The following is a 56,381-nucleotide window of genomic DNA, read 5'->3' on the forward strand; positions in this document are numbered from 1 at the left end:
GAGGTGCCGGAGTTCATCTACGAACTCTTCCCGGTGCTCCGGCAGATGCGCCAGCGCCGCGGCGGCGACCTCTCCGGCGGCCAGCAGCAGCAACTGGCCATCGGCCGCGCCCTGGCCAGCCGCCCACGCCTGCTGATCCTCGACGAACCCACCGAAGGCATCCAGCCCTCGGTAATCAAGGAAATCGGCACCGTCATCGCCCACCTGGCCAAGCGCGGCGACATGGCCATCCTGCTGGTGGAGCAGTTCTACGACTTCGCCAGCGAACTGGCTGACGGCTACCTGGTGATGTCCCGCGGCGAGATCGTTCAGCGCGGCCGCGGCGCCAACATGGAGGCGGAAGGCGTCCGCGGGCTGGTGGCGATCTAGTCGGCAAGGGCCGATAATCGAACGTTTCCGCAGCCTGCCCCGGCGCCAGCCCAGCCGAGTCGATTGACGAAATTAACCGGCTGGTACATTTTCTCTCCAGCGCCGGGCAGCGCCTGCCCGGCAAGACAACAAGAGAGAAAGCTGTTATGTCCTCCCGTCGTATCCTGGTGCTCAACGGCCCCAATCTCAACCTGCTCGGCACCCGCGAACCCGCCACCTACGGCCACGAGACCCTGGCCGACGTCGCCCGGCTGTGCGAGCGGACCGCCGCCGCCGACGGCTACGAGGTCGACTTCCGCCAGACCAACCACGAAGGTGAATTGCTCGACTGGATCCACCAGGCCCGCGGCGCCTACGCCGGGGTGGTGATCAACCCCGCGGCCTGGACCCATACCTCGGTGGCCCTGCGCGACGCCCTGGTGGCCAGCGAACTGCCGGTCTACGAGGTGCACCTGTCCAACGTGCATCGCCGTGAGGCCTTCCGGCATCATTCCTATGTCTCGGGCATCGCCGTCGGCGTCATCTGCGGCCTCGGCAGCCAGGGCTATCGCGCCGCCATCGCCGCGCTCATCGCACACCAGGGGAATTGAGTCCATGACCGCACCCAAATCCGTTCTCGCCGGCCTGATCGGCGCCGGCATCCAGGCCTCGCTGACACCCGCCATGCACGAGCGCGAAGGCGACGCCCAGGGGCTGAGATACCTCTACCGCCTGATCGACCTGGACGCGCTCGGCCTCTCCGCCGACGCCCTGCCCGAACTGCTGCAGGCCGCCCGGCGCACCGGCTTCACCGGCCTCAACATCACCTTTCCCTGCAAGCAGTCGATCATTCCGCTGCTCGACGACCTCTCCCCCGAGGCCCGTGGCATCGGCGCGGTGAACACCGTGGTGCTGGCAGACGGCCGCGCCGTGGGCCACAACACCGATTGCCTGGGCTTCGCCGAAGGCTTCCGCCGCGGCCTGCCGGACGTGGCCAAGCGCCTGGTAGTCCAGCTGGGCGCCGGCGGCGCCGGTAGCGCCGTGGCCCATGCCCTGCTCGCGGAGGGCGTCGACCAGCTGTTCATCTTCGACGTCGAGGCCGAGCGTGCCCAGGTCCTGGTGGACAACCTGACCCGCCACTTCGGCCCCGGCCGCGCCGCGGTCGGCACCGACCAGGCCGCCGCGGTGGCCGCCGCCGACGGCCTGGTCAACACCTCGCCAGTGGGCATGGCCAAGCTCCCCGGTCTGCCGCTGCCGGCCGAGCTGCTGCACCCCGGCCTGTGGGTCGCCGAGATCATCTACTTCCCGCTGGAAACCGAACTGCTGCGCCACGCCCGCGCCCTCGGCTGCCGCACCCTGGACGGCGGCACCATGGCCGTGTTCCAGGCGGTCAAGGCCTTCGAACTCTTCAGCGGCCGCACCGCCAACGCTGAGCGCATGCAGGCCCACTTCGCCGAATTGCGCGGGTAGTCCTCAGCGTTGGGCTTCGCTACGCTCAACCCAACCTACGCCACCCGTAGGTTGGGTTGAGACGGCTCCACCGTCGAAGCCCAACAACCCCGCGCCTGATCTAACACCCATAAAAAAGGGGAGGCCTTGGCCTCCCCTTTTCTCATGCCCTCGCCTCAGCGCGGCATGTTCGGCTGGCGCCGCGACTTCTTGCGCGGACCGCCCTTGGCGTAGCCGGCGGCCTGGCCTTCCTGGCCCTTGTCCCAGGCCTTGCTGCCATCGCTGGCGCGGGGCGGCAGGCCAGTGTGCTGGGTGAGGATGCGCCCAGCGCCGGTGCCGGCCTTCTTGCTGCCCACCGGGGTGGAATTCTTGCGCCGCGCACTCTGGTAGCCCGCGTCGCCCACCGGCTGGGTGGCCGGGATCAACTGGTGCTTGCCCGGCCCGATCAGGTCGGCGCGACCCATCTCCTTGAGCGCCTCGCGCAGCAGCGGCCAGCCCTTGGGATCGTGGTAGCGCAGGAAGGCCTTGTGCAGGCGGCGCTGCTGGTCACTCTTGACGATGGTCACGCCGTCGCTCTTGTAGGTGACCTTGCGCAGCGGGTTCTTGCCCGAGTGGTACATGGCCGTGGCGGTGGCCATCGGCGAGGGATAGAAGGCCTGCACCTGGTCCGCGCGGAAGCCGTTGCGCTTGAGCCACAGCGCGAGGTTCATCATGTCCTCGTCGGTGGTGCCCGGGTGCGCGGCGATGAAGTAGGGGATCAGGTACTGCTCCTTGCCCGCCTCCTTGGTGTACTTCTCGAACATCTGCTTGAAGCGGTCATAGCTGCCGATACCCGGCTTCATCATCTTGTCCAGCGGACCGCGCTCGGTGTGCTCGGGAGCGATCTTCAGGTAGCCGCCGACATGATGGGTGACCAGTTCCTTGACGTACTCGGGCGACTCCACGGCCAGGTCGTATCTCAGCCCCGAGGCGATGAGGATCTTCTTCACCCCCGGCAGCGCCCGCGCCTTGCGGTACAGCTCGATCAGCGACGAGTGATCGGTATTGAGGTTCTCGCAGATGCCGGGGAACACGCACGACGGCTTGCGGCAGTGGCGCTCGATCTCCGGGTCCTTGCAGGCGATGCGGTACATGTTGGCGGTCGGGCCACCCAGGTCCGACACCACGCCGGTGAAGCCCGGCACCTTGTCGCGCATCTCCTCGATCTCGCGGATGATCGAGTCGTGGGAGCGATTCTGGATAATCCGGCCTTCGTGCTCGGTGATCGAGCAGAAGGTGCAGCCACCGAAGCAGCCGCGCATGATGTTCACCGAGAAGCGGATCATCTCGTAGGCCGGGATCTTCTCCTTGCCATAGGCCGGGTGTGGCACCCGCGCATAGGGCATGCCGAACACGTAGTCCATTTCCTCGGTGGTCATGGGGATGGGCGGCGGCGTGAACCAGACGTCCACGTCGCCATGCCGCTGCACCAGCGCCCGGGCGTTGCCCGGGTTGGTTTCCAGGTGCAGCACGCGGTTGGCGTGGGCATAGAGCACCGGGTCGTTGCGCACCTTCTCGAAGGACGGCAGGCGGATCACCGTCTTGTCGCGGGTCATGCGCGGGCTTTCCAGCAGCTGCACCACCTTGGCTTCGTTGGGATCCTCAACCTCACCCTTGGCTTGCTCGATGGCGCAGGCCTCGGTGTCCTGGGTGTTCACATAGGGATTGATGATCTTGTCGACGCGACCGGGGCGATCGATGCGGGTCGAGTCGACCTCGAACCAGCCGTCGGGGGTATCGCGACGGATGAAGGCGGTGCCGCGCACATCGGTGATGGACTCGACCTGCTCGCCGCGCGACAGGCGCTGGGCGATCTCGACCACCGCGCGCTCGGCATTGCCGTAGAGCAGGATGTCGGCGGTGGCGTCCATCAGGATCGAGCGCCGGACCTTGTCCTGCCAGTAGTCGTAGTGGGCGATCCGGCGCAGCGACGCCTCGATGCCGCCGAGCACCACCGGCACATGGCTGTAGGCCTCCTTGCAGCGCTGGCTGTAGACCAGGCTGGCGCGATCCGGACGCTTGCCGGCGACGTTGCCCGGGGTATAGGCATCGTCCGAGCGGATCTTCTTGTCGGCGGTGTAGCGGTTGATCATGGAGTCCATGTTGCCCGCGGCCACGCCGAAGAACAGATTCGGCTCGCCGAGCTGCATGAAGTCGTCCTTCGACTGCCAGGCCGGTTGGGCGATGATGCCCACGCGGAAGCCCTGGGCTTCCAGCAGGCGGCCGATGATGGCCATGCCGAAGGACGGATGATCGACGTAGGCGTCCCCGGTGACGATGATGATGTCGCAGCTGTCCCAGCCGAGTTGGTCCATTTCCGCCCGACTCATGGGCAGGAACGGCGCCGGACCGAAGCACTCGGCCCAGTATTTCGGATAGTCGAACAGCGGCGTGGCGGCTTGCATGGCAGCTTCCGGGAAAGGGGTGTTTTGGAGGGCGCGCAGGATAGCACAAAAAATGACCAATTCAGCCCCCGGACATCGATTGCCTTTGGCTATCGGGCGGCGGCTCTGGCCCCACCCTCACCCCAACCCTCTCCCTGAGGGAGAGGGGGCAAAAACAACTCCGTGCCCTGGGTCTTCCCCTCCACCTTCAGGAAAGAGTCGGGGTGAGGGAAGCCCACCGGCAATGCCCTTCAGCCGTAGGGTGGACAACGGCGCAGCCTGGTCCGCGCGCAGTCGCCCCTTTCTCCCAAGAGAGGACCGAACGAAGACTCCCTGCCGCAGCACGCTCTTACCCCTCTCCCGGAGGAAAAGGGCCGGGGTGAGGGAAACCCACCGGCAATGCCCTTCAGCCGTAGGGTGGACAACGGCGCAGCCTTGTCCACGCGCAGCCGCCCCTTTCTCCCAAGAGCAGACCGAGGAAAGATACCCAACGGCAATTCCCACCCGCAGCACGCTCTTCCCCCTATCCCTCCGAGAGAGAACCGAGGTGAGAGAAACCCATCGGCAATGCCTTTCAGCCGTAGGGTGGACAACGGCGCAGCCTTGTCCACGCGTAGCCGCTCCTTTCTCCCAAGAGAGGACCGAGGAGAGATACCCAAGGGCAATTCCCTGCCACAACACGCTTTTCCCCCTCTCCCTCAGGGAGAGGGCCGGGGTGAGGGAAGGCCCCCGCAGCGGCCTGACTCGACAGGAGTGCTACCATAACCCCCCGCTCCCTCCCCACCACCGAGACACCCCCGTCCATGTCCCAGCCCCAACCCGCCGCCGGCCAGTTGCAGCGCGGCCTGAAGAATCGTCACATCCAGCTGATCGCCCTCGGCGGGGCCATCGGCACCGGCCTGTTCCTCGGCTCGGCCGGGGTGCTCAAGTCGGCCGGTCCGGCGATGATCCTCGGCTACGCCATCGCCGGCTTCATCGCCTTCCTGATCATGCGCCAGCTCGGCGAGATGATCGTCGAGGAGCCGGTGGCCGGCTCCTTCAGCCACTTCGCCAGTCGCTACTGGGGCCGTTTCCCCGGCTTTCTTTCCGGCTGGAACTACTGGGTGCTTTATGTGCTGGTGGGCATGTCGGAACTCACCGCGGTGGGCAAGTACGTGCAGTACTGGTGGCCCGAGGTGCCGACCTGGGCCAGCGCCCTGGTGTTCTTCGTACTGGTCAACGCCATCAACCTGTTCAACGTGAAGGCCTTCGGCGAGACCGAATTCTGGTTCGCCCTGATCAAGGTGGTGGCCATCCTCGGCATGATGGCCTTCGGCCTCTGGCTGCTGATCAGCGGCGCCGGTGGCCCCGAGGCGTCGGTGAGCAACCTCTGGAGCCATGGTGGCTTCCTGCCCAACGGCTGGAGCGGCCTCTTCGCGGTCCTGGCGATCATCATGTTCTCCTTCGGCGGCCTGGAGCTGGTGGGCATCACCGCCGCCGAAGCGGACCAGCCACGCACCGTCATCCCGAAGGCCATCAACCAGGTGGTCTGGCGCATCCTGATCTTCTACGTCGGCGCCCTGACCATCCTGCTCTCGCTGCACCCCTGGGACGAACTGGTGCGCAGCATCGGCGCCGGCGGTGACGACTACGCCGGCAGCCCCTTCGTGCAGACCTTCGCCCTACTCGGCAGCGACACCGCCGCGCACCTGCTCAATTTCGTGGTCCTGACCGCAGCGCTGTCGGTCTACAACAGCGGTGTCTATTGCACCAGTCGCATGCTCTACGGCATGGCCGAGCAAGGCGACGCCCCGCGCGCCCTGCTGCGTACCAACCGCAGCGGCGTGCCACTGCTGGGCATCGCCGTGTCCTCGGCAGTGACCCTGCTGTGCGTGGTGGTGAACTACCTGCTGCCGCAGAATGCCCTGGAGCTGCTGATGTCGCTGGTGGTGGCTTCGCTGGTGATCGCCTGGGCGCTGATCAGCCTGACCCACCTGAAATTCCGCGCCGCCCAGCGCCAGGCTGGCCGCACCTCGCACTTCCCGGCGTTCTGGTCGCCCTTCGCCAACTGGCTGTGCCTGGCCTTCGTCGGCATGATCCTGGTGCTGATGCTGCGCATCCCCGGCATCGCCGTGTCGGTCTATGCCATCCCGGTGTGGCTGGCCTTCCTGTTCCTCTGCTTCAAGCTGCGCCGGGGCTGATCGAAACTTAGGTTGGGCTGAGACGGCTCCATCGTCGAAGCCCAACGCTGTGAGCTAGACCCTGGCCTTGTTGGGCTTCGCTACGCTCAGCCCAACCTACCCGCCCGCCCCTACTCGAAGGGCACCCACGGCGGCTGCGGCTTCATGATGATGCAGCCGTCCTCGCCCACCGCCCAGATGTCATAGAAGCGATTGTCGACCAGCCGCGTCGCCGCGCCAGGTACCGCCACGCGCTGGGTGCAGCTGTCGCTGTCGGCATCGTCGATCACCCCCAGGTCCTGCAGGCGTTCGGCGATCATGAAGTTGCCCGGCGACAGTCCGAGGATGAAGGGCAAGGCCGGCAATTGCTCGAAGGTCTTCTGCGCCAGCGGCAACCAGGCCACTTCCAGGGGCCCGCCGGTCCAGAGGATGCGCTGGAAAGCGCGCAGCTCCGGGCGACTGCTGAGGTCATGGTGCAGCTCCTGGACGAAACCGCGCTCGAAGGTCTTCTGCGCCGACAGCACCTGGCCATAGGCATAGGCCAGCGACAGCATCCACAGCAGCGGCAGCACCAGCAGCCAGGTCAGGCGCGGCTGCAGTCGCTCCAGCAGGTCGTGGGCCAGCAGCAACGCCAGGCTCAGCACCACCGCCAGGCCCATCAGGGTGCGGGCCTCGAGGATGAAGTCGCTGAACAGCAGGGTAATGCCGGCGACGCAGAAGGCCAGCACCGGCAGGGTCACGCCGTACAGCAGCAGCGGCAATAGCGCCCGCCGGCCATAGGCGCGCGCGTAGCTCAGGGCGCCCAGGCCGTAGCCGAGGGCGGCCAGCCCGCCGAACAGCCACCACAGCCAGAGATTGCCCAGGGTGACCAGCAGGCCGACGCTCTGCGCCACCTCGCCCAGGCGCTGCCAGAGCACGGGCAGCAGGTCGCCCCCCAGGCCGGCATGCCGGGTGGTCGCCACCAGCTGGTAGGCCGTCAGGTAGTAGAGCACGCCGCCCAGCAGCAGCTGCAGGCCCTGGCGCAGGACCAGGCGCAGGGCCTGTGCCGGCGCCTCGCGCCGCTGCACCGCGCGGATCAGCTCCAGGCAGCAGAGCCCGAGGAAGACATTGAGCGCCACCTGGTAGAAGGCGATGGCCGCCGCCAGCAGCAGCGCCGGCACCAGCAGCGCCAAGGCCGTATGACGACTGCGGAAGATCACCGCATAGATCACCGCCACCAGGCTCAGGGCCATGGTCGGGCCATCGTACTGGTAGGTCAGGTTGCCCAGCCAGAACGGCGAGAACCACAGCGGCAGGATCGCCAGGCACTGGGTCGGGCGCGGCGCGCCGAAACAGTGGCGGGCCAGGTCGGTCAGCGCCCAGGCCGCTGCCGCGCAGGCGATCAGCAGTGGCAGGGGAAACAGATTGAGGGTGCTGCCGCTGAAGGTCAGCAGCCGGTAGAAGGCCTCGGTGAGCACCCGCCCCTGCTGGCGCCACTCCGGGCCGTTCTGCAACTGGATGCGCCAGTTGTCATCGACATAGGGGAAGTCGACCAGGATGAAGGGCAGGACGAACAGCAACAACGCGGAGAAGAACAGCGCCCGGGTCTGCACCGGGGTCAGCGTCTGGGGCATGGCGGCGGGTCCGCATCTGGCTTCGGCACGGGACGCAGCCGCCACCGCCCGAAGCGATAGCGGCGTCGGCTGCGGAGGGTCAGGCCTGCAGGGCCAGCCGGCAGATGCATTCGCAGAGCTCGTCGAAGTCGATGCCGACGGCGGCGGCCGATTGCGGCAGCAGGCTGGTGGCGGTCATCCCCGGCAGGGTATTGACCTCCAGGCACCACAGCCGCCCTTCGGCGTCCAGGCGGAAGTCGGCGCGGCTGTAGCCGTCCAGCTTGAGCGCCCGATGCGCGGCCAGGGCCAGGCGGCGCGCTTCCTCGGCGATCTCCGCGGAGACCTCGGCCGGGAATACCTCGACCGCGCCCTGGGGCTGGTACTTGCTGGTGTAGTCGAACACGCCGCTCTGGCCGAGGACGATCTCGCCCACCGCCAGCGGCTGGTCGCCCAGCACGCCCACGGTCAGCTCGCGTCCGGCGACGAAGCGCTCGATCATCACCTCACGGTCATACCGCAACGCCAGCTCGATGGCCGGTTGCAGGTCCTCGGCGCGGCTGACCTTGCTCAGGCCCACGGTGGAGCCCTGCTGGCTAGGCTTGACGATCACTGGGAAGCCCAGGGTCTCGGCCACGGTGGCGGCATCCACCGGCGCCATCAGCCAATCGGCGGTGGGCACCCCGGCGGCGCGGAACAGCCGCTTGCTGAGGTCCTTGTCCATGGCCACGGCGCTGCCCACCCGGCCGCTGCCGGTGTAGTTCAACTCGGCCAGGTCGAGCAGAGTCTGCAGGGTACCGTTCTCGCCGGTCCCCCCGTGCAGGGCGAGGAACAGCAGGTCCTGGTCACCCAAGGCGGCGCGACTGAGCACGGCGCCGGCATCCTGGCCGCGCATCCGCACCAGGGCGGTCCGCTCCGGCGGCTCGAGGCCGACCCGGGCCTCCAGCAGCGCCCGCTCGGCGTCCTCGTCGAGCAGACCCAGGGCGGTGTCCACGGTCACCACCTGGTGCCCGCGCCGGCGCAGGGCCGCCACCACCTGGGCACCGCTGGCGATGGACACATCGCGCTCCTCGCTGGTGCCGCCGAGCAGGACCGCGATCTTCAGCTTGTCCTTGACCATCATTCGTCCTCGAAAACGTAGCTGCCGGGCGCGAGATTCTCGAACCGGGTGTATTTGCCGATGAAGGCCAGCCGCGTGGTGCCGATCGGGCCGTTACGCTGCTTGCCGATGATGATTTCCGCCACGCCCTTGTACTCGGTCTCCGGGTGGTACACCTCGTCCCGGTAGACGAACATGATGACGTCGGCGTCCTGCTCGATGGCGCCCGATTCGCGCAGGTCGGAGTTCACCGGGCGCTTGTTCGGCCGCTGCTCCAGCGAGCGGTTGAGCTGGGAGAGCGCCACCACCGGGCAATTGAATTCCTTGGCCAGGCCCTTGAGCGAGCGGGAGATCTCGGAGATCTCGTTGGTGCGGTTCTCGCCGCTGCTGCCGCCGATCTGCATCAGCTGCAGGTAGTCCACCATGATCAGCGCCAGGTCGCCGTGCTCGCGCACCAGGCGACGGGTGCGGGCACGCATTTCCGAGGGGCTGATGCCGGCGGTATCGTCGATGAACAGCTTGCGGTCGTTGAGCAGGTTGACCGCCGAGGTGAGCCGCGGCCAGTCGTCGTCGTCCAGCTTGCCGGAGCGGACCTTGGTCTGGTCGATGCGGCCGAGGGACGAGAGCATCCGCAGCACGATGGAGTCGGCGGGCATTTCCAGGGAGAACACCAGCACCGCCTTGTCGGTCCGCAGCACCGCGTTCTCCACCAGGTTCATGGCGAAGGTGGTCTTGCCCATGGACGGGCGGCCGGCGACGATGATCAGGTCGGCCGGTTGCAGGCCGCTGGTTTTCTCGTCCAGGTCAGCGAAGCCGGTGGAGACGCCGGTGATGGCGTCGCTGGAGTTGAACAGCGTATCGATGCGGTCGATGGCCTTGGTCAGGATGTCGTTCACCCCGACCGGGCCGCCGGACTTGGGGCGGGCCTCGGCGATCTCGAAGATCTTGCGCTCGGCTTCGTCGAGCAGTTCGTTGGCGCCACGGCCTTCCGGGTTGTAGGCGCTGTCGGCAATGTCGGCGCTGATGCCGATCAACTGGCGCAGGGTGGCCCGCTCGCGCACGATCTGCGCGTAGGCCTTGATGTTGGCGACCGATGGCGTGTTCTTCGCCAGCTCGGCCAGGTAGGCCAGGCCGCCCACCTGGGGCAGTTGGCCTTCGTTGTCCAGCTGCTCGGACAGGGTCACCACGTCGAACGGCTGGTTGCGCTCGGCCAGGCGGGCCACGGCGCGGAAGATGAGGCGGTGATCGTGGCGATAGAAGTCGCCATCGGACACCTGATCGAGCACGCGCTCCCAGGCATTGTTGTCCAGCATCAGACCGCCCAGCACGGCCTGTTCGGCCTCGATGGAGTGCGGCGGCACCTTGAGGGCAGCGGTCTGCAGATCGTACTGCTCGGGCAGGGAAATCTCGTTCATGCGCAGGTCTTGGGCCCCCGTTGCGGGTGGCGAAATGATTTTCGAAAGGGCAGAAAAGACAAAGGGCACGTCACTGCCTTGGCAATGACGTGCCCGATTGTCGGCAGACCGGCGCCGGGGCGCAAGTCCGCCAGTCAGGCGACGGCGCGCTTATTCAGCGACGACGACGACCTTGACGGTGGCTTCGACGTCGGTGTGCAGGTGCACTTCGACATCGTATTCGCCGGTGTTGCGCAGGGCGCCGTTGGGCAGGCGAACTTCGCTCTTGTCCAGCTCGACGCCAGCGGCGCTGACGGCTTCGGCGATGTCGCGGGTGCCGATGGAACCGAACAGCTTGCCTTCGTCGCCGGAGTTGGCGGCGATGGTCACGGTCAGTTCAGCCAGCTTGGCGGCACGGGCGTCGGCCTGGGCCTTCTTCTCGGCAGCCTGCTTCTCGAGCTCGGCGCGACGAGCTTCGAAAGCCTCGACGTTGGCAGCGGTAGCTGCGGTGGCCTTGCCCTGCGGCAGCAGGAAGTTACGGGCGTAGCCGCCCTTGACGTTCACTTTGTCGCCCAGGTTGCCCAGGTTGGCGATCTTTTCCAGCAGGATGACATCCATTGAGTCTTTCCTCTTAACTTTTAACCTTCACCGTCCGCGGGCCCCTGCGGCTCTTGCGCGGACCGCCCACGGAAATCGAACACGCTATCGATCACAGCCAGAATCACCAACAACGGATAGATCAGTTGCCCGAACAGCAGCAGCGTCACGTACAGCCCCACCAGCCAGAAGCCCGCTAGGCGCTTGGCCGCCACCAGCCCATGCAGCAGGGCGATGCCGGCGAACGCCAGCGGCACGCTGCACAGCGGGGTCAGCAGGCCAAGCCCACTGCCCAGGTTCGGCGCCAGCACCAGCAGGGCCAGCAGGCCGAGCGCGATGGCCGGACGTAACCTCAGGGCGCGGAACTCACGCCCGAACCCCTGGGGGTTGTACAGCGCCGCCTGCCAGTAGCGCCCCAACATCAGGCACAACAGGCAGGTGATCTGGAAGAACGCCGCCATCAGGCCGGTCAGCATGGGCAGCAGCAACAACTGCAACTGCGCCTGCTTTTCCGGCGGCAACTGCGCTGCGCTCGGGCCCAGCACCTTGGGCAGCAGCTGGCGGATTTCATCCGCCAGCTGCGCGATACCCTCGGCGTAGACCTGGCCCAGCACCAGCGCGAAGACCAGTCCCAGGGGGACACTGGCCAGCAGCACCCGCGTCCAGGACCGGCTCTGGCGCAATATGGCCGCCAGCAGCGTCGAACCCAGCAACACCAGCAGAATGCTGGCATCGCCCAGATACAGCCAGAACAGCGCCGGCAACAGGGCCCAGACCAGCACCCCGGCCGCCGCGGCAGGTCCCCGGCGCAACAGCACCAGGCTGCCACCGGCAGCGGTCATCCAGTACAGCAGCGGCACGATCGCGCCCAGCACCACCACCAGGGTGGCCTGAGTACGGCCGCGCATGATGAACTCAGCCAGAGGCCGCATGCCGTGTTTATCCGTTATCCGTGCTCAGGCGTCGATTAACGACCGTGGCTGTCGGTGTAGGGCAGCAGGGCCAGGTAACGGGCACGCTTGATGGCGGCGCCCAGCTGACGCTGGTACTTGGCCTTGGTGCCAGTGATACGGCTCGGGACGATCTTGCCGGTTTCGGAGACGTAGGCCTTCAGGGTGTTGAGATCCTTGTAGTCGATCTCTTTCACGCCTTCGGCGGTGAAACGGCAGAACTTACGACGACGGAAGAAACGTGCCATGACAATGATTCCTCGCTAGATCCAGATTACTCGGCGCTGTCGGCGTCGTCGGAGTTGCCATCGGCGGACTCGGACTCGGCGGGACGCTCGCGACGCTCGCGACGCTCGTTGCGGTTTTCTTCGGCCTTGAGCATCTCGGATTGACCGGTGACGGCCTCGTCACGGCGCAGGATCATGTTGCGGATCACGGCGTCGTTGTAGCGGAAGTTGTCTTCCAGCTCGGCCAGGGCCTTGGCGCTGCACTCGATGTTCATGAGTACGTAGTGAGCCTTGTGAACGTTGTCGATGGCGTAAGCCAGCTGACGACGGCCCCAGTCTTCCAGGCGATGGACTTTGCCACCGTCTTCTTCGATAGCCTTGGTGTAGCGCTCGACCATGCCGCCCACCTGTTCGCTCTGGTCCGGATGAACCAGGAACACGACTTCGTAATGACGCATTTAATGCTCCTTACGGGTTGCAGCCTGCCGCGCAGACGCGGTCAGGCAAGGAGTGAATAGTTCGGGTGACTTGCCCGGTGGAGTGCGGACGCACTCCGGGCAAGGGGCGACATTCTAGAGAAGGGCGCCCGGGGGCGCAACCGTGGGCACGACCGGCACGACCGCCGGCCCGCACCGGGTACTCAGCGTCGCACGTCGGCCAGGGCCTGGCGGATCTTGTTCAGGTCGTAGGGCTTGATCAGCACCCCGACCCGCGCCTCCATGCCCGGCTCGGGCTCGAAGGCATAACCCGAGGCGACGACGATGCGCAGCGTCGGATCCATCGCCAGGGCGCGTCGGGTCAATTCGACCCCGGACATGCCGCCGAGGCCGATGTCGGTGAACAGTACATCGTGTTCGCGTTGCGGCAACAACTCGAGGGCAGCCTCCGCCGAGGCGACGGCCGTGACCTGGTGGTCCAGCTCTTCGATGACTTCCGTGGTCAGCATGCGCAAAGTGGCATCGTCTTCGACAAGCAGCACTCGCAAGCCGACCGGCTCTTGGATCTCCTGACTCACGCGGGCATCCTCTCGTTTACCTGCCTCACCCAGGGGTTTCCCAAGGCTAGCCTGGTATTTTGCGCATTGCAGCGCGATTCGTATAGTGCGATACGCACTGCCCAGGCGCCCAGGCGTTTCCTCATGTTCCGATCAGGACGACGAGGCGCGCCGCTGGCGCACGGCTTCGAACAGGCAGACCCCGGTCGCCACCGAGACGTTGAGGCTACTGACACTGCCGGCCATGGGCAGGCGGGCCAGGTGATCGCAATGCTCGCGGGTCAGCCGGCGCATACCCTTACCTTCGGCCCCCATGACCACCACGGTCGGACCACTCATGTCGACGTCGTAAATCTCCTGGGTCGCCTCACCGGCGGTACCCACGATCCACAGGCCGCGCTTCTGCAGCTTTTCCAGGGTGCGCGCCAGGTTGGTGACGGCCACCAGCGGCAACACCTCGGCCGCGCCGCAGGCCACCTTGCGCACCACAGCGGTCAGGGTGGCGGACTTGTCCTTGGGCACGATCACCGCCAAGGCCCCGGCGGCATCGGCGCTGCGCAGGCAGGCGCCAAGGTTGTGCGGATCGGTGACGCCATCCAGCACCAGCAGCAGCGGCGGACCCTCGGCCCGGTCGAGCAGCTCCTCGAGCATGGCCTCGCCCCAGACCTGGCTGGGGCTGACCTGCGCCAGCACTCCCTGGTGCACCCCCTCGGCCAGCTCGTCGAGCTGGGCACGGGGCTTGGTTTCCACCGCCAGGCGCTGGCCGGCGGCCAGCTCCAGCAGGGCCTCGACGCGTGGCTCACGGCGTCCTTCGGCGATCCACAGCTGCTTGACGCGGCGCGGATGGAAGCGCAGCAGCGCTTCCACGGCATGGATACCGTAGACGGTCTCCAACTGGCTCATGCGTCATCCTTGGGGCGCGACTGACCCTTGCGATGAGGCTTCTTCGCCTTGGCCTTGGTTCTGGCCTTGGCGGCGGCCGCGGCCTGCCCCTCGTCCTTGGGCTGGCTCGCCGTCTTCTTCTTGGCAGCGACGGCCTTGGCCTTCTTGACCTTGGCTTCCACCGCCGCCGCGCCTTCGGCCGCGGCACTGGACGCCTTGGACTGACGGGCCGCCGGAGCGGTACGCGCCTTGGCCGTGGCACTGGCCTTGTTCTTGTCGGTCTTGCCCTGGGTGCTGGCCTTGCTCTGAGTACTGGCCTTGCCCTTGCCACTGGACTTACCCTTGGCCGGGGGCTTGCCGCCCTCGACCTTGGCTTCCGCCAGCAACGCCTGCTTCACCGCGCGACTGCGCTTGACGTCGGTGTTGCCCAGCAGCTTGTCGGCCTGTTCCAGCAGTTCCGGCGACACCGAGGTGGCCGGCGCTTCCGGCGTCGGGGCGACGGCCTGATCTTCAGCCGGGGCTTCGCGACGGCGACCGCGATTGTCACGCTTGCGGCGTGGCTCGCGCTCTTCACGCACTCGTGGTGCGCCAGCACTGGCCGGCAGCACGAAATCGATCTTGCGCTCGTCCAGGTCGACGCGCGCCACCACCACCTCGAGGGGATCGCCCAGGCGATAGCTGCGCCCGCTGCGCTCGCCGGAAAGGCGATGATGGACGCTGTCGAAGTGGTAGTAGTCGTCCGGCAGCGCGGTGACGTGCACCAGGCCCTCGACGAAGACCTCGGACAGCTCGACGAACAGGCCGAAGCCGGTCACCGCGGTGATGACGCCCGCATAGGTCTCGCCGACGCGATCCTTCATGAACTCGCACTTGAGCCAATTGGAGACGTCACGGGTGGCTTCGTCGGCGCGGCGCTCGGTCATGGAGCACTGCTCGCCGAGCTGATCCAGACGCAGTTCGTCGTAGGGATAGATCCGCGCCTTGGCCATGCTCGTCGCGCCTGCGCGCTTGACGTGCTTGGTCTCCAGCTTGGAGCGGATCACGCTGCGAATGGCGCGATGGATCAACAGGTCCGGATAACGGCGGATCGGCGAGGTGAAGTGGGTATAGGCCTCGTAGTTGAGACCGAAGTGCCCGTTGTTGTCCGGACTGTAGACCGCCTGGCTCAAGGATCTCAGCATGACGGTCTGGATCAGGCGGAAATCCGGACGCTCGCGGATCTGCTGCAGCAGCGCCTGGTAGTCCGAGGGCACCGGATTGGCCTTGCCCTTGGTCAGCGACAGGCCCATCTCACCGAGGAACTGGCGCAGGTTGGTCTGCTTTTCCAGGGGCGGCGCGTCGTGTACCCGATACAGGGCGGGAATCTTGTGCTTCTCGAGGAACTTGGCGGTGGCCACGTTGGCGCACAGCATGCACTCCTCGATCAGCTTGTGGGCATCGTTGCGCTGGGTCGGGCGGATTTCCGAGATCTTGCGGTCGGCGCCGAAGACGATGCGCGTCTCCTGGGTCTCGAAATCGATGGCACCGCGCACGTGGCGCGCGGCCAGCAGCACCTTGTACAGCCCATAGAGCTGCTCGAGATGCGGCACCACGTCGCCCAGCTGCTTGCGCAACTGCTTGCCTTCGACCGACTTGGGCTGTTCCAGCACCGCGGAGACCTTGTTGTAGGTCAGCCGCGCATGGGAATGGATGACCGCTTCGTAGAACTGGTAGCCGGTCATGCGGCCGGAGGCGGCGATGGTCATCTCGCAGACCATGGCCAGGCGATCGACCTGGGGATTCAGCGAGCAGAGGCCGTTGGACAGGGCCTCCGGCAGCATGGGAATGACCCGCTCGGGGAAATACACCGAGTTGCCGCGCTTCTCCGCCTCGGCGTCCAGCGCCGAGCCGACCTTGACGTAGTGGGAGACGTCGGCGATGGCGACGTAGAGGCGCCAGCCACCGGACTTCTTGGACTCGGCATAGACGGCGTCGTCGAAGTCGCGGGCGTCTTCGCCGTCGATGGTGACGAAGGGCAGCTGGCGCAGGTCGATGCGCTTCTGCTTGTCCTTCTCCTCCACCTCGGGCTTGAGCTTGGCGGCCTCCTTCTCGACGGCCTTGGGCCACTCGTTGGGGATGTCGTAGCTGCGCAGCGCGACTTCGATCTCCATGCCCGGCGCCATGTAGTCGCCGAGGATCTCGATCACCTCGCCCTGGGCCTGGCGGAAGGTGGTGGGCCATTCGTCGATGCGCACCTGCACGAACTGACCATGGGCGGCACCACCGTGCTTGCCCTCGGGCACCAGCACCTGCTGACCGATCTTGGGATTGTCCGGCACCACGTAGGCCAGCCCGCTCTCCTGGAAGAAGCGACCGACCAGGGACTCGTGGGCCCGATTGACCACTTCCACCAGTCCGCCTTCACGGCGACCGCGGCGGTCATGGCCGGCGACCCGCGCCAGGGCGATGTCGCCATCGAACACCAGGCGCATCTGCGCCGGGCTGAGGAAGAGATCGTCGCTGCCGTCGTCGGGGATCAGGAAGCCGAAGCCGTCCCGGTGGCCGGCGATGCGGCCTCGCACCAGGTCCAGCTTGTCGATGGGCGCATAGGCGCCACGACGGGTGTAGATCACCTGACCGTCGCGCTCCATGGCGCGCATGCGGCGTCGCAGGGCTTCGAGCTGGTCTTCGGTGACGAGGCCGAATTCCTCGGCGAGCTGCGGCCGAGTGGCCGGAGCGCCGCGGTCGGCGAGGTGAGCCAGAATGAGTTCGCGACTCGGAATGGGGTTATCGTACTTTTCCGCTTCCCGGGCGGCCTCGGGATCGAGGGATTGCCAATCGGCCATCAGTCTGGGGTTACCTTCTATGTCGATGTACGGTAGGAGATGCCATGAAGCCTATTGAAACGTGAAAACCGCGCAATAGTTAGTCTGGCATGCTCAATAAAAATATTTTTCACAGCAGGGGTTTACAAGCAAACGACCCCTGAGTAAAGTGCCGCCCCACGACGCCGTGAGCAGTTGCGACGTCGGAGCCGATGAGCGATCATCGCATTGAGTGCCCAGGTGGCGGAATTGGTAGACGCACTAGGTTCAGGTCCTAGCGGTGGCAACACCGTGGAAGTTCGAGTCTTCTCCTGGGCACCACTCATTATAGTCGATCGATTTGCAGATCGGTCGACGAAAAGCCGGCGCTAGCCGGTTTTTTAATCCCGAACCCCGCAAGGGCGACGGGAAGCGACCAGAAGTCGCACTGCAGGCCCAGGTGGCGGAATTGGTAGACGCACTAGGTTCAGGTCCTAGCGGTGGCAACACCGTGGAAGTTCGAGTCTTCTCCTGGGCACCAATACCAAGCGGACGATCCCTGATCGGACGTACTGAAAAAACCGGCTTCGGCCGGTTTTTTCTTGCCCGCGAAAAAGCGCAGCCCGCGGGCTACGCCTTGAATTGCCCGAGGCTGCCACGCAGCTGCGCGGCCAGCTCCGCCAGGGTACGCCCGCCGCGCGCGGTGGCCGCCATCGACTCGGCCGCCTTCAGGGCTTCGCCATGGATCACCTCGACGCGCAGGCGCACGGCCGCGGCGCCCTCGGCCTGGCGACGAGCCGCCTGGGCCGCGGTGCTCATGCTGGCGTGCACCTGATCCACCGCGAGGTGGACGTCCTGCTGGATCCGATTGCTGTCGCGCAGGACGGCCAGCCCGCTGCTCGCCTGCTGGCGCGCCTCGCCGATGGCCGCCACCGCTTCGCGGGCGCCCTCCTGCAATCCCGCGATATGGGTGCGGATGCTGCCGGTGGATTCCTGGGTCTTGCTGGCGAGGGCACGTACCTCGTCGGCGACCACCGCGAAACCGCGGCCACTCTCGCCGGCACGGGCGGCCTCGATGGCGGCATTGAGCGCCAGCAGGTTGGTCTGCTCGGCGATCCCCCGGATCACGTCCAGCACCACCTCGATCTGCTCGCTCTGGGCCGCCAGCCGCTCGATCACCTGGGCGCCGGACTCGACCTGGGTCACCAGGCCTTCGATGCCCTGGGCCACCTGGCTGGCGATCCGGGCGTTGCTCTGGGTGGAGCTGCGAATGGCTTCCACCTGCTGCAAGGCGCCCTGCATGGCGGCGCTTTCACCCTCGGCTTCCGCGGCGATACCGGACAGGGCCTCCAGGCTACGGGCCACCTCTTCGCGCTGCCGCTGCGCCGCGGCCTCGGCGGTGGCACTGCTGCCAGCCAGGCCACGGATCTCCTCGCCGGTGCGCGCGGCGACGCCATGGGCCTCGCTCACCAAGGGCTGCAACTTGGCGATGAAACGGTCGACCGCCCCGCCCAGCGCCTGGATCTCGTCGCCCTGCCCCAACTGCAGCCGCCGGGTGAGGTCCCCCTCCCCCGCCGCCAGGTCGTCCAGCGCCCGCTGCAGCAGGCCGATCCGACGCAGCACGCGCCGCCCCAGCACCAGGGCCACCGCCAGCACCATCAGCACCCCGACCAGGATCAGCCCTAGGGCGATCTGCCAACGCAGCGCCCCGGCCAGGGCGGCGACCGTATCGCTGGCGTTGCGACTCATCGCCAGGGCCGTCTGGCGGGTCCCTTCCAGACGCGCCGACAGGGTCGCCGCACTGCCCTTTGCCGCTGCCGCCACACTGCTGGACACCAGGCCACCGGCATCCTCGATGAGGGTCTTGAAGCTCTGATCCAGGGCGACGCCGGCGCGGTCGATGGACTGGGTGGAGAAGCCCACCACCACCTTGCCGATCTCCACCCCATTGGGATTGATGGAGGCGTCCACCCGATAGACCGAGGGATCACGGGTCGCCGCCTCCAGCACCTTGGCCAGGGCACCCTCGCCCTGCCCAGCGGCGAGCAAGCGGGAAACCCGCTCGTCCTGGCGATTGAGGTAGCGTGTCAGGTTCTGCCCCTGGGCATCCTGGAAGACCACGAAGAGCACGTCGGGATTGCTCTGCGCCCGACGCGCCAGGTCGGACAGCGCCGGGACGTCGGCATCCCACATCGCCTTGGGCGCGACGCCCGCCAGCAATTCGGCGAGGTTCCGGGCATTGCTCTTCAACGTAGCGGTCAGGGTCTCGCCCACCTGCTGCCGCTCCCGGGTGAGGCGCTGCGACAGGCCCTCGGCGAGGCGCGTGCGGGTCTGACCCGCCAGCTCGGCCAGGCTGCCATCCACCTCGCCACCGGCCTGCCGCAGGGTATCGGCCAGCCGCTCGGACTCGCCCGACAGCCGCTCGGCCAGCCCCGACTGCAGACCCTTTACCGCATCCTGGGTGAGCCACACCGCCAGGGCGACCTGGAGGACCACCGCGAGCACCAGACTGACGAACACCGGCAGCAACAGGCGACTGCGCAGCAAGGACAAGAGAAACGACATGGGGGTCTCCAACGGCAAGGGACAGTGACAGGCTGTCGGCCGACCTGCGAAGAGCTGGAGCCACAACCTTGAATAGTCATAGCAATATGCTGGCCATTCCGGACCAGCGGTTGCCCTGGATCAACCAGCGTCGCTCCCACCCCAGAATGCGAAAAGCCCCGCGGGGCGGGGCTTTTCAGGCTGCATCCTTTTGGCGCACTCAGGCGAAGGGATGGCGCAGCACGATGGTTTCCTTGCGATCCGGACCGGTCGAGACGATGTCGATCGGCGCCTCGACCAGCTCGGCGATGCGGCGGATGTAGGCCTGGGCATTGGCTGGCAGCGCCTCTAGGCTCTGGGCGCCGACGGTGGACTCGCTCCAGCCCGGCATGTCCTCGTAGACCGGCTGCAGACCGGTGTAGCTGTCGGCGTCGGTGGGCGCCTCGGTCAGCAGGTTGCCGGCGGCGTCCTTGTAGCCGGTGCAGATGCGCACGGTTTCCAGGCCATCGAGCACGTCCAGCTTGGTCAGGCACAGACCGGAGATGCTGTTGATCTCGATGGAACGCCGCAGGATGACGGCGTCGAACCAGCCGCAACGGCGCGGACGACCGGTGACGGAACCGAACTCGTGCCCCTGCTTGGCCAGGTAGGCACCGGTCTCGTCGAACAGCTCGGTCGGGAAGGGACCGGAGCCGACACGGGTGGTGTAGGCCTTGGTGATGCCCAGGATGTAGTCCAGGTACAGCGGACCCACGCCGGAACCGGTCGCCACGCCACCGGCGGTGGTGTTGGAGCTGGTGACGAAGGGATAGGTGCCGTGGTCGATGTCCAGCAGGGTGCCCTGGGCGCCTTCGAACATCAGGTTCTCGCCGGCCTTGCGCAGCTCGTGCAGGCGACTGACCACGTCCATGACCAGCGGCTGCATGACCTTGGCGTGCTCCATGGCCTCGTCGTAGGTCTTCTGGAAGTCCACCGGCGGTTCGTTGAAATAGTTCTGCAGGACGAAGTTGTGGTAGTCCAGCACTTCCTTGAGCTTGGCGGCGAAGCGCTCGGGGTGGAACAGGTCGCCGACCCGCAGACCGCGACGGGCGATCTTGTCTTCGTAGGCCGGGCCGATGCCGCGGCCGGTGGTGCCGATTTTGGCTTCACCGCGGGCCTTCTCGCGGGCCTGGTCCAGGGCCACGTGGTAGGGCAGGATCAGCGAGCAGGCGGAGCTGATACGCAGCCGCTCGCGCACCGGCACGCCGCGGGCTTCCAGCTCGCCGACTTCCTTGAACAGGGCTTCCGGCGACAGCACCACGCCATTGCCGATCAGGCACTGGGTGTCGGCGCGCAGGATGCCCGAGGGAATCAGCCGCAGGATGGTCTTCTGACCATCGATGACCAGCGTATGGCCGGCGTTGTGGCCGCCCTGATAACGCACCACGGCAGCGGCCTGGTCGGTCAGCAGGTCCACGATCTTGCCCTTGCCCTCATCACCCCACTGGGTGCCCAGGACGACGACGTTCTTACCCATAACCTTATCCCCTGTCAGGAAGATTTCTGTCGGCCAGGCCGACGATGCTCACGTTCACCCGGATGCCAGATCCGGTGTTTAGGAATTCAAGGGCACTACCGCCCAGACGCCCTGCCGCTCAACCAGCTGCCGATCGCAGCCGGCGGTGCGCAGCTGACCTTCGTCGTCGTGGCGGGTGGCCTGGACCACCCGCTCGCCGGCGGCGCGCAACTCGCGCACGGCCTGCCAGAGCGCCGGGGCATGGCCTGCCGGTGCCCAGATGCCGCGACGCGGCTCGTCCAGCACGGCGGTGCCCAGCTCGACGAGGGTCTTGAGGTCGGTGGAAAAGCCGGTAGCCGGCCGCGAACGACCGAAGTCGGCACCGATGTTGTCGTAGCGCCCGCCTTGGGCGATGGACTCCCCGGTACCGGGTACGAAGGCGGCGAAGACCACCCCGGTGTGATAGTGGTAACCGCGCAGCTCACCCAGATCGAAATACAACGGCACGCCCGGGAAGCGACCCGCCAACGACTCGGCCAGGGCCTCCAGCTCGTCCAGCGCCTGGGTCACCGTCGCCGGGGCACCCGCCAGGCGCTGCCGGGCCTGGCCCAGCACCGAGGCATCGCCACTCAGCTCGACCAGGGCGCGCAACCAGCCACGTTCCGCGGCGGGCAGGGCGGCGGTCAGCTCGGCGACCTCGTCGACCGCCTTGCGCTGCAGGGCGTCGAACAGCTGCTGCTCGCTGGCCCCCGAGACGCCGGCGACCTGGCACAGCCCGCGATAGATGCCGACGTGGCCGAGATCCATGTGCACATCGGCCACCTGGGCCTGCTCGAGCACGTCGAGCATCAGGCTGATGACTTCCAGATCCCCTTCGCTGCCGGGGACACCATAGAGCTCGGCGCCGACCTGGATCGGACTGCGCGAGGTGGACAGCGCCCGTGGCCGGGTATGCAGCACGCTGCCGGCGTAGCACAGCCGGCTCGGGCCGTTCTGCTTGAGGCTATGGGCCTCCATGCGGGCCACCTGGGGCGTGATGTCGGAACGAAAGCCCATGAGGCGGCCGGAATTGGGATCGGTCACCTTGAAGGTGCGCAGCTCCAGTTCCTTGGCCGCGCCGGTGAGCAGCGATTCCAGGAATTCCAGGTGCGGGGTGATGACGAACTCGTAGCCCCAGCAGTGGAACAGCTCCAGCACCCGACGCCGGGCGGCCTCGATGCGCGCCGCGTCGGGCGGCAGGATTTCCTCGATACCGTCAGGCAGCAGCCAGCGGTCTACCGTAGCCATTAGGCCTCTTCTCCATGTCATGGATCGGCACGCGGCTGCCAAGGTCGATGCAGCGAACTCCCGGGGAAGTCCTGCTGCCGAAACGAGCCGCTCTGCCGTGGATTGCTACCCGGATCAGCCAGGGCGTTGCCCTTCCACGGGTTTCGTACGGACGCAAAAAAGCCGGGGATGGCCCCGGCTGATTCATGATAACACGAAAAAATCGGCGATCGGGGATGAACGACGAGTGAAGCCTAGCTGCCGTTCATCCCGCCCCTCACTGCCCCGGACTCTGGAAATACTTGAAGAAATCGCTCTTCGGATCCAGCACCAGGACGTCGCTCTTGCTGGAGAAGCTGGAGCGATAGGCCTGCAGGCTGCGATAGAAGGAGAAGAACGACGGATTCTTCGAGTAGGCCTGGGAATACACCTGGGCCGCCTGGGCGTCGCCTTCACCACGGGCCTGTTCGGCCTGGCGATAGGCTTCGGCCAGCAGCACGCGGCGCTGACGATCGGCATCGGCACGGATGCCTTCGGCCAGCTCGCGACCCTTGGCACGATGCTCGCGGGCTTCCCGCTCACGCTCGGTGCTCATCCGCTCGTAGACACTGCGGCTGACTTCCTTGGGCAGGTCGATGGCCTTGACGCGCACGTCCAGCACCTCGATACCCAACTCCTGGTTGGCCATCTTGTTCAGCGCGGCGGTCAGCGAGCCGACCATGGCGTCACGCTCGCCGGACACCACCTCGTGCAGGGTGCGACGACCGAACTGGTCGCGCAGACCCGCTTCCAGACGGCGCAGCAGGCGCTCGTCAGCGATCTGCTTGAGACCCGAGGTCGCGGTGTAGTAGCGATCGGCGTTGAAGATGCGCCACTTGGCGTAGGCATCCACCATCACCGCTTTCTTTTCCAGCGTCAGGAAGCGCTGCGTCGGGGTATCCAGGGTCTGCAGGCGGGCATCGAACTTGCGCACCCGGTTGACGTAGGGAATCTTGAAGTGCAGGCCGGGCTCCAGATTGGGCTCGACCACGCGACCGAAGCGCAGCATCACCGCGCGCTCGGTTTCCTTCACCACGAACAGACTGCTCCAGGCAGCGAGGCCCAGGACGACCACGACGATCAGCGCGGCCAGCGATTTATTGCTCATCAGCGGCTCTCCCTCGTACGCGCTTCGGTGGACTGCGGCAGATTGCGAATGACCGAAGCGGCCGTGTCGCTCGACGCCGCGGGGGCAGCGCCACTGCTGATCGCCGAGGTCGGTGCCGGGGCACGGTTCTGCATCAGCTTGTCGAGCGGCAGATAGAGCAGGTTCTGGCCGGCCTGGGTGGTGACCATGACCTTGCTCGACTGGCCAAGCACTTCCTGCATCGTCTCGATGTACAGACGCTCGCGGGTCAGCTGCGGATTGACCGCGTACTGGACCGCCAGCTGGCTGAAGCGCGACGCATCACCCTGGGCACGAGCGACGACTTCATCGCGGTAGCCGTTGGCTTCCTCGATGATGCGCTGGGCCGCACCGCGGGCCTCGGGAATCACCCCGTTGGCATAGGCCTCGGCCTGGTTCTTCTCGCGCTGCTCGTCTTCACGGGCGCGGATGACGTCGTCGAAGGCTTCCTGGACCTCGCGCGGCGCCGAGGCGCTCTGGATGTTCACCTGGGTCACGGTGATGCCGGTGCCGTAGGTGTCGAGGAAGCGCTGCAGGCGCTCGCGGACGCTGGTGGCGACCTGCTCGCGGCCGTCGGTCAGCAGCTGGTCCATGGTCGAGGAGCCGGCCACGTGACGTAGGGCGCTGTCGGTCGCCTGCTGCAGGCTGACCTCCGGCTGGTCCACGTTGAGGACGAAGTCCTTGAGGTTGGTGATGCGGTACTGGACGGTCAGCGGCACCTCGACGATGTTCTCGTCCTGGGTCAGCATGGCGCCCTGCTTGCTGTAGGCCCGCTCACGGGTGACGTTTTCCTGGTACTTGGTCTCGAAGGGCGGGAAGTAGATGTTCAGGCCGGGCCCTACCGTCTCATGGTATTTGCCCAGGCGCAGCACCACGGCCTGCTCCTGCTCGTCCACCACGTAGACGGCGTTGTACAGCCACAGCGCGCCGACCAGCAGCACGCCGAGCAGCAGCAGACCCTTGCCACCCCCCGAGCCGAGACTGTCGCCGCCGCTGCCGCCGGACCGCTTCTTGCCACCTACCAGGCGGTTGATGCGGTCCTGAAACTTACGCAAGGCTTCGTCGAGATCCGGCGGCCCCTTGCGTCCACCATTGCCGCCGCCGTTGTTGTTGCGGCCGCCCCAGGGGTCTTGATTGTTCGAGTTGCCACCGGGCTCGTTCCAAGCCATAGCGCTCTCCCTACTGATAACGCGAAAACGCGCCGAAATGGCGCGTCGACCAATGCTACCGGATGGTCCCTGCCCGGACAAAAGCGCCGAGCAGGGGTTTATTGCAAAACATGTTGCTGGATAAAGACTTCCGGCTTTTCACCGGCCCGGCTGAGCAGTCGATTGAGTTCGGCGCGGGGTACTCGTACAGACAACAGGATATTGCCTTCGTCATCGTGATCGTCCTGCTGCACCACGCCCAGCTCGAACAGCTGGGCGCGCAGCCGGGCGTGGCGCTGGGGCAGGCGCAGCACCCCGACGAAGAGGTCTTCGCCGAGCAGCTCCGCCACCGCCTGGCCGATCAGGTCGAGCCCCTTGCCGTCCCGGGCCGAGACCCAGACCCGGATCGGGCGGCCGGTCTCGTCGTCGCGCTGGATGTGGGGCTCGACGCCCTCGAGCAGGTCGATCTTGTTGTAGATCTCCAGCATCGGCAGCTCATCGGCGCCGATCTCGTGCAGCACCGCCTCGACCTGCTCGATCTGCAGCTGCCGATCCTCTTCGTGGGCATCGATCACGTGCAGCAGCAGGTCGGAGTTGCTGGATTCCTCCAGGGTCGCGCGAAAGGCCTCGACCAGCTTGTGCGGCAGGTGGCGGATGAAGCCCACGGTATCGGCCAGCACGATCGGCCCCAGGTCCGGCAGCTGCAAACGGCGCAAGGTAGGATCGAGGGTCGCGAACAGCTGATCCGCCGCATAGACGCCGGATGCGGTGAGGCTGTTGAACAGGGTGGACTTGCCGGCGTTGGTATAGCCAACCAGGGAAACCGCGGGGATCTCGGCGCGACGGCGGCCGCGGCGTGCCTGTTCGCGCTGGCTCAGCACCTTGTCCAGGCGCTGGCGGATCTGGCGGATGCGAATCCGCAGCAGGCGGCGGTCGGTTTCCAGCTGGGTTTCACCCGGGCCACGCAGGCCGATACCGCCCTTCTGGCGCTCGAGGTGAGTCCAACCGCGTACCAGCCGGGTGCTCATGTGCTCGAGCTGGGCGAGCTCCACCTGCAGCTTGCCCTCGTGGGTACGGGCGCGCTGGGCGAAGATGTCGAGAATGAGGCCGGTACGGTCCAGGACGCGGCACTCGAAGGCTTTTTCGAGGTTACGTTCCTGGCTGGGCGTGAGGTCATGGTTGAAGATGACCAGGTCGGCGCCCTTGGCGTGCACCTGATCGTGCAGCTCTTCGACCTTGCCGGTACCGATGAGAAAACGCGCGGTCGGCTGGCTGCGATTCACCGTGATAAAGGCCACGGTCTCCGCACCCGCCGACCGCGCGAGTTCGAGAAACTCCTGAGGATCTTCACGCGCCTCCGGATGCAGGCCTTCCAGATGGACCAGAATGGCCCGCTCACCACCTTCGTGACGCTCGAAGAACAACAGGGCGCTCCTCTCGTTATTTATTCGCTATCCGACTCACCGGTCTCGGAGCTGGGCAGGCGAACCGGGCGGCTGGGCACCACGGTGGAGATCGCATGCTTGTAGACCATCTGGCTGACGGTGTTCTTGAGCAGGATCACGAACTGGTCGAAGGACTCGATCTGACCCTGCAGCTTGATGCCGTTGACGAGGTAAATGGAAACCGGAACGCGCTCTTTACGCAGGGTGTTCAGGTAAGGGTCTTGTAGCGAGTGCCCTTTTGACATCGTGTCGCTCTCCTAAAGAAATGAAAATACCGGTCTGGCGACATGCCAGCTTCCGCTGCCCACCATGGACACGCGGACAAAAACGATTCAGCTGCGGGGCGATATGGAGTCGCCGGCGAGGCATTTCAAGATCCGCGGCAGATTGTCACAAGCCAGGCTGTCGAACGTCTGCGCGGCGGGCCAGCCACGCAACCAGGTCAACTGCCGCTTCGCCAACTGCCGCGTGGCTGCCACGCCACGCGCCACCATCTCTTCCCGCGTGCATTCCCCTTCCAGGAATTCCCAGACCTGACGATAGCCTACGGATCGCATGGACGGCAGGCCAGGATGCAGATCGGGACGCTCCCGCAAGGCTGAGACTTCGTCGATGAGACCCTGTTCCAGCATGAGCTCGAAGCGCTCGGCGATCCGCGCATGGAGCACCTCACGCCGGCCGGGTGCCAGGATCAATTGGGCGACAGTATAGGGCAATTGTGTCTGGGGCGCCCCGTTCGAATCGGCAGTGGCACGCATTTGCAGCGCGCGGTGCTCGGTCATCGAGCGACCGCTGACGCGAAACACCTCGAGGGCCCGCAACAGCCGCTGGGGATCGTTGGGGTGGATGCGCGCCGCGGACACCGGATCGACCTCGGCCAATTGCCGATGGATCTCGCCCCAGCCGGCGGCCGCCGCCAGGGCCTCGATCTCGGCCCGTACCGCCGGATCGGCGCTGGGCATGTCGGCCAGGCCGTCGAGCAGGGCCTTGAAGTAGAGCATGGTGCCGCCGACCAGCAGGGGGATGCGCCCGGCGGCGGTGATCTCGGCCATGGCCGCCAGGGCATCGGTACGGAAGTCGGCCGCGGAATAGCTTTCGGCCGGATCGCGGATGTCCACCAGCCGGTGCGGATAGGCCGCCAGCAGCTCGGCGCTGGGCTTGGCGGTGCCGATGTCCATGCCGCGATAGACCAGCGCCGAATCCACGCTGATCAGCTCGATGGGCAGTAGCCGGGCCAGCTCGATGGCGAGATCGGTCTTGCCGGAGGCGGTCGGCCCCATGAGGAAGATGGCGGGCGGCAGGGGGGCGGTCATGCGGGATTCTCGAAGGGCGCCGCGCGGGACGCGGCGGGGCGGTCAGCGACCGCGCAGGAAGAGTTTGTCCAGGTCGTCCAGGCTGAGCTGGGCCCAGGTCGGACGACCATGGTTGCACTGGCCGCTGCGCTCGGTGGTTTCCATGTCGCGCAGCAGGGCATTCATCTCCGGCAGCGTCAGCCGCCGGTTGGCGCGGACCGAGCCGTGGCAGGCCATGGTACCGAGCAATTCGTTGAGGTGCGCCTGGATACGGTCGCTGGTGCCGTACTCCAGCAGATCGGCCAGCACGTCCTGCACCAGCCGCGCGGCCTGGGCCTGCTTGAGCAGCGCCGGGATCTGGCGGATCGCCAGGGTCTCGGGGCCGAGCCGCTGCAGCTCGAAGCCGAGGCGCTCGAACCACTGGCCGTGTTCTTCGGCGCAATCGGCCTCGCGCTCGCTGACGGCCAGGGATTCGGGCACCAGGAGCGGCTGGCCGCGCAGGCCTTCGCTGGCCATGGCCACCTTGAGACGCTCGTAGGTGATGCGCTCGTGGGCGGCGTGCATGTCCACCAGGATCAGCCCCTGGGCGTTCTCGGCGAGGATGTAGATGCCCTTGAGCTGGGCCAGGGCATAGCCCAGCGGCGGCACGTCGCCCTGCTCCGCCGGCAGCGGAGCGCTGGCAGCACCCTCCGGCAGCGGGGCGAAGAACGCCTGGTAGGCGCTCTGCACCTCGGCCACGGGGGCTCCGGAATAGGGCTGTGGCGTGGGACTGTAGCGTGGGGCGCCACCTGAGCCGCCACCACTGGCGTAGGGCTGCGCAGGCGGCGCAGGGCTGTCGTGCAGCACGGCAGCGGCCAGGCGCATCTCGCCCTGGGGGCCGAATTCACCGGCGGCGGGGCCGCTCAGCGGCGCCGGGGTGGCCGGCGCCACCACGGCGAGCTGGTCGTCGGGGCGGATGTCGCCCAGCGCCCGGTGCAGGGTGCCGTAGAGAAAGTCGTGTACCTGGCGGCTGTCGCGGAAGCGAACCTCGTGCTTGGTGGGGTGGACGTTGACGTCCACCGTCGCCGGATCCACTTCGAGGAACAGCACGAAGGCCGGATGGCGACCGTTGTAGAGGACGTCGCGATAGGCCTGGCGCACGGCATGGGCCACCAGCTTGTCGCGCACCATGCGGCCGTTGACATAGAAGTACTGCAGGTCGGCCTGGCCGCGCGAGAAGGTCGGCAGGCCCACCCAGCCCCAGAGGCGCAGGCCGCCGCGCTCGATGCCCAGCGGCAGCGCCTGCTCGAGGAAGGCCGGACCGCAGACCGCGCAAACCCGGCGCCCCTGGCTCTGCGGATCGCCGGCCGGGTGCAGGGCGAGCACGCTCTTGCCGTTGTGGCGCAGGTGGAAGCCCACGTCGAAGCGGGCCAGCGCGAGGCGCCGCACCACTTCCTGCAGGTGATCGAATTCGGTCTTTTCGGCGCGCAGGAACTTGCGCCGCGCCGGGGTATTGAAGAAGAGGTCGCGCACCTCCACCGAGGTGCCCTGGGGATGAGCGGCGGGCTGCACCCGCGGCTGCATCTCGCGGCCCTCGGTCTCCACCTGCCAGGCCTGGTCTTCACCGAGGTGACGGGAGGTCAGGGTGAGGCGCGACACCGAACTGACCGAGGCCAGGGCTTCGCCGCGAAACCCCAGGCTGGCGACGCTTTCCAGCTCGTCCAGGTGGTAGATCTTGCTGGTGGCATGGCGTGCCAGGGCCAGGTGCAGGTCGTCCGCCGGAATGCCGTGGCCGTCGTCGCGCACCCGCAGCAGCTTGATGCCGCCCTGCTCCACCTCGACGTCGATGCGCCGGGCACCGGCATCCAGGCTGTTCTCCAGCAGTTCCTTGGCCACCGAGGCGGGGCGTTCGACCACCTCGCCGGCGGCGATCTGGTTGGACAGCCGCGGACTGAGCAGCTGGATGCGCCGGGGTTCAGTCATTGCTGGCCGCCAGTTCGTGGGTGGGGATGGTCAGCACCTGACCGGAGCGGATGCGATTGCCGCGCAGCCCATTGGCGGCGCGCAGGGTGGACAGGTCGACGTCGTAGCGCCGGGCGATCAGGCTCAGGCTTTCGCCGGGCTGCACCCGGTGCTGGTCGATGCCCCGTACCACTCCGACCTTGTCGCCGCGCTGCTCGCGCTGCCAGGCCAGGTAGGTACCCGGCGGCGGACGATGCTGGAAATACTGCACGATGCCCGACTGGATCTGCCGGGCGAGCAAGCCCTGGTGCGCGGGGCTGGCAAGCTTGGCCGATTCGTTGGCATTGGTGATGAAGCCGGTCTCCACCAGGATCGAGGGGATGTCCGGCGACTTCAGCACCATGAAGCCGGCCTGCTCCACCCGCGAATGGAGCAGCTTGGTGGCGCGCCCGACCTGGCTGAGGATGGTCTGGCCGACTTCCAGGCTGGACGCCACGGTGGCGGTCATGGACAGGTCCATGAGCACCCCGGCGAGCATCGGGTCCTTGTTGTCCAGGGCCTCGGAGACGCCGCCGACCTGGTCGGAGCGGTTTTCCGAATCGGCCAGCCAGCGCGCGGCCTCGGAGGTGGCGCCGCGCTGGGACAGGGCGAAGACGGTGACGCCCTCGGCGCTGGCGCTGGGCGCCGAATCGGCGTGGATGGAGATGAACAGGTCGGCGCCCTTCTTGCGGGCGATGACCTGCCGCTGGCGCAGCGGGATGAAGTAGTCGCTGGTGCGGGTCAGCTCGGCGCGAAAGCCCTTCTGCCGGTTGAGATTGGCCTGCAGCTGCCGGGCGATGGCCAGCACCACGTTCTTCTCGTACAGCCGGCCGCGGCCGATGGCGCCGGGGTCTTCCCCGCCGTGGCCCGGGTCGATCACCACCACCACGTCGCGCTTGCCGCTGGGGCCGGCCGGCAGACGGGTCGCCGGCTGGGCCGGGGTCACCGGGGTCGCCGGCAGGTTGGGCGTGACGGTGGCCGGGATATCGCTGGTGGCTGGGTCGGTGCCCTGGTCGTAGAGATCGACCACCAGGCGGTTGCCGTACTCCTTGTTGGGCGCCAGGGTGAAGCTCTTGGGCGTCAGGGCGCCCTTGGTGTCCAGCACCAGGCGCACCTCGCCCGGCGAGCGCTGGGCCGCCCGCAGGCCGGTGATGGGGGTGTTGCGCAGCGGCTTTTCGTTCAGCCCGCCGTCGAGCTGCGCGCCGGACAGGTCGATGACAATGCGGTCCGGGGCGCTGAGGGTGAAGACGCTGGCCTTGACCGGGCCGGTGAGATCGAACACCAGCCGGGTATTGTCGGGTGCACGCCAAACGCGCATGCCCTTGATCTGGGTGGCGGCCAGCAGCTGACTGCTGAGGATCAACAACAACAGGCCGAGTCCCGACCTGAGAAAACGCTTGCGCATGCCTGCGACCGTATAGCTGGAGAACGGGGATCGGCGTCCTAGGACGCGAGGGCGGCGCACCAGGCCTCGCCATGAGCCCCCTGGCTGACCAGGCGGAGATCACGGCCGTCGGCGCGTGGCGTAATGGTAATGTCCAGGTCCGGCTTTGGCAAAAAGCCCTGGCCGCGTTCGGGCCATTCCACCAGGCACAAGGCCTCGGGTGTGAAGTAGTCGCGAATCCCCATGAATTCCAGCTCTTCCGGATCGGCCAGGCGATAGAGGTCGAAGTGGTAGACCGCGCCGCTGGCCAGTTCATAGGGCTCGACCAGGGTGAAGGTGGGGCTCTTGACCGCCCCGGCATGGCCGAGGCCGCGCAGGATGCCGCGCGACAGGGTGGTCTTGCCGGCGCCCAGGTCGCCGTGCATATAGAGCACGCCGCGACCGCCACTGGCCTGGGCCAGGCGGGCGCCCAGGGCATACATGGCGTCTTCGTCGGCGGCGTGCAGGGTCAGTTCAGGCATGGCTGGAGTTCCTCGAGCAACTGGCGGGCGACCGGGGGCAGATCGCTGGCGGCCAGGCCGCGGCCCTGGCGACCCAGCTCGGCACCGGCGCGACCGTGCAGCCAGGCGCCCAGGCAGGCGGCCTCGAAGGGTGGCAGCCCCTGCCCCAGCAGGGCCGCGATGATACCGGTGAGGATGTCTCCCAGGCCACCGGTGGCCATCGCCGGATGGCCCTCGCCGCACAGCGCCATGCGCCCGTCAGGATGGGCGATCAGGGTACCGAAGCCCTTGAGCAGGGCCACGCCGCCGTAACGCCGGGCCAGTTCGCGGGCGCTGCCGGGGCGATCGGCCTCGATGTCCTTGATCGAGACCTCCAACAGCCGCGCCGCCTCGCCCGGGTGCGGCGTCATCACCCAGGGCCCGCGCGGCGCCTCGACCACCCCCGCGGCCAGCAGATTGAGCGCATCGGCGTCCCACACCTGGGCCACGTCCAGCGTCGCGGCCGCACTGGCCAGCGCCTTGCCCCAGGCGCCCTGCCCCAGCCCCGGTCCGACCGCGAGCACATCGGCCTTCTTGGCCAGTTCCAGCACGGCGAAGCTGGAATGCACCCCGGCGACCATGACCTCCGGCCGCCGAGACAGTACCGCACTGACGTTGGACGGCCGGGTCGCCAGGCTGAGCATGCCGGCGCCGCAGCGCAGCGCTGCCTCGCTGGTCATGATGGCCGCGCCACCAGTGCCCTCGTCGCCGCCGATCACCAGCAGATGACCGTATTGTCCCTTGTGCGCATTCAGCGGGCGCGCCGCCAGCCGCGGCAGGTTGCCGGGCGCCAGGCGCTGCGCGGTGGCGTGGGCGGGATTCTGCGGCTCCTCCATCAGCGGCTCGAACACCAGGCTGCCGACATGATCCGGCCCCTTGCCGGTGAACAGACCGAGCTTGAGCCCGATGAAGGTGATGGTCAGGTCGGCGCGCACCAGGGCACCCGCTGCCGCCCCGGTGTCGGCGTCGAGCCCGGACGGGATATCGATGGCCACCACCGGCAGCTCGCTGGCGTTGATCCGTTCGATGGCCGTGGCATAGGGCTCGCGCGCCGCGCCCTTGAGCCCGGTGCCGAGCAGGGCATCGACCACCAGGCCTTGCAGCGGGGCATCCGCGCGCCAGGGCTGGACGTCCACCCCGGCGGCCAGGGTTTCGGCATGGGCCAGGGCGGCATCACCCTTAAGACCGGCCGGATCGGCCAGGTGCCAGACCTGCGCCTGCCAGCCGGCCTTGCGGGCCAGAGCGGCGACCAGATAGCCATCGCCGGCGTTGTTGCCACCGCCGGCCAGCACGCAGAGAGCGCCGGCATGGGGCCAGCCGTGGCGCAGCGAACGCCAGGCCGCGGCGGCCGCGCGTCTCATCAGCTCGAGCCCGGGCAGGCCGCCGGCGATCAGTTGGGCGTCGAGATCCCGTACCTGCTGGGCGCTGTAGAGCTGGAACGGCAGTTCGTCGTGCATGCTGGGAAAGCCTCCGGAGTCTGGCAAAATAGGCGGCCCTCCTGCCTGTGCGTTCCCGTCGATGTCCGCTGTCGCCCTCGATCTCGCCGCCCTGGCCGACCTCATCAAGACCTGGGGTCGGGAATTGGGCTTTCAGCAGACCGGCATCGCCGGCCTGGATCTGGCACGTCACGAGGAACATCTGGAGCGCTGGCTGGCCGCCGGTTTCCACGGCGAGATGGACTATATGGCCGCGCACGGCAGCAAACGTTCGCGACCGGCCGAACTGGTGCCCGGCACCCTCAGGGTGATTTCCCTGCGCATGGACTACCTGCCCGGCGATACCCGCATGAGCGAGCGCCTGGCCGATGGTAGCGCCGCCTATGTCTCGCGCTACGCCCTGGGCCGCGACTACCACAAGCTGATCCGCAAGCGCCTGCAGCACCTGGCCGAGCGCATCCAGGGCGAGATCGGCCCCTTCGGCTATCGCGCCTTCGTCGACAGCGCCCCGGTACTGGAAAAAGCCATCGCCGAACAGGCCGGCCTGGGCTGGATCGGCAAGAACACCCTGGTGCTCAATCGCAAGGCCGGCAGCTGGTTCTTTCTCGGTGAACTCTTCGTCGACGTGCCTCTGCCAGTGGACGAGCCCACCCCGCGTGACCACTGCGGCACCTGCCGTGCCTGCCTGGACATCTGCCCGACCCAGGCCTTCGTCGGCCCCTACCAGCTCGACGCCCGCCGCTGCATCTCCTACCTGACCATCGAGTTCAAAGGCTCCATTCCGCTGGAGCTGCGCCCACTGATCGGCAACCGGGTGTTCGGCTGCGACGACTGCCAACTGGTCTGCCCCTGGAATCGCTTCGCCAAGCCCAGTGCCGAAGGGGATTTCCAGCCGCGCCATCGTCTGGACAGCGCCAGCCTGGCCGAACTCTTCCGCTGGACCGAAGCCGAATTCCTCAGCCGTACCGAGGGTTCGCCGCTGCGCCGCGCCGGCTACGAGCGCTGGCTGCGCAACCTGGCGGTTGGCCTGGGCAATGCGCCGACCAGCATCCCCGTGGTGGAGGCGCTACGGCTGCAGCGCGAGCACCCGTCGCCGCTGGTGCGCGAGCACGTCGACTGGGCACTGGAGCGCCATGGCGAGCGCTAGTGGGGCTCGTCGTCGTACCTGAAGGTCGGCATCTGCCAGTTGAACCTCAGCGCCAGCAGGCGTAGCAGTAGCCCGGCACTGAGGGTGATGAGCAGCGCCTGCTCCTCGCTCAGCCACTGGCGGCAGAGCAGGTAGCAGCCGGCGGACAGCACCGCCACGCTGGCGTAGAGTTCGCGCCTGAGGATCAGCGGCACGTCGTTGCAGAGGATGTCGCGCAGGATGCCGCCGCAGGTGCCGGTGAGGGTACCGCTGACGATGACGATGACCGGACTCAGGCCCATCTCCAGGGCCACCTGGCAGCCGATCACGGTGAAGGCCACCAGGCCCAGGGCATCGAGCACCAGGAACAGCTGGCGCAGATGCCGCATGACCCGGGCGATGGCCACCGTGGCCAGGCCCGCGCCCACGGTGAGCGCCAGGTACTCGGGATGCCTGACCCAACCGAGCGGGTAGTGCCCGAGCAGGACGTCGCGCACCGAGCCGCCGCCCAGGGCGGTGACGCTGGCGATCAGCGCCACACCGAACAGGTCCATGCCGCGCCGCCCGGCGGACAGCGCGCCGGTCATGGCCTCGGCGGTGATGGCCACCAGGTAGAGGATGGACAGCAGCACGGCTGCGGGGCCGTCAGACCTTGATGAAGTGCTCGCGGTAGTGGCGCAGCTCGGCGATGGAATCGCGGATGTCGTCCAGCGCCAGGTGGCTGCCGCTCTTCTTCACGCCGTCACGCACATGGGGCGCCCAGCGCGCGGCCAGTTCCTTGAGGGTGGAGACGTCCAAGTTGCGGTAGTGGAAGTAGGCCTCCAGCTCCGGCATGCGTCGGTAGAGGAAGCGACGATCCTGGCAGATACTGTTGCCACAGATCGGCGACTTGCCCTTGGGCACCCACTGCCGCAGGAATTCCAGGGTCAGGGCCTCGGCCTGGGCGGTGTCGATGGTGCTCTCGCGCACCCGCTGGGTCAGGCCGGAGCCGCCGTGCTGACGGGTGTTCCACTCGTCCATGCCGGCCAGGATCTCGTCCGACTGGTGGATGGCCAGCACCGGGCCCTCGGCCAGGACATTCAGATCGCTGTCGGTGACGATGGTGGCCATCTCGATGATCACGTCCCGATCCGGATCCAGGCCGGTCATTTCCAGGTCGATCCAGATCAGGTGCTGCGGATTGGGGGTGGGCATGGTGAACTCCTTGATGATGGCACCAGTGTAGCAGCGCGCCTGCCGCGTACCTACCGACGCCAGAGCAGCAGCCGGCTGCCGCGCAGGTCACCCACGTCAAGGATCGCATCCGCCGGCTCGCCGGGGATCTCGAAGGTATTGCTGATCAGCCAGCTGCCGGGACGCAGTTCCTGCCGCGCCTTCTCGCCCAGGCGCGGCATGGGTGCCGGCGAGAGAAAGCAGTAGACGACCTCGAACTCGCCCAGCTCCACCCGCCAGAGGTCGCGGTAGCGTACCTGGCAGTTGCGCCTGGGCAGGCAGCGCAGCCAGGCCAGGGCGAAGCTCAGCGGCGCCGTCTCCACGCCGACGAAACTGGCCTGTGGAAAGCGCCGGGACAGGTCGACCAGGGTATCGCCCAGGCCACAACCGAGGTCGACGAACCTGAAGGTCGGCTCCCGCTCGGCGAGCAGCCCGGCCAGCCGATCGCGGGTCTGGCGGCCGGTGAGATAGAGCGGTACCCGCTCGCGCAGGCTGTTCCAGTTCAACAGGAGCAGCAGCAGGAAGCCCAGCGCGGCGATGCCCGGCGAGAGGCCGCGCCCGCTGACCAGGTAGAGCGCCGGGGCGAACAGCAGATTGATGAACACCCACCAGCGCGCCAGCCCGAGCACTTCGCCCAGCAGGGCCGCCAGCACCGCCTGCAGGCAGACCAGCGCCAGCAGCGAGGGGCGCTGGCCGGCGAAGCTGGCCCACAGCCGCAGGCCGACGACGGCGACCACCAGGGCGGCCAACTGCACCAGGACGGCCAGCAGCAGGGGATAGCGCGAGGCGAGATGGGCCAGCATGGGGGCTCCAGGGCGACGAGGTGCGCCAAGTTTAGGTAATCCGTCGCGGGCGGCCAATGCTAGACTCCTCGCCCCTGAAACCCGCGGACATCCCATGGCCAAACGCCACCTGACCCGTCGCCAGAGCTGGCGGATCGAGAAAATCCAGACCGAGCGCGCCGCCCGTGCGGAAAAGCGCGAGTCGAAGCTGATCGAGGAACTCGAGGGCGGCGATCTGGGACCCGAGCAACAGGGCCAGGTGATCGCCCACTTCGGCGTCCAGGTCGAGGTGGAGGATGGCGACGGCCAGCTGCAGCGCTGCCACCTGCGTGCCAACCTGCCGACCCTGGTCACCGGAGACCGGGTGGTGTTCCGTGCCGGCGTCCAGGGCAATGGCGTTATTGTCGCCCAGTTGCCGCGCCGCTCGGAGATCTGCCGGCCGGACATGCGCGGCCAGCTCAAGCCGGTGGCGGCCAACGTCGACCGCCTGGTGATCGTGTTCGCCCCGCTGCCCACGCCCCACGCCAACCTCATCGACCGCTACCTGGTGGCGGCCGAGCACGCCGGCATCCAGCCGCTGCTGCTGCTCAACAAGGCCGACCTGATCGACGAGCACAACGGCCCGGCGCTGGACGAATTGCTGGGCATCTACCGCGAGCTGGACTATCCGCTGCTGGAGGTCTCGGCCCACAACGGGCTGAGCATGGACCAGCTCAAGAGTGCCCTGGACGAGCACGTCAGTGTTTTCGTGGGGCAATCAGGGGTGGGCAAGTCGTCGCTGGTCAACGCCCTGCTCCCGGGCGTCGATACGCGCGTCGGTCCGCTGTCCGAGCTGACCAACAAGGGCACTCACACCACCACCACCGCCCGTCTCTTCCATTTCCCCGACGGCGGCGATCTGATCGACTCGCCCGGCATCCGCGAATTCGGCCTGAGCCATGTGAGTCGCGACGACGTCGAGGCGGGTTTCAAGGAATTCGGCGAATTCATCGGCCACTGCCGCTTCCGCGACTGCCAGCATGAACGCGAGCCCGGCTGCGCCCTGCTCGCCGCCCTGGAACGCGGCGACATCCATCCGCAGCGGATGGCCAGCTATAGGCACATCCTGGCCAGCCTGGAAGGCGAGTCGCGCTACTAGAGCCTGTTAAAAGGCTGCTGTGCGTCGGCCAAACGGCGTTGAAAAGACCCTGGATCGCCAGCCCGGCCGGAATGCTCATTTACCCTCTGTAAACCCGAGCGCGGGTCCGACCCGCTTCCTCAGGTCTTTTCGCGGGGCCGCCCAGGCCTTGGTTGGCTCTAGCTCGCGAGCCTTTTAATAGGCTCTCTAGAGAAAACGCCGGGCGAGCCCGGCGTTTTCCATTATCAGCCAAAGACGCGGAAGCGCTCGGCGTCGTCCATGAAGGACTTCTCGGGGAAGTCACCCTCGTTGGAGCCGAAGGGCATCTGGGCGCGCAGGTGCCAGGTCTCCGGCAGTTTCCATTCGGCGGCGGCCAGGGCGTCGGGCAGCGGATTGTAGTGCTGCAGGCTGGCGCCGATGCCGGCGTTGGCCAGGGCGGTCCATACCGAGAACTGGGCGATGCCGCTGGCCTGCTCCGACCAGATGGGGAAGTTGTCGGCGTAGGCCGGATACTGGTCCTGCAGCGCGGAGACCACGTGGCGGTCCTCGTAGAACAGCACGGTGCCGGCGCCGGCGGCGAAGCTGTTGATCTTGCCTTCGGTGGGGGCGAAGGATTCGGCCGGCACGATCTGCCGCAGCGCCTGCATGACGAAGCCCCAGAACTTTTCGCTCTCGGCGCCGAACAGGATCACCGCGCGCGAGCTCTGGGAATTGAAGGCGGAGGGCGACAGCTTGACCGCGTCCTGGATCAGCGTGGTGACCTGGTCCTGGGCCAGCGGCAGGTTCTTGCCCAGCGCATACTGGCTGCGACGGCGCTTGATGGTGTCGATAAAGGCGTTGCTCATCGGAAGGCTCCTGCAGAGGGTTCGGAGATCGAGAGACCGCGCGCCAGGGCGCAAGGTGCCCGATCGATCATGAAACCCCTGCAGCATAGCCAGCCGCGCTCGCGTCAACGGACGAAAAAACCGAACGCTGACAGCGAATTTTCCTATCGATCGAGGCCGCCGCTCAGGGCTTGCCCTGGATGACGCCGGCGTCGAAGGCGTTGATCTGCTGCTTGAAGGCCGCATCGTTGATGGGTTGCGCCAGGTTGCCGGTGGCGGAGACGCCACCGCTGGACACCCCGCCGCGACTGGCCCCCGGCGCATCCTTGGCCGCCGGCTTGGGTGCCTGGTTGCTTCCGGCCCGCCCTTCGATGGCCTGTTGCGCCTTCTTGGTCAGCACGATGATGTCGATGCGCCGGTTGATCGGATTGAGCGGATGGTCGCGATCGAAGGGCGCCGACGAGGCATAGCCGACGATCCGTGCCACCTGGTCTTCCGGATAACCCCCGGCGACCAGCGCCCGGCGCGCCGCGTTGGCCCGGCCGGCGGACAGCTCCCAGTTGCTGAAGTCGCCTTTGCCGTTGTACCGCGCCGCATCGGTGTGGCCGCTGATGCTGATCTTGTTCGGCACCTGGCGGATGGTGTCGGCCATGGCCAGCAGGATGTCCTCGAAATAGGACTTCAGCCGCGGACTGCCGGAATCGAACATCGGCCGGTTGTCGGCATCGACGATCTGGATGCGCAGGCCGTCCTGGGTGATCTCCAGCAGGATCTGGTCCTTGAACTTCTGCAGCTCCGGATTCTGCTCGATCTTGTTCTGCAGTTCCTGCAGCAGCAGTTGCAACCGCTCCTTGTCCACCTGCTCGGCGATCTTTTCCGCCTGGCTGGCGTCCATCTTCTGCGCCTGGCTGGCATCGGTCTTCGACGCCGCCTGGCTCTGGTCCTTCTGCTGCTGCGCGGTATCGTTGGGCTGGCGCTTCTCGGAAGGATCCAGCGCCTGGGTCGGATCGGGCGCCACGCGGTTGGATTCGTTGGGGTCGGCGCGCTCCTGCATGTCCGGATTGACCTTGTTCTGGGTCGAGTCCGGCTGCGCCTGGATCTCCGGATTCAGGGTGCGGTCGGGCGCCGGCGTCGGGGTGCCGCCCAGGTCGATGACATAGGGACTGGCGCTTTCGGTGAAGCCGATCGGATCCTGGAAATAGCCGGCGATGGCCTTCTTCTGCTCCGGGGTGGCCGAGGACATCAGCCAGAGCACCAGGAAGAACGCCATCATGGCGGTCGCGAAGTCGGCGAAGGCGATCTTCCAGGCGCCGCCGTGGTGGCCGGCGGCGCTCTTCTTGACGCGCTTGACGATGATCGGCTGGTTGTTGTCCATCAGCTGCCCCGCATCGCCTGCTCGAGTTCACTGAAGGACGGCCGGTGCGCGGGGAACAGCACCTTGCGGCCGAATTCCACGGCGACGGTGGGCGGCATGCCGCTGGCGGCGGCCACCAGGCAGGCCTTGATGGCCTCCAGCACATTGAGCTCTTCCTTGGCGTCGTGCTCCAGGCAGGTCGCCAGCGGACCGAAGAAGCCATAGGCCGCGAGAATACCGAGGAAGGTCCCCACCAGGGCCGCGCCGACGTGGCCACCGATGGCCGCCTGGTCGCCCTCGCCGAGCATGCCCATGGTGATCACGATCCCCAGCACCGCGGCGACGATGCCGAAGCCGGGCAGGCCGTCGGCGACCCGCGACACGGCATGGGAGGGGTGCTCCAGCTCTTCCTTGATGCCCGCCAGCTCCATGTCGAACAGGCCCTCCAGCTCGTGGGGCGCCATGTTGCCGGAGGACATCAGCCGCAGGTAGTCGGCGATGTAGGCGGTCATCTGCTCATCCTTGAGGATGTTCGGGTACTTGCTGAAGATCGGGCTGGCCTTGGGGTCCTCCACGTCCGCCTCGATGGACATCATGCCCTCGCGCCGGCTCTTGTTGAGGATCTCGTAGAGCAGCTTGAGCACGTCCATGTAGAAGGCGTGGGTGAAGCGATTGCCGAACATCTTCAGCGACTTCTTAAACACCTGCATGAAGGTGCTGCCCGGGTTGGCCTGCAGGAAGGCCCCCAGCGCCGCGCCGCCGATGATCAGCACCTCGAGCGGCTGGATGATCGCCGCGATCTTGCCATGCGCGAGGATGTAGCCGCCGAGGACAGCCGCGAATATCACGATGATGCCGATGATTTTTGCCATGGTTGGGAATACTGTGTGCTAAGGAAAATTGAGCCGGGGATCTACCCTCACGCCCCCTTTATCGGACCCGGCGTCCCGGACTGAAGGCCTTTCATCAAATTTCAAGGCGACCGTCGTATGTCCAGCCGCCCGAACACCGTCGAAGACTGGGTCAAACACCTGGAAGGCGTGCGCCTGCCGGTGGCCACCGCCACCGCGGATCGTCTGCGCCGCGCCCTGGCCGATGGCCGCCTGGCGTTGCATGAGATCGCCGAAAGACTCTGCGAGTCACCTCCGCTGGCGCTGGCCCTGCTGCGCGAGGCCAATCGCGGCCATGCTAGCCTCGGCGACCCCGCCGCCAGCCTCGAAGCCGTGCTCGGACGGGTCGGCCTCGGCCCGGCGGAATACCTGATCGCCCGCCAGCCCAGCCTGCCAGAAGAGCGCCTGCCACGGCCACTGCGACAACTCTGCCTGGTCAGCCAGCACGCCATGACCCTCGGCCTGGGCCTGTTCGGCGTACCCCTGGCGCGCCTCTGGCCGGACATCCGCCTGGCCGCCCTGCTCTTTCTGGCACCGCTCTGGCCGCTGGTGACGCGCTATCCGGAACTCTTCGAGGAGTGGGAGCGCCGGGTCCTGGGCGAAGGCGAACCAGCGCTGCAGGTCGAGCGCGAATTGCTCGGCGTACCGGCCGTCCGCCTGTGCCAGGCACTGGCCCGCCACTGGCAACTGCCCGACTGGATCGTCGAAGGCTATCGCCTGCTGGACCAGGATCGCCGCCAGCTGGTCAAGGCGCTGCACATCGCCCACGGCGAAGATCCCCTCGAACAGCAGCAGCGACTCGACGAGGATCCCAACCTGCGGCGCTGGCTGACCCATCCTGGCAACACCATCCTGCTGGCCAACGGCCTGGCGCTGGCCAGTCACCATGCCTGGGACGGCCCCCACACCCTGCGCTGGCAACGCCTGAGCGCCCTCTACCTGCAGCTGCCGCTGGCGCGGGTGCAGGGTCGCAGTCACGAACTCGCGGTCCAGGACGCCCAGCGCCATGCCCGGCCGGGTCTTTGGCACCCTGCCGAGGGCCTGCTCTGGCCGCCGGGCGCGCGGCGCCTGCAGCCGGTGCCGCGGGTGCAGGTCGCGAGCCAGAGCCAGGCGCAACGCTGGCGCGGTCTCTGCGAGCAGCTGCTGCACACGCCCAGCGCCTTCGCCACCCTGCCCCAGCTGTTCGACTGCGCCCGCCAGGCGCTGGTGGCCTGCGGCCTGCCCCGCCTGCTGCTGCTCACCCCCGATCGCAACGGCCAGAAGGGCAATGTGCAGTTGCATCACGGGCTGGAGGAAGCCCCCGGTCTGCAGCTGGACATCGCCAGCCAGCCGCTGCTGGCCAGGCTGTTCGGCAGTCCGGGGCAGCTGCGCATCGATGCCGGCAACCGGACGCGTTTCGCGCCGCACCTGCCCGCCGACCTGCGGCGGCTGTTCGCCAACGAACGGCTCTGGTTCCGCAGCCTCGGCTTCGGCGAGCGAGTGGTCCTGCTGGTGGTGCTGGACAGCGAGCTGGAGCCGGCGGACCCGCGGCGGACCGCAGCGCTAGACAAGACCTTCACCTGTATCGAGCGCGCCATCGGCAGCTTCGCCAATCGGCCGCGGGCACGGCCGACCTGACGCTGGGCCGCCAACCTCGGTACACTTCAGCTTTGCTACGGACCGACGGGAAATCCGCGATGCCCTTTTCCGCCCTGCCCCTGGTGATTGAGCCCGCCGATCTCGCGGCGCGCCTGGACGCGCCCGAGCTGATCCTGGTGGATCTCAGCAGCGCCGCCCACTACGCCGAAGGGCATCTGCCCGGAGCGCGCCACGTCGCGCCCGCCCGCACCCAGCTGGGAACCAAGCCGGCGCCCGGCCTGCTGCCTGCCCAGGCCGACCTGGAGCTGCTGTTCGGTGAACTGGGGCATCGCCCCGAGGCCGTCTACGTGGTCTATGACGACGAAGGCGGCGGCTGGGCCGGCCGCTTCATCTGGCTGCTGGACGTCATCGGCCACGCCAACTATCACTATCTCAACGGCGGGCGCCAGGGCTGGATCGCCGCCGGCCTGCCGCTGGTGACCGACGTCCCCGCTCCCGCCGGCATCTCGGTGCCGCTGACAGTGCACGAAGAGCCCACCGCCACCCGCGCCTACCTGCAGAGCCGGCTGGGCGCCGAGGACCTGGCGATCTGGGATGCCCGCGGCGCCGACGAGTATCGTGGCGAGAAGGTGCTGACCGCCCGCGGCGGCCATATCCCCGGCGCCATCAACTTCGAGTGGACCGCCGGCATGGACCGCGCGCGCCAGCTGCGCATCCGCGACGACCTCGCCGCCGAGCTCGAGCGCCTGGGCATTACCCGCGACAAGGAAATCATCACCCACTGCCAGACCCATCACCGATCCGGCTTCACCTACCTCGCGGCCAAGGCCCTGGGCTACCCGCGTGTGAAAGCCTATGCCGGCTCCTGGGGCGAATGGGGCAATCACCCCGACACGCCCATCGAATGATCGCCAAGGACCTCCCATGAAACTGCAAGACCGACTGTTCATCCTGGCCCAGCATCTGCTGCCGCACCACCTGCTGTCGCGGGTCGTCGGCGGCTTCGCCGAGTGCCGCGCGCCCTGGTTCAAGAACCTGCTGACCCGCTGGTTCGTCCGTCACTACGACGTGGATATGCGCCAGGCCCAGGTGGAGGACCCCACCGCCTACGAAAACTTCAACGCCTTCTTCACCCGCGCCCTCAAGCCCGGCGCCCGCCCGCTGCCGGCCACGCCCGGCGTGGTGGTCAGCCCCAGCGATGGCGCCATCAGCCAGCTGGGGCGCATCGAGCATGGTCGCATCTTCCAGGCCAAGGGCCACAGCTACAGCCTGCTGGAGCTGCTCGGCGGCGACGGTCTGCGTGCCGCGCCCTTCATGGGCGGCAGCTTCGCCACCATCTACCTGTCGCCCAAGGACTACCACCGGGTGCACATGCCGCTCACCGGCACCCTCAAGGAAATGGTCTACGTGCCCGGGCGCATCTTCTCGGTCAACCAGCTCACGGCCGAGAACGTGCCGGAGCTGTTCGCCCGCAACGAGCGGGTAGTCTGCCTCTTCGACACCGCCGTGGGGCCCATGGCGGTCATCCTGGTCGGCGCCATGATCGTCGCCAGCATCGAGACGGTCTGGGCCGGTCTGGTCACGCCGCCCAAGCGCGAACTCAAGACCTTCGCCTACGACGCGGCGGCGCGGGCGCCCATCACCCTGAATACCGGTGACGAGCTGGGGCGCTTCAAGCTGGGTTCCACTGCCATCGTGCTGTTCGGACCGGAAGCGGTGAACTGGTCCGCTGAACTCGGCGCCTTGTCGACCGTCAACATGGGGCAACTGCTCGGGGTTCCGACCACGCCGGCCCCCGTGACCACCGTTTCCGAGCCAGGGCCTCTCGCCTAGATGCGCGGTTCATTGCCCATCGAAACAGGAGTGCGTGCGGCGAATGGATAGCAAAAGGCCACAGCTCATGTTACGGGTACCGACGCCCGATCAGCGCAGCCTGACGTTTTGTGACGCCACCCCGGCCGGCCTCAAGCGCTGGCTGGAGCAATTGCCACGGGCCAAGCTGGGCGAATTCGCCCGGCTGCTCTACCAAGGCCTGCTCGAAATCAACCGGCTGATCCTGACGCCCGAGGCGCGGCTGCGCCTGCTCGAGGCCCTGCGCCCGGACGTGCAGCGGGTCTGCCAGCTGCTCGAACGCCATGTGCTCAATCAGGCCATCGTGCTCGACGAGCGCTCGCGCAAGGTGGCCAATCTCTGCCAGGCGCTGCAAAACCTGCTGGCCGCGGGCTACAAGCTGATCGTGGTGGAGGAAAGCGAGCGCGGCGAACGCAGCACCCTGCTCGCCACCGCCATCCAGCGTGCCCTGCGCGCCCTGTTGGGGCCGCTGATCCGCGCGGCCCAGCTCTATACTCCGGTCCACGACAACCTCTGGCTGGAGCTGCACCAGCTCTATCGCCTGGCGGTGACCAGTGGCCTGCACAACCAGAAGATCCGCGACGAACTGCTGCCCGGCGACGGTAGCCAGACCATCACCCAGGCCTATGGCGCCGCCCTGCTGTTCGGTGCCGCCCGTTGCAACCAGCTGCGCCAGAGCCATATCGCCCAGCTGACCCTGCACCTGGACGACTGGGCCAACCTGATCCGCCTACAAGGTCCCGAGCAGAACGGCACCCTGATGGTGGTGGCGCCCCAGATCGACGCCCCGCCGCGCTATCGCTCGCTGCTGCGCGAGGCCAACCTCAGCGGCCTGCTCGGCCTGGCTCCGCAACAGCTGGTCCAGGCCATCGAGGACTACCTGGCGCTGGCCCCGGAACAGCGCGCCCGCGCGCGCCTGCCGGTCCATGGCGACCTCTCCCTGGACCTGCTGCAACACCTGGTCGGTGCCTGGGGCCAGGAAGCCGATCGCGCCTTCCAGCGCATGCCCGGCCAGGGCCAGGTCCAGGTCTGCATCGGCATGAGCGCCCTGCACTACCAGCTCGCCGGCGGTCAGGTGTTCGCCGACACCCTGCGCCTGTCGGCCGTGGCGGTTCCCGAGACCTTCGCGCCCAAGCCCAAGGAAGACGTCTGGTCGCTGGCCTTCGATGCCGAGACCCGGGCGCCGGACGCCCTGGACTGGAATGCCGAGGCGCTGGAGGAAATCCACTACGACAGCCTGCCCGGTGACAGCGAGGCGGCCAGCCCGGCCTTTCCGATCCATGCGGTGCAGGTGGTCAACCACAGTCCGGGCGGCTATTGCCTGAGCTGGAGCGGCGAGGTGCCCGAGCAGCTGCAGGCCGGCGAATTGCTCGGCGTGCGCCTGCCGGAGGATCGCAACTGGGGCCCGGCCGTGGTGCGTTGGGTTCGCCAGGTGCCCGGCAGCGGCACCCAGATGGGCGTCGAACTGCTGGCACCCACCGCGCGCCCCTGCGGCCTGCAACTGCTGCGCAAGGCCGAGCAGAACAGCCAGTATTTGCGGGCCTTGCTGTTGCCCGAGATCAAGGCCATCGACCAGGCCCCGACGCTGATCGCCCCGCGCCTGCCGTTCCAGGAAGGCAGCAAGGTGCAGATCAACCAGCAGGGAACCGAGCAGCGTGGCATGCTCGACCGGCGGCGCAGCATGACGGTCAGCTTCAGCGTCTTCGAGTATCACCTGCTGGAGCAGAGCGGCACGCCACCCAAGGGCGGCCCGGCCGGCGGCGGCGCGCGCCAGGAAGAAGACTTTGACTCGCTGTGGAAGTCTCTGTAGCTTCCAGGGTTTGTCGTTATCGCCAGGGTGCGAGTAGACCATGGCTGCCGAACACAGCGCGATCCGCCTGTTGCTGCTCGAAGCATCGCAGAACGAGGCGGAACGTCTGGTAAGCCTGTTCCGCAATGCCGGACGGGCCGCGCGCGCCCAGCGCTTCGCCGATCCCGCCGGACTGGACGAGCTGCTGTCACAGTCCTGGGACCTCGCCATCCTCGCCCCGCCCACCGCGGACCTCGATAGCCACGCCGTCCTCCGCCAGCTGCGCCGCCAGGTGCCGCATCTCGCCGTCATCCAGCGGGTCGCGCCGGACGATGCCGGCGCGGTGGTCGAGGCCCTGCGCCAGGGGGCTCGCGACGCCATCGCCAGCGACAACGACGAACACCTCCTGCTGGCCAGCCTGCGCGAACTCGGCAATCTCGCCGAGCGCCGCGAGCGCCGCCGCCTGGAGCAGGCGCTGGCCGAGGCCGAGCAGCGTTGCCAGTTGCTGCTGGCCAACGCCGTGGATGCGGTCGCCTATGTCCACGACGGGCTGCACATCCATGTCAATTCCGCCTATGTGCAGCTGCTGGGCTACCCCTCCGCCGAGGACCTGGAAATCACCCCGCTGATGGATCTCATCGCCCCGGCCGACCAGCCGGCGCTGCGCGATGCCTTCCGCCAGCTGCGCGACGATCCGAATCCCTTGGAGCTGGATTGCCAGTGCGTCCGCCACGATGACCACCTTGTCGCGGTCCGCCTGCGCCTGACGCCGGCGATCTATCAGGACGAGCCCTGCGTGCAGCTGCACCTGCGCGAGGCCCGCGCCGTCCCCGAGGCCCTCGAGGAACAGCTGCGCGAGGTACGCTTCCAGGACATCCTGACCGGCCTGCTCAATCGCAGCCGCATGCTCGAGCTGCTCGAGGATGCCCTGGAGCGTGCCCGGCTCGGGGCCCCGGCCAGCTTCGCCTACCTGAGCATAGATCGCTATCCGACGCTGCTGGCCGAACTGGGCATAGGCGCCATGGATGAGCTGCTGGTGGCCCTGGCGGAGCGCCTGCGCGAACACTTCGGCAGCCTGGTTACCCTGTCGCGCTTCGCCGACGACGCCTTCACCGCCCTGCTGCCCCAGGCGGCCGACGCCAGCCTGGATACCGCCTTCGAGCGCCTGCTCGGCCGGCAGGAGCGGCAACCCCTGAGCTTGGCCGGCCGCAACCTGGCCATCAGCTATTCCATCGGCCTGGTCGGCCTGGACACCCACGTCAAGAGCGCCGGCGACCTGGTGGACCGGGCGCATCGCTCCGCCCGCCAGGTCGCCCAGCGCGGCGGCAATGCCTGCAAGCGCTACGATCCCGAGGAAGAATTGGCCGCCGCGGCCAATCGCGGCAACCTGGTGGCCATGGTCAAGCAGGCCTTGCAGCAGAACGGCTTCCGCCTGCTGTTCCAGCCGGTGATCGGCCTGCGCGGCGGCAGCCACGAGTACTATGAGGCGCTCTTGCGGCTGATCAATCCCCAGGGCGAGGAGGTCTCGCCCGCGGAATTCGCCCGCACCGCCCGCGACAGCGGCCTGAGCGGCCAGATCGATCGCTGGGTGATCCACCAGGCGGTGCGCCAGCTCGGCGAGCATCGCGCGCGCGGCCATGGCACCCGGATCTTCGTACACCTGTCCGGGGCGACCCTGGGCGACCTGGAACTGCTGCCCTGGCTGACCACCACCCTGCAGGCGCAGAGCCTGGACGCCGACGCGGTGATCTTCCAGCTGAGCGAAGAAGACCTGCTGGCCCAGCCGGAGCAAGCCCTGGGCATGGTGCACCGGCTACGCCGCCAGGGTCATCCGATCACCCTCAGCGGCTTCGCCGGCGGCCCCCAGCCGCTGGCCGCGCTACGCCTGCTGGTGCCGGACTACGTCAAGCTGTCCGGCTCGCTGATCAAGGACCTGGGGCAACCGGAGCACCAGGAGCGCCTCAAGGCCATGGTCGCCGAACTCAGCGCCCAGAACGTCCAGAGCATCGCGCCCTTCGTCGAGAGCGCCAGCGTGCTGGCCCAGCTCTGGCAGGTCGGGGTGCACTTCATCCAGGGCTACTACCTGCAGGAGCCCAGCCAGGCGATGGACTACGAGTTCCAGGCCGAGTAGCGGCGATCCAGCCAGGGACGGGTTCCGCACGGCGATTGTGGTCCGCCGCGGCGGTCGACCAGGATGGGTTTGTCGCGGCCGTCTCAGCCCAGGGTGTGACGGTCTTCCACGCCGAGCAGATAAAGCACCCCATCCAGGCCCAGCACGCTCACCGACTGCCGTGCGGACTGGCGCACCAGCGGCTTGGCGCGGAAGGCCACGCCCAGGCCGGCAAGGGCCAGCATCGGCAGGTCATTGGCGCCATCGCCCACAGCGATGGTCTGCTCCAGCTCCAGCCCTTCGCGACTGGCCAGCTCGCGCAGCAGGTCCGCCTTGCGCTGGGCATCGACGATGGGCTCGATGGCGCGACCGGTCAGCTTGCCGTCGACGATCTCCAGCTCGTTGGCGTAGACGTAGTCGATCCCCAGCCGCGCCTGCACCTGGCGGGCGAAATAGGTGAAGCCACCGGAGAGGATGGCGGTCTTGTAGCCCAGGCGCTTCAGCTCGGCGAACAGCCGCTCGGCGCCCTCGGTCAGGCGCAGCTGGGCACCGATGTCCGCCAGCACCTCCTCGGACAGGCCCTGCAGCAGCGCCATGCGCTCGGTGAAACTGGCACGGAAGTCGATCTCGCCACGCATGGCGCGCTCGGTGATGGCCGCCACGCGCTCGCCGATGCCAGCGGCCTTGGCCAGCTCGTCGATGACCTCCGCCTGGATGAGGGTGCTGTCCATGTCGAACACCGCCAGGCGGCGATGCTGGCGCTGCAGGTCGTCGGGTTGCCAGCCGATGTCCGCCTGGCCTTCCTGGGCCAGGGCCAGCAGGCCGGCGCGCCAGGCCTGGGCATCGTGCGGCTCGCCCGCCACCCGCAACTCCAGGGCCGCTCGCGTGGTGGCGCCCGGCTCGCTCAGGGAGCGGATCGCCTGGATGCCCAGCCCCTGCTCCCGGCACAGCGCGGCCAGCCGGGTCAGCGGCAGGTCCGCCAGGGTCCGGCCCATCAGCGTCAGGACGTGCGACACGCCGCTGTCCGGCGCGGGCTGCGCCAGCGGCGCCACCTGCAGACCCAGCGCCTGCAGGGCCTGGCCCAGCGCGGCCCCGGCGGCGGCCGGGCTGATCAGCAGGGTCACCGCGGCGCCATTGTCCAGGCCCTGCTGCTGCAGGGATTCCAGCCGGGCACCGGCGGCGGCCAGGGCGCCGGTGAGGGCAGCCAACCAGTCGGCGGGCAGCGTACCCACGGCCTGGAGTCCGATAACGTCTTGCATGGCGATCCCCTCGACGAAAAGCGCGCAGTCTACCCTTTCGCTCCGGCGGTGCCGAGCCATGGCCACCGGCTGGCGGCAGGAGCCCACCGCCGGCCTCTTTTGCGCGCAAGGACCCGCATTCGCCGTTTTCGCACCCCGACCCGCTGGTTATACTGGCCGCACACTTTTTGTCCAAAGAAACGATTTCTGTGACCCGCCCCGCGACCGTCAAGCCCGATAATTTCTTCCTGCTGATCTACCGAGCCCTGCGCCAGCGTCGTGTGCCGGTGGCCTTGCGCATCGTTTCCCACAGCCTGCTGCTGGTGGCCGCCGCCCTGGTGATCTATGCCGGCATCATGAGCGTGCAGTTCCGCCATGCCATGCAGCAGCAGGCCGACGCCGTCGGCCAGAGCCTGGTGACCCAGACGGCCAACTCCGCCGCCGAGTTGCTGGTGGCCAACGACAACCTCAGCCTCAACGTGCTGCTGAGCAACCTGGCGCGCAATCCGCTGGTCGCCCATGCCGCGGTCTACAGCCCGGACAACCGCGTGCTGGCCGAGTCCGGCACCCGCCCGAGCCAGGGCCTGCTGACCGCTACCGACGGCATCTACAGCACGCCGATCCGTTTCCAGGACGTCACCGCCGGCCAGGTCCGGCTGGCGCTGGACATGGACCAGTTCCAGCAGCCGATGATGATCAGCCTGCAGAACATGGGCCTGCTGGGGCTGATCCTGCTGGCCCTGACGCTGATCCTCAGCCTGCGCCTGGGCCGGCAGCTGTCGATCCCGTTGCTCGAACTGCGCGTCTGGCTGCGCGATCCGGACGATCCGGCGCCGGGCGCCGGCCGGCTCGACGAACTGGGCGACCTGGCCCGCCAGCTGCAAAGCCGGCTGGTGCCACCCAAGCCGCCCAAGGCGGAAACCGCCGAGGACGACGACCCCTTCGCCGACGAGCAGGGCGGCCTCAGCGTCAAGCCGCCGCCCGCACGCAAGGCCGCCAGCGCCAAGCCGGCCGCCCGCAAGCCAGCCACGACCGCACAGCCGGACGCCGACGCCGAGCTGGATGCCGATGCCTTCGCCGACCTGGTCCCGGATTCCTTCACCGAGCCGCCGGCCACCCCGGCCCCGGCGCTGCCCACCGAGCCCGACATCGTCACCTCGGCGGTGCTGGCCATCCAGCTCGGCGCCCAGGACCAGCTCAGCCGCCTGCCACGCAGCCGCCTCGAACAGCTGCTCGAGCGCTATCGCGACTGCCTGCAGCAGGCCACCGAGCTCTATGACGGCGAACTGCACACCCTCAAGGACGGCGGCAGCCTAATCCTCTTCCACGAGCGCAGCGACGACGACGACTACCTCACCCGGGCGCTCTGCTGCGGCGAGATCATGCGTGCCCTGGGCCATGCCCTGCAGGTGGAAGTGGTGGGCAGCGGTGCAACCCTGCAGCTGCAACTGGGTCTGACTCAGGGCGAACGCCTCGCCGGCCTGGAGCTCGCCCAATTGCTGGACAACACCACCGTACGCAATGCCCAGGCGCTGAGTCGCCACAGTCGCAACCTGCTGCTGGTCGAACACAGCATCGCCGAGGACGAGCTGCTGCGTAAACGTGCCCGTATCCGCACCATCGCCAGCCCGGCCGGTGCCAGCTGCGTGGAGCGCCTTCTGGAGCCCTACTCCGCGACGCTGGAGCGTCACCTGGTCCGGCTCGAGGCGCGTTAAAGCGCCCGCCGACCCCACCTATGAGCACCCTCTTGCGTCGTCTCGCCCTCGCCGCTTTCCTGCTGGCGACCTGCGTCGCCCAGGCAGCGCCCAATGCGAGCAGCGTGAGGTTGCCCGATGGCGGGGTCTATACCGGCGAGATCGTCAGCGGCCTGCTCAACGGCAGTGGCCGCATCGAGTGGCCCAACGGCAACTGGCTCAAGGGCCGTTTCAAGGACGGCCTCGCCGAAGGTCCGGGCGAACAGCAATTCGCCGACGGCACCTACTACCAGGGCACCTTCCGCCGCGGTCTCTACCATGGCCAGGGCAATCTCATCAGCAGCGCGGGCTGGGAGTACCACGGCAGCTTCGTCAACGGCCGCATGCAGGGCCAGGGCTCCAAGCTCGACAGCGACGGCACCCAGACCATCGGCACCTTCAACGACGGCCACCTCAATGGCGTCGGCCAGTGGCAGGAGCCAGGCGGCGATCGTTACGACGGTGAATTCGTCGACGACCAGTTCGAGGGTGCCGGCGTCTACCGCAGCGCCAGCGGTGACCTCTGGCGTGGGCGCTTCACCGCCGGCGAGCTGACCGGCAACGGCGAATTCGTCGGCAGCGACAGCAGCCAGTACCGAGGCGCCTTCCGCAACTGGAAGTTCGACGGCCAGGGCGTGCTCACCAACAGTGACGGCAGCGTCTATCGCGGCACCTTCGCCGACGGCGTCTATGCCGGCATGGGCGTGCTCACCCGTGCTGACGGCCAACTCGAACGCGGCCTCTGGGAGGGTGGCAAGCGCATCCGCGACGACCAGGGCCAGTACATCGCCGATCCCCTGGAACGCGCCCTGCTCGACCAGGGCAAGGTGCTCGACCAGGAACTGCAGCAGATCCCGGCCTCCACCCCAGCCACCGAACTCTACGGCCTGGTCCTGGCGGGCGATGGCAACCAGGGCGTGTTCCAGCGGGAAGCCAATTATGTCGCCAACTTCCTGACCACCACCTGGGGCGCGCGCGACGTCGTGCGCCTGATCAACGCCAAGGACATCCGTAACGACCATCCGCTGGCCACCCGCGAGAATCTCTATCAGAGCCTGCAGGCCCTGGCCCAGCGCACCGGCCCCGAGGACCTCATCCTCATCTACCTGACCAGCCACGGCTCGGCCGACCACCAGCTGGTGCTCGACCAGCCGGGCCTGGATCTCTCCAGCCTGCCCGCAGCGGAACTTGGCCGCCTGCTCGCGCCGCTGCGCGGACGCGACAAGCTGGTGATCGTCTCCAGCTGCTACAGCGGCGGCTTCATCCCGCAACTGCAGGACGACCACACCCTGGTGATGACCGCTTCCAAGGCCGACCGCACCTCCTTCGGCTGCACCGACGAAGCCGACTTCACCTACTTCGGGCGGGCCCTGTTCGCCGAGGCGTTCCAGCACACCGACGATCCCGAACAGGCCTTCCAGCGCGCCCGCGACACCGTGTCCGTGCGCGAGAAGACCGAAGGCTTCGAACCGTCCGAGCCCCAGCTCTGGGCACCGCCCGCCGTGCTGCAGAAATGGCGCGCCTGGCGAGCGAGCCGCTGAGTGCCGCGCGTGCCTGCGAGGCTGACGAACAACCGGAACGCCCGCGGTCCAATCCGACATCAGCGGCCGCCGCTACCTAGGAGAGCCCCGTGTACCTGACGCCTCAGCATGCCCTCATCGCCGGCGCCACCGGCCTGACCGGCGAACACCTGCTCGACCGTCTCCTCAACGAGCCGACGGTACCGCGGGTGCTGGCGCCGACGCGCCGCCCCCTGGCGGAGCACGCTCGCCTGGACAACCCGGTAGGCGACCTCAACAGTCTGCTGCCGACCCTGGAAGGCCCGCTGGACGTGGCCTTTTGCTGCCTCGGCACCACTCTGAAGCAGGCCGGCTCCGAGGCGGCCTTTCGCGCCGTGGACTATGGCCTGCCCCTGGCGGTCGGTCAGCGTGCGCTCGAACTAGGCGCTCGCCACTACATCGTGGTCAGCGCCATCGGCGCCGATTCGCAATCTTCGATCTTCTACAACAAGGTCAAGGGCGAGCTGGAGGAAGCCCTGCAGGACCAGGGTTGGCCGCAACTGACCCTGGCGCGGCCCTCGCTTCTGATCGGGCAACGCCAGGAAGAGCGTTTGGGCGAACGCCTGGCCGCCCCGCTGTCCCAGTGGCTGCCGGGCAAATGGCACGGCATCGAAGCCACGGTCCTGGCGCGCGCCCTGTGGCGCCTGGCCCTGGAGGAAGGCAAGGGCGTGCGCGTGGTGGAGTCGGACGAACTGCGCAAGCTGGGACGTTGAAGGCGTAGAGCCAAGGGCTGGGTTGCCGCCCTCGCGGTCATGGCGGTCCGCCGGTGCGGCCGCTCCTATGCCTAGGCCCCGCATGGGTCCATCAAGCGTTTCCAAGACCTATTACCGCCACTCCCCGCTCGGATACTCTGGGAGAGGCCTGGGGTGAGGGCGCGCCTCACGACGAAGCCACCAGTGGAAAAGGCTGCGCCGTTTTCCACGCTACGGAGCCTGCAAACGCTCGGATAAGCCCCCTCTCCCTCTGGGAGAGGGTTGGGGTGAGGGCACGCCTCACCACGAAGCCACCGGTGGAAAAGGTTGCGCCGTTTTCCACGCTACGGAGGCTGCATAAGCCCCTTCTCGCTCGGACAGCCCCCTATCCCTCTGGGAGAGGGTTGGAGTGAGGGCGCGCCTCACGACGAAGCCACCGGTGGAAAAAGCTGCGCCGTTTTCCACGCTACGGAGGCTGCACAAGCCCCTTCTCGCTCGGACAGCCCCCCTCCCTCTGGGAGAGGGCTGGGGTGAGGGCACGCCTCACGACTAAGCCACCAGCGGAAAAGGCTGCGCCGTTTTCCACGCTACGGAGCCTGCACAAGCCCCTTCTCGCTCGGACAGCCCCCTCTCCCTTTGGGAGAGGGCTGGGGTGAGGGCACGCCTCACGACGAAGCCACCGGTGTAAAAGGCTGCGCCGTTTTCCACGTTACGGTGCGCAAGGCTTGGTCGCCTGCAGGAGCAGCCTTCTTGGGCGAAATCAATCGTAGGTTGGGCTGAGACGGCTCCATCGTCGAAGCCCAACATCACCGGTGCCGAGGCAGGCGCTGTTGGGCTTCGCTGCGCTCAACCCAACCTACGCCGGACGCCAGGATCAGCCACGTCTGCTGACCACCCTGGTCGCGATCAGACAGTGGCTCCTACGCCGGCTGCGCCAGCACCATCTGATCGACCTCCTGCACCAGCCAGTCGTGCAGAGCGCGCAAGCGTGGATCGGCCAGGGCGCCCTGGGCATAGAGCAGCATGTACCTCTTGTGCGCCGGCACCGAACGCCCGAAGGGCGGCACCACCAGCACGCCACGCGCCAGCTCGTCGGTGATCAGGGCACGCCGGGCGATGGCCACCCCCATGCCGGCGATGGCCGCCTCGATGGTCAGGTGGTTGCGGTTGAAGGTATGGCCGCGACGCACATCCAGCGCCGGCGCGCCGATGCTGGCCAGATAGAACTCCCATTCGGCGTATTCGTAGCTGCCGCGCCAGGCGGTGATGTCGTGCAGCAGCGGATAGCACTCCAGGTCCTCCGGCCGCTCCAGCGGTGGTCGCCCGGCCAGCAGGCTGGGCGCGCAGACCGGAAAGATCTCTTCCTCCATCAGCGGAGTCGAGGCCAGGCCCGGATAGCTGCCGTCGTTGAGGTCGATGGCCAGGTCGAATTCGCCCTCGCGCAGCGACCAGCTGCTGTCTTCCGCCACCAGGCGCAGTTGCAGATCGGGAAAGCGCGCCTGCAGGCGCGGCAGGCGCGGGGTCAGCCATTTGCCGAGGAAGGAGGGAATCGACCTGAGCCGCACCACCCCGCCGAATTGCCCGGCGTTGAGCCGGCGCAATTCGGCGTCGATCAGGCCATAGGCCTGATTCAGGGTGGTCGCCAGACGCTGGCCTTCGGCGGTCAGCTCCAGGCCACGGGCCACCCGGTGAAATAGCTTGAAGCCCAGCCGCTCCTCCAGCTGGCGCATCTGCTGGCTGATGGCGCCGGGCGTCACGTGCAGCTCTTCGGCGCAGCGCGTGAAGGACAGGTGCCGGGCGGCGCAGGCGAAGACCTGCAGCCAGGCCTGGGTTTGGGCGTTGAGGATCCGGCTCATCGATGAGTTCCGCTAAAGGATCGCTTAGAAGCTTTCGTTTGTGCGAGCTGAGGGCTTATCACCACTATGAGCCATCCGCCGGCACCTTGTCTGGCGCCCATTCAAGCTCAATCAGAGATCATCGTCATGGCCATCAGCGTCTTCGACCTGTTCAAAATCGGCGTGGGTCCGTCCAGCTCCCATACCGTGGGCCCGATGCGGGCCGGCGCCCTCTTCGCCCAGCGCCTGGTCGACGAGGGTCTGCTGGAGCAGGTCAAGCGGGTCGAGGTGCGCCTCTATGGCTCGCTGTCGGCCACCGGCGTCGGCCATGGCACCGACCGCGCCACCCTGATCGGCCTGATGGGCGAATGGCCGGATCGCGTCGACCCCGCCGCCGTGGAGCCGCGCATCGAAGCCCTGCGCAACGAGCGCCAGCTGCTGCTGGCTGGGCGCCAGGCGATCCACTTCGACTGGCAAGAAGACATGCTGCTGCTGGACGAAAGCCTGCCCTATCATCCCAATGCCATGACCCTGACCGCCTTCGGCGCCACCGGCGAGGTGGCCGAGGCGACCTACTACTCCATCGGCGGCGGCTTCGTGGTGGACGCTGCCCAGGCCGCCAGCGGCGTGCTGGACAACGACACCACCGAACTGCCCTACGAATTCTCCAGCGGCGCCGAGCTGCTGCAGCTGTGTCGCCGTCATGGCCTGGGCGTGGCCGAGCTGATGCTGGCCAACGAGAAGAGCTGGCGCGCCGAAGACGAGATCCGCGGCGGCCTGCTGCGCATCTGGGGCGTGATGCGCGAATGCGTCCAGAACGGACTGACCAACGAAGGCATCCTGCCCGGCGGTCTCAAGGTGCGCCGCCGCGCCGCCCGCCTGCACCAGAGCCTGCAAGCCATCGGCAAGCCCAACGTCATCGGTTCCACCCTCTCCGCCATGGAGTGGGTCAATCTCTTCGCCCTGGCGGTGAACGAGGAGAACGCCGCCGGCGGGCGCATGGTCACCGCGCCCACCAACGGTGCGGCCGGGATCATCCCGGCGGTGTTGATGTACTACATGAAATTCAATCCCGACGCCTGCGACGACGACGTGGTGCGCTTCATGCTCGCTGCTGCCGCCGTCGGCATCCTGTGCAAGAAGAACGCCTCCATCTCCGGTGCCGAGGTGGGCTGCCAGGGTGAGGTCGGCTCGGCCTGTGCCATGGCCGCGGCCGGTCTGGCCGAGGTGCTGGGCGCCAGCCCGGCGCAGCTGGAGAACGCCGCCGAGATCGGCCTGGAACACAACCTCGGCCTGACCTGCGACCCGGTGGGCGGCCTGGTGCAGGTACCCTGCATCGAGCGCAACGCCATCGCCGCGGTCAAGGCGATCAACGCCGCCCAGATGGCCCTGCGGGGCGACGGTGAACACTTCATCTCCCTAGACCAGGTGATCCGCACCATGAAGGAAACCGGCGCGGACATGCACGACAAGTACAAGGAAACCTCGCGTGGCGGCCTGGCCGTGACCTTCGTAGAGTGCTGAGTCAGCCTTGACGCGGGCGGTACAGATTGCCGAAAGTCGGGGTTTACCTGCACGGGAAGCCCCATGAGCCTCGACTCCGTTCGCCAGCACCTCGCCCGCATCGCGCCCGACCTCGAGATCCTCGAAGCCCAGACCAGTACCGCGACCGTCACCCTGGCCGCGGCCGCCCATGGCGTGGAACCGGGGCGGATCGCCAAGACCCTGGGCCTCAAGGTCGGCGAGCAGCAACTCCTGCTGGTCGCCCGTGGCGATGCCCGGCTGGACAACCGCAAGCTGAAGGCGGCCTTCGGCGGCAAGGCCAAGCTGCTCGATGCGGCGACCGTGGAAGGCCTCACCGGACATCCGGTGGGCGGCGTCTGCCCGTTCGGGCTGGCCACCCCGCTGCCGGTCTATTGCGACGAATCGCTGAAAGCCTTCGACGAGGTGCTACCCGCGGCGGGTGCCATCCACAGCTGCGTGCGCCTCACCCCGGAGCGGCTGGCCGCCCTCAGCGAGGCGCGCTGGGTGGATGTCTGCGAGGTAGGCGATCAGCGCAGCTGATCGTTCTTTTCCACGTCGCGGCGGTCCTTGTTCAGCATG

The 56,381-nt window shown here is 67.5% G+C and carries 47 protein-coding genes, 2 tRNA genes and 2 pseudogenes (2 of these 51 running past the window's edge); 18 read left to right on the forward strand and 33 right to left on the reverse strand.

Annotated elements, in window-relative coordinates:
- The 3 genes from urtE to ACYJP6_RS08305 all read left to right on the forward strand — a co-directional run.
- Window positions 1-369 carry the 3' portion of an urea ABC transporter ATP-binding subunit UrtE gene (gene urtE, locus ACYJP6_RS08295; RefSeq protein ID WP_459474581.1) on the forward strand. The gene continues 330 nt to the left of window position 1, outside the view, so 369 of the gene's 699 nt are visible here — the last part of the coding sequence; the start codon falls outside the window, past its left edge; its stop codon occupies window positions 367-369.
- Window positions 370-515: 146 nt separating this feature from the next.
- Complete coding sequence (gene aroQ, locus ACYJP6_RS08300) at window positions 516-959, forward strand: type II 3-dehydroquinate dehydratase (RefSeq protein ID WP_459474582.1); 444 nt, start codon at window positions 516-518, stop codon at window positions 957-959.
- 4 nt (window positions 960-963) lie between these two features.
- A complete protein-coding gene (locus tag ACYJP6_RS08305) occupies window positions 964-1,818 on the forward strand; it encodes a shikimate dehydrogenase (RefSeq protein WP_459474585.1) in 855 nt (284 codons plus the stop codon).
- Between the two features lie 155 nt (window positions 1,819-1,973).
- Here the strand turns inward: ACYJP6_RS08305 and ACYJP6_RS08310 are convergent, their stop codons facing one another.
- Entirely contained in the window at window positions 1,974-4,241 is a 2,268-nt protein-coding gene (locus tag ACYJP6_RS08310) for a YgiQ family radical SAM protein (RefSeq protein WP_459474586.1), read from the reverse strand.
- Between the two features lie 782 nt (window positions 4,242-5,023).
- Between ACYJP6_RS08310 and ACYJP6_RS08315 the strand changes: the two genes are divergently transcribed.
- Window positions 5,024-6,400, forward strand: coding sequence for an amino acid permease (locus tag ACYJP6_RS08315; protein ID WP_459474587.1), 1,377 nt, complete (start codon window positions 5,024-5,026; stop codon window positions 6,398-6,400).
- Between the two features lie 110 nt (window positions 6,401-6,510).
- Here ACYJP6_RS08315 and ACYJP6_RS08320 read toward each other — a convergent pair whose 3' ends face one another.
- The 10 genes from ACYJP6_RS08320 to rnr all read right to left on the reverse strand — a co-directional run bounded on the left by ACYJP6_RS08320 (window position 6,511) and on the right by rnr (window position 16,936).
- Window positions 6,511-7,992 (reverse strand): glucosyltransferase domain-containing protein, encoded by a 1,482-nt coding sequence (locus ACYJP6_RS08320; protein ID WP_459474589.1) that lies wholly within the window; start codon window positions 7,990-7,992, stop codon window positions 6,511-6,513.
- 79 nt (window positions 7,993-8,071) lie between these two features.
- A complete protein-coding gene (locus tag ACYJP6_RS08325; RefSeq protein ID WP_459474590.1) occupies window positions 8,072-9,088 on the reverse strand; it encodes a D-alanine--D-alanine ligase in 1,017 nt (338 codons plus the stop codon).
- Window positions 9,088-10,482, reverse strand: coding sequence for a replicative DNA helicase (dnaB, locus tag ACYJP6_RS08330; RefSeq protein WP_007161142.1), 1,395 nt, complete (start codon window positions 10,480-10,482; stop codon window positions 9,088-9,090). Before dnaB ends, ACYJP6_RS08325 begins: the two co-directional genes overlap by 1 nt.
- A 150-nt stretch (window positions 10,483-10,632) precedes the next feature.
- Complete coding sequence (gene rplI / locus ACYJP6_RS08335) at window positions 10,633-11,079, reverse strand: 50S ribosomal protein L9 (protein WP_059231672.1); 447 nt, start codon at window positions 11,077-11,079, stop codon at window positions 10,633-10,635.
- Between the two features lie 20 nt (window positions 11,080-11,099).
- Window positions 11,100-11,990: a hypothetical protein gene (locus ACYJP6_RS08340; RefSeq protein ID WP_459474592.1), complete on the reverse strand. Its 891-nt coding sequence runs from the start codon at window positions 11,988-11,990 to the stop codon at window positions 11,100-11,102.
- A gap of 35 nt (window positions 11,991-12,025) precedes the next feature.
- A complete protein-coding gene (gene rpsR / locus ACYJP6_RS08345) occupies window positions 12,026-12,256 on the reverse strand; it encodes a 30S ribosomal protein S18 (RefSeq protein ID WP_059316384.1) in 231 nt (76 codons plus the stop codon).
- A gap of 26 nt (window positions 12,257-12,282) precedes the next feature.
- Window positions 12,283-12,693, reverse strand: coding sequence for a 30S ribosomal protein S6 (gene rpsF / locus ACYJP6_RS08350; RefSeq protein WP_459474593.1), 411 nt, complete (start codon window positions 12,691-12,693; stop codon window positions 12,283-12,285).
- A gap of 182 nt (window positions 12,694-12,875) precedes the next feature.
- Entirely contained in the window at window positions 12,876-13,250 is a 375-nt protein-coding gene (locus ACYJP6_RS08355; RefSeq protein WP_459474594.1) for a response regulator, read from the reverse strand.
- Window positions 13,251-13,382: 132 nt separating this feature from the next.
- Complete coding sequence (gene rlmB / locus ACYJP6_RS08360; protein WP_459474595.1) at window positions 13,383-14,132, reverse strand: 23S rRNA (guanosine(2251)-2'-O)-methyltransferase RlmB; 750 nt, start codon at window positions 14,130-14,132, stop codon at window positions 13,383-13,385.
- The gene (rnr, locus tag ACYJP6_RS08365) at window positions 14,129-16,936 is read right to left on the reverse strand and encodes a ribonuclease R (protein WP_459474596.1); all 2,808 of its coding nucleotides are present in this window, start codon (window positions 16,934-16,936) and stop codon (window positions 14,129-14,131) included. Before rnr ends, rlmB begins: the two co-directional genes overlap by 4 nt.
- Before the next feature lie 213 nt (window positions 16,937-17,149).
- On the opposite strand from rnr, the gene ACYJP6_RS08370 reads away from it, so the two are divergent.
- A tRNA-Leu gene (locus ACYJP6_RS08370) sits at window positions 17,150-17,236 on the forward strand.
- A 112-nt stretch (window positions 17,237-17,348) separates the two neighbouring features.
- Window positions 17,349-17,435, forward strand: a tRNA-Leu gene (locus ACYJP6_RS08375).
- 89 nt (window positions 17,436-17,524) lie between these two features.
- On the opposite strand, the pseudogene ACYJP6_RS08380 reads toward ACYJP6_RS08375, so the two are convergent.
- From ACYJP6_RS08380 to ACYJP6_RS08440, 13 genes and pseudogenes are all read right to left on the reverse strand, one after another.
- Window positions 17,525-18,040: pseudogene (locus ACYJP6_RS08380) on the reverse strand (methyl-accepting chemotaxis protein); the annotation flags it as partial.
- A 342-nt stretch (window positions 18,041-18,382) separates the two neighbouring features.
- Window positions 18,383-19,459, reverse strand: a pseudogene (locus ACYJP6_RS08385) (HAMP domain-containing protein); the annotation flags it as partial.
- A gap of 199 nt (window positions 19,460-19,658) precedes the next feature.
- Window positions 19,659-20,954, reverse strand: a complete 1,296-nt coding sequence (locus ACYJP6_RS08390; protein WP_459474597.1) for an adenylosuccinate synthase — start codon at window positions 20,952-20,954, stop codon at window positions 19,659-19,661.
- Window positions 20,955-21,032: 78 nt separating this feature from the next.
- Window positions 21,033-22,220 (reverse strand): ATP phosphoribosyltransferase regulatory subunit, encoded by a 1,188-nt coding sequence (locus tag ACYJP6_RS08395; RefSeq protein WP_459474598.1) that lies wholly within the window; start codon window positions 22,218-22,220, stop codon window positions 21,033-21,035.
- A gap of 256 nt (window positions 22,221-22,476) precedes the next feature.
- Window positions 22,477-23,346: a protease modulator HflC gene (gene hflC / locus ACYJP6_RS08400; protein ID WP_017642910.1), complete on the reverse strand. Its 870-nt coding sequence runs from the start codon at window positions 23,344-23,346 to the stop codon at window positions 22,477-22,479.
- A complete protein-coding gene (gene hflK, locus ACYJP6_RS08405) occupies window positions 23,346-24,533 on the reverse strand; it encodes an FtsH protease activity modulator HflK (RefSeq protein WP_145011931.1) in 1,188 nt (395 codons plus the stop codon). The genes hflC and hflK overlap by 1 nt, the downstream gene beginning before the upstream one ends.
- A 98-nt stretch (window positions 24,534-24,631) precedes the next feature.
- A complete protein-coding gene (gene hflX / locus ACYJP6_RS08410; RefSeq protein WP_459474599.1) occupies window positions 24,632-25,936 on the reverse strand; it encodes a ribosome rescue GTPase HflX in 1,305 nt (434 codons plus the stop codon).
- 20 nt (window positions 25,937-25,956) lie between these two features.
- Window positions 25,957-26,202: an RNA chaperone Hfq gene (gene hfq / locus ACYJP6_RS08415; RefSeq protein ID WP_059231646.1), complete on the reverse strand. Its 246-nt coding sequence runs from the start codon at window positions 26,200-26,202 to the stop codon at window positions 25,957-25,959.
- An 87-nt stretch (window positions 26,203-26,289) separates the two neighbouring features.
- Complete coding sequence (gene miaA / locus ACYJP6_RS08420; protein WP_459474600.1) at window positions 26,290-27,270, reverse strand: tRNA (adenosine(37)-N6)-dimethylallyltransferase MiaA; 981 nt, start codon at window positions 27,268-27,270, stop codon at window positions 26,290-26,292.
- Window positions 27,271-27,312: 42 nt separating this feature from the next.
- On the reverse strand, window positions 27,313-29,211 hold the full coding sequence (gene mutL / locus ACYJP6_RS08425; protein WP_459474601.1) for a DNA mismatch repair endonuclease MutL: 1,899 nt from the start codon (window positions 29,209-29,211) through the stop codon (window positions 27,313-27,315).
- Window positions 29,204-30,634, reverse strand: a complete 1,431-nt coding sequence (locus ACYJP6_RS08430; RefSeq protein ID WP_459474602.1) for an N-acetylmuramoyl-L-alanine amidase — start codon at window positions 30,632-30,634, stop codon at window positions 29,204-29,206. Before ACYJP6_RS08430 ends, mutL begins: the two co-directional genes overlap by 8 nt.
- A 38-nt stretch (window positions 30,635-30,672) precedes the next feature.
- Window positions 30,673-31,134, reverse strand: a complete 462-nt coding sequence (gene tsaE / locus ACYJP6_RS08435; protein WP_459474603.1) for a tRNA (adenosine(37)-N6)-threonylcarbamoyltransferase complex ATPase subunit type 1 TsaE — start codon at window positions 31,132-31,134, stop codon at window positions 30,673-30,675.
- Entirely contained in the window at window positions 31,122-32,609 is a 1,488-nt protein-coding gene (locus ACYJP6_RS08440) for an NAD(P)H-hydrate dehydratase (RefSeq protein ID WP_459474604.1), read from the reverse strand. Before ACYJP6_RS08440 ends, tsaE begins: the two co-directional genes overlap by 13 nt.
- 61 nt (window positions 32,610-32,670) lie before the next feature.
- Here ACYJP6_RS08440 and queG point away from each other — a divergent pair, with 61 nt between their 5' ends.
- On the forward strand, window positions 32,671-33,735 hold the full coding sequence (gene queG, locus ACYJP6_RS08445) for a tRNA epoxyqueuosine(34) reductase QueG (protein ID WP_459474605.1): 1,065 nt from the start codon (window positions 32,671-32,673) through the stop codon (window positions 33,733-33,735).
- Here queG and ACYJP6_RS08450 read toward each other — a convergent pair.
- The 3 genes from ACYJP6_RS08450 to ACYJP6_RS08460 are packed head-to-tail and all read right to left on the reverse strand — an operon-like array spanning window position 33,732 to window position 35,729.
- Entirely contained in the window at window positions 33,732-34,346 is a 615-nt protein-coding gene (locus ACYJP6_RS08450; protein WP_145011955.1) for a trimeric intracellular cation channel family protein, read from the reverse strand. The genes queG and ACYJP6_RS08450 overlap by 4 nt on opposite strands.
- Window positions 34,347-34,359: 13 nt before the next feature.
- Window positions 34,360-34,908 carry an oligoribonuclease gene (gene orn, locus ACYJP6_RS08455; RefSeq protein ID WP_459474606.1) on the reverse strand — a complete coding sequence of 183 codons (549 nt, stop codon included), beginning with the start codon at window positions 34,906-34,908 and terminating at the stop codon, window positions 34,360-34,362.
- A 50-nt stretch (window positions 34,909-34,958) separates the two neighbouring features.
- Window positions 34,959-35,729 carry a class I SAM-dependent methyltransferase gene (locus tag ACYJP6_RS08460; RefSeq protein ID WP_459474607.1) on the reverse strand — a complete coding sequence of 257 codons (771 nt, stop codon included), beginning with the start codon at window positions 35,727-35,729 and terminating at the stop codon, window positions 34,959-34,961.
- Window positions 35,730-35,823: 94 nt separating this feature from the next.
- Here ACYJP6_RS08460 and rsgA point away from each other — a divergent pair, with 94 nt between their 5' ends.
- The gene (rsgA, locus tag ACYJP6_RS08465) at window positions 35,824-36,846 is read left to right on the forward strand and encodes a small ribosomal subunit biogenesis GTPase RsgA (protein ID WP_459474608.1); all 1,023 of its coding nucleotides are present in this window, start codon (window positions 35,824-35,826) and stop codon (window positions 36,844-36,846) included.
- A 224-nt stretch (window positions 36,847-37,070) separates the two neighbouring features.
- Here the strand turns inward: rsgA and ACYJP6_RS08470 are convergent, their stop codons facing one another.
- The 3 genes from ACYJP6_RS08470 to motA form a co-directional block, all read right to left on the reverse strand.
- The gene (locus ACYJP6_RS08470) at window positions 37,071-37,670 is read right to left on the reverse strand and encodes a nitroreductase family protein (protein ID WP_459474609.1); all 600 of its coding nucleotides are present in this window, start codon (window positions 37,668-37,670) and stop codon (window positions 37,071-37,073) included.
- 163 nt (window positions 37,671-37,833) lie between these two features.
- Window positions 37,834-39,024, reverse strand: a complete 1,191-nt coding sequence (locus tag ACYJP6_RS08475; protein WP_459474610.1) for a flagellar motor protein MotB — start codon at window positions 39,022-39,024, stop codon at window positions 37,834-37,836.
- Window positions 39,024-39,875 (reverse strand): flagellar motor stator protein MotA, encoded by an 852-nt coding sequence (motA, locus tag ACYJP6_RS08480; protein WP_145011973.1) that lies wholly within the window; start codon window positions 39,873-39,875, stop codon window positions 39,024-39,026. The genes ACYJP6_RS08475 and motA overlap by 1 nt, the downstream gene beginning before the upstream one ends.
- 117 nt (window positions 39,876-39,992) lie before the next feature.
- Here motA and ACYJP6_RS08485 point away from each other — a divergent pair, with 117 nt between their 5' ends.
- The 5 genes from ACYJP6_RS08485 (at window position 39,993) to ACYJP6_RS08505 (ending at window position 47,242) form a co-directional block, all read left to right on the forward strand.
- Window positions 39,993-41,510 carry an HDOD domain-containing protein gene (locus tag ACYJP6_RS08485; RefSeq protein WP_459474611.1) on the forward strand — a complete coding sequence of 506 codons (1,518 nt, stop codon included), beginning with the start codon at window positions 39,993-39,995 and terminating at the stop codon, window positions 41,508-41,510.
- A 59-nt stretch (window positions 41,511-41,569) separates the two neighbouring features.
- Window positions 41,570-42,379 carry a rhodanese-like domain-containing protein gene (locus ACYJP6_RS08490; protein ID WP_459474612.1) on the forward strand — a complete coding sequence of 270 codons (810 nt, stop codon included), beginning with the start codon at window positions 41,570-41,572 and terminating at the stop codon, window positions 42,377-42,379.
- 16 nt (window positions 42,380-42,395) lie between these two features.
- Window positions 42,396-43,304 (forward strand): archaetidylserine decarboxylase, encoded by a 909-nt coding sequence (gene asd, locus ACYJP6_RS08495; protein WP_459474613.1) that lies wholly within the window; start codon window positions 42,396-42,398, stop codon window positions 43,302-43,304.
- Between the two features lie 67 nt (window positions 43,305-43,371).
- Entirely contained in the window at window positions 43,372-45,132 is a 1,761-nt protein-coding gene (locus ACYJP6_RS08500) for a molecular chaperone (RefSeq protein WP_459474614.1), read from the forward strand.
- A 40-nt stretch (window positions 45,133-45,172) separates the two neighbouring features.
- Window positions 45,173-47,242: an EAL domain-containing protein gene (locus ACYJP6_RS08505; RefSeq protein WP_459474615.1), complete on the forward strand. Its 2,070-nt coding sequence runs from the start codon at window positions 45,173-45,175 to the stop codon at window positions 47,240-47,242.
- An 83-nt stretch (window positions 47,243-47,325) separates the two neighbouring features.
- Here ACYJP6_RS08505 and serB read toward each other — a convergent pair whose 3' ends face one another.
- Window positions 47,326-48,480, reverse strand: a complete 1,155-nt coding sequence (gene serB / locus ACYJP6_RS08510; RefSeq protein ID WP_459474616.1) for a phosphoserine phosphatase SerB — start codon at window positions 48,478-48,480, stop codon at window positions 47,326-47,328.
- A gap of 188 nt (window positions 48,481-48,668) precedes the next feature.
- Here serB and ACYJP6_RS08515 point away from each other — a divergent pair, with 188 nt between their 5' ends.
- The 3 genes from ACYJP6_RS08515 to ACYJP6_RS08525 all read left to right on the forward strand — a co-directional run bounded on the left by ACYJP6_RS08515 (window position 48,669) and on the right by ACYJP6_RS08525 (window position 52,464).
- A complete protein-coding gene (locus ACYJP6_RS08515; RefSeq protein WP_459474617.1) occupies window positions 48,669-50,174 on the forward strand; it encodes an AhpA/YtjB family protein in 1,506 nt (501 codons plus the stop codon).
- A gap of 20 nt (window positions 50,175-50,194) precedes the next feature.
- Window positions 50,195-51,733, forward strand: a complete 1,539-nt coding sequence (locus tag ACYJP6_RS08520) for a C13 family peptidase (RefSeq protein ID WP_459474618.1) — start codon at window positions 50,195-50,197, stop codon at window positions 51,731-51,733.
- A gap of 89 nt (window positions 51,734-51,822) precedes the next feature.
- Entirely contained in the window at window positions 51,823-52,464 is a 642-nt protein-coding gene (locus ACYJP6_RS08525; RefSeq protein ID WP_459474619.1) for an oxidoreductase, read from the forward strand.
- A gap of 899 nt (window positions 52,465-53,363) precedes the next feature.
- Here ACYJP6_RS08525 and ACYJP6_RS08530 read toward each other — a convergent pair.
- Window positions 53,364-54,299, reverse strand: coding sequence for a LysR substrate-binding domain-containing protein (locus tag ACYJP6_RS08530; protein WP_459474620.1), 936 nt, complete (start codon window positions 54,297-54,299; stop codon window positions 53,364-53,366).
- 126 nt (window positions 54,300-54,425) lie between these two features.
- Between ACYJP6_RS08530 and ACYJP6_RS08535 the strand changes: the two genes are divergently transcribed.
- Both ACYJP6_RS08535 and ACYJP6_RS08540 read left to right on the forward strand, forming a co-directional pair.
- Window positions 54,426-55,802, forward strand: a complete 1,377-nt coding sequence (locus ACYJP6_RS08535) for an L-serine ammonia-lyase (protein WP_459474621.1) — start codon at window positions 54,426-54,428, stop codon at window positions 55,800-55,802.
- Window positions 55,803-55,865: 63 nt separating this feature from the next.
- A complete protein-coding gene (locus tag ACYJP6_RS08540; RefSeq protein WP_459474622.1) occupies window positions 55,866-56,342 on the forward strand; it encodes a YbaK/EbsC family protein in 477 nt (158 codons plus the stop codon).
- Here the strand turns inward: ACYJP6_RS08540 and ACYJP6_RS08545 are convergent.
- Window positions 56,330-56,381, reverse strand: partial view of a hypothetical protein gene (locus tag ACYJP6_RS08545; RefSeq protein WP_459474623.1) — the 3' end only. It continues 77 nt past the right edge of the window; 52 of the gene's 129 nt are visible here — the last part of the coding sequence; the start codon falls outside the window, past its right edge — the gene reads right to left on this strand; its stop codon occupies window positions 56,330-56,332. The two genes, ACYJP6_RS08540 and ACYJP6_RS08545, sit on opposite strands and share 13 nt — an antisense overlap.

The organism is Pseudomonas sp. No.117, from assembly GCF_054558395.1.

Excerpts from the sequence above, each read along its gene's own strand:
- tsaE (WP_459474603.1), bottom strand. The coding sequence starts at position 31,134 with ATGCCTGAACTGACCCTGCACGCCGCCGACGAAGACGCCATGTATGCC.
- orn (WP_459474606.1), bottom strand. The coding sequence starts at position 34,908 with ATGCCCACCCCCAATCCGCAGCACCTGATCTGGATCGACCTGGAAATG.
- ACYJP6_RS08460 (WP_459474607.1), bottom strand. The coding sequence starts at position 35,729 with ATGCTGGCCCATCTCGCCTCGCGCTATCCCCTGCTGCTGGCCGTCCTG.
- hflC (WP_017642910.1), bottom strand. The coding sequence starts at position 23,346 with ATGAGCAATAAATCGCTGGCCGCGCTGATCGTCGTGGTCGTCCTGGGC.
- ACYJP6_RS08490 (WP_459474612.1), top strand. The coding sequence starts at position 41,570 with ATGCCCTTTTCCGCCCTGCCCCTGGTGATTGAGCCCGCCGATCTCGCG.
- rlmB (WP_459474595.1), bottom strand. The coding sequence starts at position 14,132 with ATGAGCCAGTTGGAGACCGTCTACGGTATCCATGCCGTGGAAGCGCTG.
- ACYJP6_RS08320 (WP_459474589.1), bottom strand. The coding sequence starts at position 7,992 with ATGCCCCAGACGCTGACCCCGGTGCAGACCCGGGCGCTGTTCTTCTCC.
- ACYJP6_RS08485 (WP_459474611.1), top strand. The coding sequence starts at position 39,993 with ATGTCCAGCCGCCCGAACACCGTCGAAGACTGGGTCAAACACCTGGAA.
- ACYJP6_RS08535 (WP_459474621.1), top strand. The coding sequence starts at position 54,426 with ATGGCCATCAGCGTCTTCGACCTGTTCAAAATCGGCGTGGGTCCGTCC.
- motA (WP_145011973.1), bottom strand. The coding sequence starts at position 39,875 with ATGGCAAAAATCATCGGCATCATCGTGATATTCGCGGCTGTCCTCGGC.
- ACYJP6_RS08310 (WP_459474586.1), bottom strand. The coding sequence starts at position 4,241 with ATGCAAGCCGCCACGCCGCTGTTCGACTATCCGAAATACTGGGCCGAG.
- miaA (WP_459474600.1), bottom strand. The coding sequence starts at position 27,270 with ATGACCGCCCCCCTGCCGCCCGCCATCTTCCTCATGGGGCCGACCGCC.
- ACYJP6_RS08390 (WP_459474597.1), bottom strand. The coding sequence starts at position 20,954 with ATGGGTAAGAACGTCGTCGTCCTGGGCACCCAGTGGGGTGATGAGGGC.
- rsgA (WP_459474608.1), top strand. The coding sequence starts at position 35,824 with ATGGCCAAACGCCACCTGACCCGTCGCCAGAGCTGGCGGATCGAGAAA.
- ACYJP6_RS08325 (WP_459474590.1), bottom strand. The coding sequence starts at position 9,088 with ATGGTCAAGGACAAGCTGAAGATCGCGGTCCTGCTCGGCGGCACCAGC.
- ACYJP6_RS08520 (WP_459474618.1), top strand. The coding sequence starts at position 50,195 with ATGAGCACCCTCTTGCGTCGTCTCGCCCTCGCCGCTTTCCTGCTGGCG.
- ACYJP6_RS08475 (WP_459474610.1), bottom strand. The coding sequence starts at position 39,024 with ATGGACAACAACCAGCCGATCATCGTCAAGCGCGTCAAGAAGAGCGCC.
- ACYJP6_RS08340 (WP_459474592.1), bottom strand. The coding sequence starts at position 11,990 with ATGCGGCCTCTGGCTGAGTTCATCATGCGCGGCCGTACTCAGGCCACC.
- ACYJP6_RS08395 (WP_459474598.1), bottom strand. The coding sequence starts at position 22,220 with ATGGCTACGGTAGACCGCTGGCTGCTGCCTGACGGTATCGAGGAAATC.
- rpsR (WP_059316384.1), bottom strand. The coding sequence starts at position 12,256 with ATGGCACGTTTCTTCCGTCGTCGTAAGTTCTGCCGTTTCACCGCCGAA.
- dnaB (WP_007161142.1), bottom strand. The coding sequence starts at position 10,482 with ATGAACGAGATTTCCCTGCCCGAGCAGTACGATCTGCAGACCGCTGCC.
- queG (WP_459474605.1), top strand. The coding sequence starts at position 32,671 with ATGTCCGCTGTCGCCCTCGATCTCGCCGCCCTGGCCGACCTCATCAAG.
- ACYJP6_RS08505 (WP_459474615.1), top strand. The coding sequence starts at position 45,173 with ATGGCTGCCGAACACAGCGCGATCCGCCTGTTGCTGCTCGAAGCATCG.
- mutL (WP_459474601.1), bottom strand. The coding sequence starts at position 29,211 with ATGACTGAACCCCGGCGCATCCAGCTGCTCAGTCCGCGGCTGTCCAAC.
- hflK (WP_145011931.1), bottom strand. The coding sequence starts at position 24,533 with ATGGCTTGGAACGAGCCCGGTGGCAACTCGAACAATCAAGACCCCTGG.
- ACYJP6_RS08470 (WP_459474609.1), bottom strand. The coding sequence starts at position 37,670 with ATGAGCAACGCCTTTATCGACACCATCAAGCGCCGTCGCAGCCAGTAT.
- ACYJP6_RS08315 (WP_459474587.1), top strand. The coding sequence starts at position 5,024 with ATGTCCCAGCCCCAACCCGCCGCCGGCCAGTTGCAGCGCGGCCTGAAG.
- asd (WP_459474613.1), top strand. The coding sequence starts at position 42,396 with ATGAAACTGCAAGACCGACTGTTCATCCTGGCCCAGCATCTGCTGCCG.
- hfq (WP_059231646.1), bottom strand. The coding sequence starts at position 26,202 with ATGTCAAAAGGGCACTCGCTACAAGACCCTTACCTGAACACCCTGCGT.
- ACYJP6_RS08430 (WP_459474602.1), bottom strand. The coding sequence starts at position 30,634 with ATGCGCAAGCGTTTTCTCAGGTCGGGACTCGGCCTGTTGTTGTTGATC.
- rnr (WP_459474596.1), bottom strand. The coding sequence starts at position 16,936 with ATGGCCGATTGGCAATCCCTCGATCCCGAGGCCGCCCGGGAAGCGGAA.
- aroQ (WP_459474582.1), top strand. The coding sequence starts at position 516 with ATGTCCTCCCGTCGTATCCTGGTGCTCAACGGCCCCAATCTCAACCTG.
- ACYJP6_RS08540 (WP_459474622.1), top strand. The coding sequence starts at position 55,866 with ATGAGCCTCGACTCCGTTCGCCAGCACCTCGCCCGCATCGCGCCCGAC.
- rplI (WP_059231672.1), bottom strand. The coding sequence starts at position 11,079 with ATGGATGTCATCCTGCTGGAAAAGATCGCCAACCTGGGCAACCTGGGC.
- ACYJP6_RS08530 (WP_459474620.1), bottom strand. The coding sequence starts at position 54,299 with ATGAGCCGGATCCTCAACGCCCAAACCCAGGCCTGGCTGCAGGTCTTC.
- ACYJP6_RS08440 (WP_459474604.1), bottom strand. The coding sequence starts at position 32,609 with ATGCACGACGAACTGCCGTTCCAGCTCTACAGCGCCCAGCAGGTACGG.
- rpsF (WP_459474593.1), bottom strand. The coding sequence starts at position 12,693 with ATGCGTCATTACGAAGTCGTGTTCCTGGTTCATCCGGACCAGAGCGAA.
- serB (WP_459474616.1), bottom strand. The coding sequence starts at position 48,480 with ATGCAAGACGTTATCGGACTCCAGGCCGTGGGTACGCTGCCCGCCGAC.
- ACYJP6_RS08305 (WP_459474585.1), top strand. The coding sequence starts at position 964 with ATGACCGCACCCAAATCCGTTCTCGCCGGCCTGATCGGCGCCGGCATC.
- ACYJP6_RS08500 (WP_459474614.1), top strand. The coding sequence starts at position 43,372 with ATGTTACGGGTACCGACGCCCGATCAGCGCAGCCTGACGTTTTGTGAC.